The sequence below is a fragment of the Candidatus Thiosymbion oneisti genome (assembly GCF_004359955.1).
Classification (GTDB): domain Bacteria; phylum Pseudomonadota; class Gammaproteobacteria; order Chromatiales; family Chromatiaceae; genus Thiosymbion; species Thiosymbion oneisti.
This window is the reverse complement of record NZ_SMSC01000033.1, coordinates 1-42,650: the sequence shown is the minus strand read 5'-3', so window position 1 is coordinate 42,650 and position 42,650 is coordinate 1. Positions and strand designations below refer to the sequence as shown.

General features: G+C 59.8%; 39 protein-coding genes and 1 pseudogene. 22 read left to right on the top strand and 18 right to left on the bottom strand.

Going from position 1 to position 42,650, the window contains the following annotated elements:
- Positions 1-89 precede the first annotated feature (89 nt).
- The 5 genes from E1958_RS16785 to E1958_RS16765 all read right to left on the bottom strand — a co-directional run bounded on the left by E1958_RS16785 (position 90) and on the right by E1958_RS16765 (position 4,405).
- A complete protein-coding gene (locus E1958_RS16785; protein WP_133512893.1) occupies positions 90-941 on the bottom strand; it encodes a HamA C-terminal domain-containing protein in 852 nt (283 codons plus the stop codon).
- Between the two features lie 251 nt (positions 942-1,192).
- Entirely contained in the window at positions 1,193-2,008 is an 816-nt protein-coding gene (gene dapB, locus E1958_RS16780) for a 4-hydroxy-tetrahydrodipicolinate reductase (protein ID WP_133512892.1), read from the bottom strand.
- Entirely contained in the window at positions 2,005-2,667 is a 663-nt protein-coding gene (locus E1958_RS16775; protein ID WP_207787945.1) for a hypothetical protein, read from the bottom strand. Before E1958_RS16775 ends, dapB begins: the two co-directional genes overlap by 4 nt.
- Complete coding sequence (locus E1958_RS16770) at positions 2,667-3,305, bottom strand: AAA family ATPase (protein ID WP_133512891.1); 639 nt, start codon at positions 3,303-3,305, stop codon at positions 2,667-2,669. The genes E1958_RS16775 and E1958_RS16770 overlap by 1 nt, the downstream gene beginning before the upstream one ends.
- Positions 3,306-3,316: 11 nt before the next feature.
- Positions 3,317-4,405, bottom strand: coding sequence for an AAA family ATPase (locus E1958_RS16765; protein WP_133512890.1), 1,089 nt, complete (start codon positions 4,403-4,405; stop codon positions 3,317-3,319).
- A 109-nt stretch (positions 4,406-4,514) separates the two neighbouring features.
- Here E1958_RS16765 and dusA point away from each other — a divergent pair, with 109 nt between their 5' ends.
- A complete protein-coding gene (gene dusA / locus E1958_RS16760; RefSeq protein WP_133512889.1) occupies positions 4,515-5,501 on the top strand; it encodes a tRNA dihydrouridine(20/20a) synthase DusA in 987 nt (328 codons plus the stop codon).
- A 13-nt stretch (positions 5,502-5,514) separates the two neighbouring features.
- Here dusA and E1958_RS16755 read toward each other — a convergent pair whose 3' ends face one another.
- On the bottom strand, positions 5,515-6,159 hold the full coding sequence (locus tag E1958_RS16755; protein ID WP_208108612.1) for a hypothetical protein: 645 nt from the start codon (positions 6,157-6,159) through the stop codon (positions 5,515-5,517).
- A gap of 1,403 nt (positions 6,160-7,562) precedes the next feature.
- On the opposite strand from E1958_RS16755, the gene E1958_RS16745 reads away from it, so the two are divergent.
- Positions 7,563-7,763 carry a YgaP family membrane protein gene (locus tag E1958_RS16745; RefSeq protein ID WP_089725162.1) on the top strand — a complete coding sequence of 67 codons (201 nt, stop codon included), beginning with the start codon at positions 7,563-7,565 and terminating at the stop codon, positions 7,761-7,763.
- 296 nt (positions 7,764-8,059) lie between these two features.
- Here E1958_RS16745 and E1958_RS16740 read toward each other — a convergent pair whose 3' ends face one another.
- The 4 genes from E1958_RS16740 to E1958_RS16720 form a co-directional block, all read right to left on the bottom strand.
- Entirely contained in the window at positions 8,060-8,329 is a 270-nt protein-coding gene (locus tag E1958_RS16740) for an oxidative damage protection protein (protein ID WP_133512887.1), read from the bottom strand.
- Positions 8,329-9,405: an A/G-specific adenine glycosylase gene (gene mutY, locus E1958_RS16735; RefSeq protein WP_133512886.1), complete on the bottom strand. Its 1,077-nt coding sequence runs from the start codon at positions 9,403-9,405 to the stop codon at positions 8,329-8,331. The genes E1958_RS16740 and mutY overlap by 1 nt, the downstream gene beginning before the upstream one ends.
- Before the next feature lie 135 nt (positions 9,406-9,540).
- Positions 9,541-9,729, bottom strand: a complete 189-nt coding sequence (locus tag E1958_RS16725; protein WP_133512884.1) for a hypothetical protein — start codon at positions 9,727-9,729, stop codon at positions 9,541-9,543.
- A 223-nt stretch (positions 9,730-9,952) separates the two neighbouring features.
- The gene (locus E1958_RS16720; RefSeq protein ID WP_133512883.1) at positions 9,953-12,370 is read right to left on the bottom strand and encodes an AsmA family protein; all 2,418 of its coding nucleotides are present in this window, start codon (positions 12,368-12,370) and stop codon (positions 9,953-9,955) included.
- 603 nt (positions 12,371-12,973) lie between these two features.
- Between E1958_RS16720 and E1958_RS16715 the strand changes: the two genes are divergently transcribed.
- A complete protein-coding gene (locus tag E1958_RS16715; RefSeq protein ID WP_133512882.1) occupies positions 12,974-13,690 on the top strand; it encodes a toll/interleukin-1 receptor domain-containing protein in 717 nt (238 codons plus the stop codon).
- The gene (locus E1958_RS16710) at positions 13,647-14,024 is read left to right on the top strand and encodes a type II toxin-antitoxin system PemK/MazF family toxin (RefSeq protein ID WP_133512881.1); all 378 of its coding nucleotides are present in this window, start codon (positions 13,647-13,649) and stop codon (positions 14,022-14,024) included. The genes E1958_RS16715 and E1958_RS16710 overlap by 44 nt, the downstream gene beginning before the upstream one ends.
- A 59-nt stretch (positions 14,025-14,083) precedes the next feature.
- On the opposite strand, the gene aat is transcribed toward E1958_RS16710, so the two are convergent.
- Positions 14,084-14,833, bottom strand: a complete 750-nt coding sequence (gene aat, locus E1958_RS16705) for a leucyl/phenylalanyl-tRNA--protein transferase (protein ID WP_133512880.1) — start codon at positions 14,831-14,833, stop codon at positions 14,084-14,086.
- Between the two features lie 274 nt (positions 14,834-15,107).
- Positions 15,108-16,055 (bottom strand): transposase, encoded by a 948-nt coding sequence (locus tag E1958_RS16700; RefSeq protein WP_166664683.1) that lies wholly within the window; start codon positions 16,053-16,055, stop codon positions 15,108-15,110.
- Positions 16,056-16,185: 130 nt separating this feature from the next.
- On the opposite strand from E1958_RS16700, the gene lolA reads away from it, so the two are divergent.
- The 10 genes from lolA (at position 16,186) to parC (ending at position 27,207) form a co-directional block, all read left to right on the top strand.
- Positions 16,186-16,869 carry an outer membrane lipoprotein periplasmic chaperone LolA gene (gene lolA / locus E1958_RS16695; protein ID WP_133512878.1) on the top strand — a complete coding sequence of 228 codons (684 nt, stop codon included), beginning with the start codon at positions 16,186-16,188 and terminating at the stop codon, positions 16,867-16,869.
- Between the two features lie 72 nt (positions 16,870-16,941).
- Positions 16,942-18,300 (top strand): replication-associated recombination protein A, encoded by a 1,359-nt coding sequence (locus tag E1958_RS16690; protein WP_133512877.1) that lies wholly within the window; start codon positions 16,942-16,944, stop codon positions 18,298-18,300.
- Between the two features lie 646 nt (positions 18,301-18,946).
- Positions 18,947-19,480 carry a cupin domain-containing protein gene (locus E1958_RS16685; protein ID WP_133512876.1) on the top strand — a complete coding sequence of 178 codons (534 nt, stop codon included), beginning with the start codon at positions 18,947-18,949 and terminating at the stop codon, positions 19,478-19,480.
- Between the two features lie 259 nt (positions 19,481-19,739).
- A complete protein-coding gene (locus tag E1958_RS16680) occupies positions 19,740-20,525 on the top strand; it encodes a transposase (RefSeq protein WP_133512875.1) in 786 nt (261 codons plus the stop codon).
- Positions 20,526-20,531: 6 nt separating this feature from the next.
- Entirely contained in the window at positions 20,532-21,248 is a 717-nt protein-coding gene (locus E1958_RS16675) for a transposase (RefSeq protein ID WP_133512874.1), read from the top strand.
- A gap of 335 nt (positions 21,249-21,583) precedes the next feature.
- A complete protein-coding gene (gene ispD, locus E1958_RS16670) occupies positions 21,584-22,297 on the top strand; it encodes a 2-C-methyl-D-erythritol 4-phosphate cytidylyltransferase (protein WP_133512873.1) in 714 nt (237 codons plus the stop codon).
- Between the two features lie 16 nt (positions 22,298-22,313).
- Positions 22,314-22,793, top strand: coding sequence for a 2-C-methyl-D-erythritol 2,4-cyclodiphosphate synthase (gene ispF, locus E1958_RS16665; RefSeq protein WP_133512894.1), 480 nt, complete (start codon positions 22,314-22,316; stop codon positions 22,791-22,793).
- Between the two features lie 745 nt (positions 22,794-23,538).
- A complete protein-coding gene (locus E1958_RS21000) occupies positions 23,539-23,955 on the top strand; it encodes a hypothetical protein (RefSeq protein ID WP_165742374.1) in 417 nt (138 codons plus the stop codon).
- A gap of 23 nt (positions 23,956-23,978) precedes the next feature.
- Positions 23,979-24,857, top strand: a complete 879-nt coding sequence (locus tag E1958_RS16655) for a Dabb family protein (RefSeq protein ID WP_133512872.1) — start codon at positions 23,979-23,981, stop codon at positions 24,855-24,857.
- A 97-nt stretch (positions 24,858-24,954) separates the two neighbouring features.
- Complete coding sequence (gene parC / locus E1958_RS16650) at positions 24,955-27,207, top strand: DNA topoisomerase IV subunit A (RefSeq protein ID WP_133512871.1); 2,253 nt, start codon at positions 24,955-24,957, stop codon at positions 27,205-27,207.
- A gap of 413 nt (positions 27,208-27,620) precedes the next feature.
- Here the strand turns inward: parC and E1958_RS16645 are convergent, their stop codons facing one another.
- Positions 27,621-27,962, bottom strand: coding sequence for a LysR substrate-binding domain-containing protein (locus E1958_RS16645; protein WP_207787969.1), 342 nt, complete (start codon positions 27,960-27,962; stop codon positions 27,621-27,623).
- A 99-nt stretch (positions 27,963-28,061) separates the two neighbouring features.
- Here E1958_RS16645 and E1958_RS16640 point away from each other — a divergent pair, with 99 nt between their 5' ends.
- Both E1958_RS16640 and E1958_RS16635 read left to right on the top strand, forming a co-directional pair.
- Positions 28,062-29,252: a YbfB/YjiJ family MFS transporter gene (locus E1958_RS16640; protein ID WP_133512869.1), complete on the top strand. Its 1,191-nt coding sequence runs from the start codon at positions 28,062-28,064 to the stop codon at positions 29,250-29,252.
- Positions 29,240-29,443 carry a tautomerase family protein gene (locus E1958_RS16635; RefSeq protein ID WP_133512868.1) on the top strand — a complete coding sequence of 68 codons (204 nt, stop codon included), beginning with the start codon at positions 29,240-29,242 and terminating at the stop codon, positions 29,441-29,443. The genes E1958_RS16640 and E1958_RS16635 overlap by 13 nt, the downstream gene beginning before the upstream one ends.
- Before the next feature lie 36 nt (positions 29,444-29,479).
- On the opposite strand, the pseudogene E1958_RS22135 reads toward E1958_RS16635, so the two are convergent.
- The 3 genes and pseudogenes from E1958_RS22135 to E1958_RS16615 form a co-directional block, all read right to left on the bottom strand.
- Positions 29,480-29,672, bottom strand: a pseudogene (locus E1958_RS22135) (IS481 family transposase); the annotation flags it as partial.
- Between the two features lie 419 nt (positions 29,673-30,091).
- A complete protein-coding gene (locus E1958_RS16620; RefSeq protein ID WP_166664682.1) occupies positions 30,092-30,757 on the bottom strand; it encodes a transposase in 666 nt (221 codons plus the stop codon).
- Entirely contained in the window at positions 30,715-31,062 is a 348-nt protein-coding gene (locus E1958_RS16615; RefSeq protein WP_166664681.1) for an IS110 family transposase, read from the bottom strand. The genes E1958_RS16620 and E1958_RS16615 overlap by 43 nt, the downstream gene beginning before the upstream one ends.
- 37 nt (positions 31,063-31,099) lie before the next feature.
- Here E1958_RS16615 and E1958_RS20495 point away from each other — a divergent pair, with 37 nt between their 5' ends.
- Complete coding sequence (locus tag E1958_RS20495; protein WP_165742380.1) at positions 31,100-31,450, top strand: hypothetical protein; 351 nt, start codon at positions 31,100-31,102, stop codon at positions 31,448-31,450.
- Between the two features lie 141 nt (positions 31,451-31,591).
- Here E1958_RS20495 and E1958_RS16610 read toward each other — a convergent pair whose 3' ends face one another.
- Positions 31,592-33,334, bottom strand: a complete 1,743-nt coding sequence (locus E1958_RS16610) for a pilus assembly protein (RefSeq protein WP_133512865.1) — start codon at positions 33,332-33,334, stop codon at positions 31,592-31,594.
- 571 nt (positions 33,335-33,905) lie between these two features.
- The gene (locus tag E1958_RS16605) at positions 33,906-34,415 is read right to left on the bottom strand and encodes a pilus assembly PilX family protein (RefSeq protein WP_089728609.1); all 510 of its coding nucleotides are present in this window, start codon (positions 34,413-34,415) and stop codon (positions 33,906-33,908) included.
- 189 nt (positions 34,416-34,604) lie between these two features.
- Here E1958_RS16605 and E1958_RS16600 point away from each other — a divergent pair, with 189 nt between their 5' ends.
- The 5 genes from E1958_RS16600 (at position 34,605) to E1958_RS16585 (ending at position 42,075) form a co-directional block, all read left to right on the top strand.
- Entirely contained in the window at positions 34,605-37,481 is a 2,877-nt protein-coding gene (locus E1958_RS16600) for a valine--tRNA ligase (RefSeq protein ID WP_133512864.1), read from the top strand.
- Positions 37,482-37,925: 444 nt separating this feature from the next.
- Positions 37,926-38,819 (top strand): NAD(+) kinase, encoded by an 894-nt coding sequence (locus E1958_RS16595; RefSeq protein ID WP_133512863.1) that lies wholly within the window; start codon positions 37,926-37,928, stop codon positions 38,817-38,819.
- Positions 38,820-38,828: 9 nt separating this feature from the next.
- Complete coding sequence (recN, locus tag E1958_RS16590; RefSeq protein ID WP_133512862.1) at positions 38,829-40,499, top strand: DNA repair protein RecN; 1,671 nt, start codon at positions 38,829-38,831, stop codon at positions 40,497-40,499.
- Between the two features lie 507 nt (positions 40,500-41,006).
- On the top strand, positions 41,007-41,177 hold the full coding sequence (locus tag E1958_RS20490) for a hypothetical protein (RefSeq protein WP_166664680.1): 171 nt from the start codon (positions 41,007-41,009) through the stop codon (positions 41,175-41,177).
- A gap of 268 nt (positions 41,178-41,445) precedes the next feature.
- Positions 41,446-42,075 carry a PDDEXK family nuclease gene (locus E1958_RS16585; RefSeq protein ID WP_133512861.1) on the top strand — a complete coding sequence of 210 codons (630 nt, stop codon included), beginning with the start codon at positions 41,446-41,448 and terminating at the stop codon, positions 42,073-42,075.
- Positions 42,076-42,650: the final 575 nt, after the last annotated feature.

Sequence of the window (42,650 nt, the reverse complement as noted above, 5' to 3'; positions counted from 1 at the left end):
TAGATCACAAATTGCTTTTGCAATTTGAAACGGCCGCTCAGGAATTGAATCCGGAGACTTCAGAATATCTCGAAGTTGATCGATGTTCATTATATATGCTTCCATGCATTGAGCTTATCGTCCAGACACGTTATAAGCTTTTCTTTCCTTTCTAACGGAACCAATATAAGATGTATAATGATTTCATTTGGTAATCCGGAGTCTAAGAATATTTTGTAGTGTTTTCCAAACTCGGCTTTAAGATGATTAGTATAATCATCGCATACGGAATTATGTTCACCAACCGTTCTACTCTCGTATGTTAGAAGGACGGGAATACACGCACGCTTAAAGACTTCATCGAGTGTAGTATTTCGATGGATCAAACGAAGTAGTTCTTCTGCGTGGGGCCATTTTTTATCAATTTTATTGCTTATTAGCGCAAATTCTTGTCGTAGGTAGTCGGTATCAGTATGTAATCTAAGTTCTTTTATAACATCACGAATGGCAGCATTTATATCTTTATAAAATTTAACCTCGCCGATCCATAACTCAAGCCCCTCATCAGTATCGACGACATGAACTGCATCGAATCCTTTAATGGTATCGTTAGCAGAGTCTTTGTAATATATCTTTGAAATAGCAGGAATTGAGTTAAATACTTGACGGATAACCGAATGAAGTAAGATCTCACCAAACTCACCACGGTTCTTAAACTTGCCCGTATTGTAGATAATCTTTGCCGCCTTTCTGAACAATGAAACAGCGTTTGCATGATTCATTTCCTCCAGTTCATCATAGGTCAATGAGAACTCGGGAAGCCATTCCATCAAGTGGTCAGCAAATTGAGTATATCGCCATTGACCACGTTCGTATCCAACAGACAAACCGCATAGTCTTGGTTCAGAACCCAAATCATGGACAACAACATCAAGAAACGGATCTGGTGTTGGTAGATTCACTATAGGGCACCTTGAAAAATGGGTATTTTTACTGACTACAACGATTCTAACCCATTGATCATTAACACGTATAGTGGACAGAACTTGTATTTTTCAAGGTGTCCTGTAGTCATCCTCCTTTTACACAGATTTTCACAGATGAAAAACGAAATAATCTGCGAAAATCTGTGCAATCTGTGGATAAAACATCGGATGTCGGAATTCCCTCCGTCACCCGCAACCTGCGCGGGTGAGTACCCGATAGGACCGATTCAACACTCGCGCAGCCCAAGCACATCCTGCATGTCGTAGAGCCCTTGCTGCTTGTCGGCGATCCAGCGTGCTGCCCGGGTCGCTCCGCCGGCGAAGGTCATGCGGCTGGAGGCCTGGTGGGCGATCTCTACCCGTTCTCCCTCCGCGGCGAACCAGACCGTATGCTCACCCACCACATCGCCGGCGCGGATGGTCTCGAAGCCAATGGTCTCGCGCTTCCGCGCTCCGGTGTGTCCCTCTCGGCCGTAGACGGCGACCTGTTGCAAGTCCCTGCCCAGGGCCTGGGCGATGACCTCTCCCATGCGGATCGCGGTGCCGGAGGGGGCATCCACCTTGTGGCGGTGGTGGGCCTCGATGATCTCGATATCGACCTGGTCCCCGAGCACCCGAGCGGCGACGTCCAGCAGCTTCAGGCATAGGTTGACGCCGACGCTCATGTTGGGGGCGCAGACGATGCCGATCGCGGCCCCCGCTTCGGCGATGGCCCGGCGCTGATCGGGGGTAAACCCCGTGGTCCCGATGACCATCCGCTTCCCGGCGCGCCGGCACAGCTCGAGATGCTGTAGGGTAGCGACGGGGGTCGTGAAGTCGATAAGCACGTCGAAGCCCGTGAGCAGGGGTTCCGGATCCGGGCGTACTTCTATGCCGAGGCGCCCGATGCCGGCCAGCTCACCGGCATCCGCCCCCAGCAGGCTACTGCCCGGTTGCTCGGTGGCGACGCCGAGGGTCAGGCCCTCGGCCTGGGTAACCGCCCGGATCAGGGCACGTCCCATCCGCCCCCCGGCCCCGGCGACCGCGATTCTGATCTTCGTCATTGTTTTCTCCTCCGGTCGATCGTGGGTACCGCATCCAAACAGTCCCGCAAGGTCGTGAGCGTCTCATTCTCGGCGTGCCGAAAGGCCGTCAGTCTGCGCAGGGGGCTATAGTCCTCGATCAGCTCCCCGAGTCGCCTGACCTGCCGACCGGGATTGAACTTTTTGCGCTTTCGCCCCGTGAGCTCGCTTGCTTTGAGCAGCAAATCATAGAGCATCCGTTTGGGATCCGGGATCTGCTCCAGCGTATCAATGGCCGGCATTGTGAGGCTCACTCCGCTACGGGGATTGCCGGCCGCACACCGTAAGGCCGGTTCATCGATCAGGAACCAGGCCTCCTGCATCCGGACCGGGACGACCGGGACCTGTGGGTCCGAAAGCCCGACTACGGCATCTTCGATCTCGGCAACGCGCCCTTCCAAGGATTCTCCCTCCGCGTCCCGGTGGATGAAGAGTACATCGCACGGATAGAAATCCAGTGCCGCTTCGATACGGCCACGCAGGTCCTTGGGTGGATTCGGCAAACGGCGCAGATCCGCCCAAGTCCCATTAATTGCAAACCGGAAATGCTGTTGGAGTATCCAGGTGATGGGGTGAATCAGGACGGCATCCGAGCTGCCATCCGTCAGCAACCTGAACTCGAGTCGCTCCATGACCGCCATTACAATGCCAATTTCGGTTGCAAGTCCTCACGATCCATCACGCGTCGGTCGTCCCCTTTACGCTTCGGATTACCTTTCTCAGCGACAGGTTGCAGAAATGCGAGCGCCTTGCCTTTGGCGATGACGGCCATATGCGCTGCTTTCGTTCGCCAGGTATAGGCTACGAAAGAGCTACGAAAGGACACCCCCTTTATCAGGCTACCCTCGACCACTTGTTGCTCCGGTACCGCGAATACCAGGGTGTCGTCCGGGACCTGGCCGACGACGACCGGAGAGTGGGTATTGATGATGACTTGACGCAAGGGGTTGTCGTCGTCGACGGCCAGCCCCGGATCCACGACGATGTCCTGGAGCAGCCTGAGCATGGTCCCCACGCGCTCCGGATGGATCCCGTTTTCCGGCTCCTCCATGCAGATCAGGCCGGTCAGGGTCGGATCGATCTCGATGCTCGCCAGTGCCAGAAACCGCAGGGTCCCGTCGGACAGGGCCTTGGCCGGCAATTCGGTCCCGTAGCGATCCGTCAGCAACAAGGTCAGGAGCTCGCGTTTATCGTCGCGGTCGATACCTACCCGACCGACCTGGTCGATCAGCTCGGACAGCCGGTTTGCAATCCGGGTAAGCCCCTGAAGTATCCCCACATTATTGCAATCTAAAACAACGAGTTATGGAGCGAATGAGCGGCCACGATGCCCTCATGGCTCGTTTCCACGCTCCAGCGTGGGAATGCCGTTGTGGCCGCTCCAGCGGCCAAGGTTTCATGACGCTGGAGCGTCTGGATTTGCTCCCACGCTGGAGCGTGGAAGCCAGAGGCTGATTTGTGGGGATACTTCAGGGTAAGCCCCCGTTCGCTGCTCTCCTCCGGCGCGGAGTGCCCGCCGTCGTCCCGTGCCTGCTCTTGGGACAACCGAAACAGGGTAGCGGGCAGATGGGCGCCGCTCAGGGCCAGTTGGGACGGGGCGTCGAATCCGTCGGGTGCCCGTAGCGCCGCGGGCTCCAGCTGCAGCAGACGCCAGTTGAGCATTTCCCGGCGGGCCAGCACCGCGGTGGGGCTCTCCTGGGCATTGACGGTCGAGAGCACGGTTCGCGGCAGTTTCTCGGCCTGGAAGAGCCGCGTGCGGCCACCGCTGGTCGAGCTGTCCTGGTGCAACTTCACCACGCGGAATTCGCCTTCGTGGATCTCGGTCGAGATGTAGGGACTGGTGCGCCGTCCCTTGACCACCGAATCACGCCACTTCGGCGTATGCCGGAAGGGTAGGTGGGTATGAGCCTCACCCTTCTTGATGTATTCGAGGGTCTCTTCCACCAACTCGATCCGGGGCCTGGAGACGGCTCCTGCCGGCGGTCGATACCGGAGCTCAAGACTATAGACGAGGAAGGTCGTCCTGGCCTCCGCCGGTTGGTCGAGATCATCGCTCCCCGCGGGGGGCACCAGCATCTCCGCCTCGATCTCGAGGGGCAGTAAGACACCGGCCTCCGTTTGCGTGAACAGATGTCGAATGTCGGAGACCAAGCCCTTCTCTCCGCGCACGGCCATCGCCGCATCCATGATCGGCGCATCCATCAGGGCATTCAGGAACAGCATGACGTCGAACAGGTTCGACTTGCCGACGGCATTGGCCCCGGCGATGCAGGTGAAGGGACCGAAGTGGAGATCCACATCAATCAGGTTCTTGAATCCGTTGACGCGCAGCCGGGTCAGCATGGGGAAAAAAGCCTGGTCTTGTAAGTCAGGCCGCATCTTAGCCTAAGATGGGATGACTACAATGGGTTCCAGGGTGAGCGCGCATCGATAACGATAATCGCCAAGGATATGCTTGTGTAAACCGCCGATTCACGCCGTTGAAACGATGAAAACCTCTGCATCCCGGTCCGCTCCGGACCGCCGCCTCAGTGTCGCCCCCATGCTGGACCGGACCGACCGTCACTGTAGATATTTCCTGCGCCTGATCAGCCGGCGCATCCTGCTCTACACGGAGATGGTGACCACCGGCGCCCTGCTCCACGGGGATCGCGACCGCCTGCTGGGCTTGGATCCCGCGGAGCATCCAGTGGCGCTCCAGCTCGGGGGCAGCGATCCGAAGCAGCTGGCCGCCTGTGCCCACATGGCTGAGCAAGCGGGTTTCGATGAGATCAATATGAACCTGGGCTGCCCCTCCGACCGGGTGCAGTCTGGGCGTTTCGGGGCCTGCCTGATGGCCGAGCCGGGATTGGTCGCCGATTGTATCGCGGCCATGCAGGAGGCGGTGTCCGTACCGGTGACGGTCAAGACCCGCATCGGCATCGACGAGCGGGACAGCTACCGGGAACTCCACGACCTGGTCGGCGCGCTGGCGGCGGCCGGCTGCGATGCCGTGATCGTCCACGCCCGCAAGGCTTGGCTGAAGGGCTTAAGTCCCAAGGAGAATCGGGAGATTCCGCCTCTCCGCTACGAGGTGGTACAGCGGCTCAAGGGGGATTTCCCCGCTCTACCCGTGGTTATCAACGGCGGCATTACCACGCTGGCGCAGGCCCGGTCCCTGCTGCGGGGTCTGGATGGGGTCATGATCGGCCGTGCGGCCTACCACAACCCCTGGCTGCTGGCGACGGCGGACCTTGAGATCTTCGGCGACTACCGCCCCCCGCCCAGTCGCCGCCAAGTCCTGGCGGCATACATCGCCTATCTGGAGCGGGAGCTGGCGGCCGGCGTGCCGCTGCATGCCATGACCCGCCACATCCTCGGCCTCTTCCGCGACCGACCGGGGGCGCGGCGTTGGCGGCAGGCTATCAGCGGGCCTGCCCAGCGGCCCGGATGCGACGGCAGCTGGTTGCTGGAGGTGGCCCCGCCGGACCCGTGATCCGACCCTTCTTTCACCGATAACTCAGTGAAAGAAGGCGTGCCATAGGAAGACAATGGCCGCTCCCGCCATTGTCCATAATAAGCTTGGGGAATAGATGGTTCTTCAAGTTTGTAGTAGAGTACCATTTCCTGGACGATTCTTCGATTGTATTACGTCTTTCTTGTCGCCTTTCTTCCAATAGTATTTGCGCTACTTTTTCTATGCTTAGTCGATTATCTTCATACCTTCTCCAAAGGGCAAGCATACCGAGAGCAGGAACCAGGTAATTTTTGACAATTTCCATATTTGTTCCAACATTCTCGCCGAGCCCATGATCGACTGTTTTTGCATGGGCAAGCTGCCGCAAACAATCCCTCTTATCGTTAAGCAAGCGTTCATAAAAGTTATCTTCTACGAGCCGAAGACAAGGTATCGAATCACTTTCGATTTGCTTTTCCAGTTTATCATTCATGCGAAAGCAAATTATCTTACACATATCCAAAACGGCACGTTGAATGTGTCCCTCCATCCTTCTGAGATTTAGTTTTGTCTCGCTATTAGGATATGAAATATAGCGCATGAAATGATCAAGAGCATTTCGATATTCATTCCACACCTGTATGGGCAGCCTAAAAGCAAGTGATTCAAACATAGCTACGAGGTAGCGTGCACTCAACCACTATGCACTAAAGTGCATAGGTTGCCCCCTGGACTGAAAGTCCTAAATCATTCCAGGATAATGTTTCCTGTATCCATATTGGATGGGTGACGGTGATGCTCCAAGTATTCTTGAACCATTTCGTCTGTTACATTCCCTGTTGTCTAAGCACCCTATCCTATCGCCCAAAAATATTTTCCCCAATATCGTTTTTTAGCTCGGGGAATTCGCTTTGAAGAAACGGTATGATTACTGCATCTTTGATCGCTCATTAGCTCATTATAGAATACCTATGTAGCAGCTAAAGCCTTGCACTAAAGTGCATAGTTTTGGACTAGCGTGCTGGGACAATAAAATACAAACGTACTGATTGTTGATAGTCCGCAGGAGACGTAGCAACATGCTGTTCTGCCGCCTCGACAAGTTCCTCTGCGGACGTAAAAAGAAAACGATTTATCTGTGACATGTACTTTTGGTACAACAAAAAACCAACTACCGTAGTGGTTGGTTTAATGGCATACGTTGGCCGAAAAGAACTTAGTCTTTCGGGAGATAGTCCGGACGATCTAAGAGTGTACAACCCTGCGACGGTACCCTTTCATCAATCTCTATAGGCATTGTATCAATCGCGCTATAGATTGCTAATGGCTCTAAATCCTTTAGATCGGTATTCCAAAACGCCTTGGATTTTTCTTCGAGGCTTTTGGGACTGCCGTGTGGATCTGTCATTTGGAAAATCCCCCCGATGTTACCTCTGTTGTTACATTAACGAGTATGATATGCGCTAATCACCTCCACAAATCTTTTCGTGAGCCTCCTATAAGCGGCCCTTTGAGAATCATCTTAGCGATCTCGCTTTCAGAACGGCGATAATACGGATTCTCTGGATCGTCATGCGCTCGAAGCTGACAAATCTGCTGTTTAATCTCATGATCGTCCTCACCGAGACGAATAGTGATGGTTTTTGCCACTGAGTGATACCTGCCAACACGAAGAAGATTGCTTTAATGTGTAGCAGTATACAGCACTGCACAGCAAACTCAACCACTACCAGCTGAAGCTGGTAGGTTGGGCCACTAAAGTGGCCCTCGGCGGACTCAACCGCCGACTGAAGATAATCCATCTGGAAGATGGAGGTTTGTACCTCGATCCGCCTTCGGCGGACTGAAGTTTTTGGAGACAATCAACGATCTTATGCCTGTTTGTCAGCCTGAAGCTAATTTCTGCCTCTTGGATAACGGTTTGCTGCCTTTGACAATCATGCTTTTATAATCAATAGGTTAGTTCTTAGGCAGTCTCTAAGGATTCCACAGCCGGCAAGGAGACGGTCGAGTCGGACAACCGGGCTTGAAAAGAAAACCGAACGACTCAAGATCGAAAAATCCGTCCACCGTTTTCATCAAGCACAGGGGATTGCTATCATGACCATCGAGCGTATCGTTCTGGCCTTTGCCGGTACCGCCATCCTGCTCTCTCTCGGCCTGGCCTACTCTGTCAGTCTCTATTGGCTCTGGTTCACCGCATTCGTGGGCTTCAACCTCCTACAGTCCGCCTTCACCGGATTCTGCCCTTTGGCTATCATCCTCAAGAAGCTCGGACGCAAACCCGGAAACGCATTCTGAACCGGACGCGACCCGCAAAACCGGTAGCCTGGTCGCCGAGTCGAAACCGCAAAGGCGCGGAGCTTTTCGATCCTCCCCGGACCCGAAGAAGCGTGTAGGACGGGGTATAGAACCACGGATGCACACGGATAGACACGGATCGATTTTATCGGTGTTCATCCGTGTCCGTTCGTGGTTCCTTTCCGGTGAGCTCTTTCCGGGGCCGCGACGAGGTAACGAACCAAATCGTGTGTGCCCGCCTCGTCCGAGACATCCAGGATCCGCGAGGCATCACGGTCTTTCTTTGAAGCACGCCATCAAGCTTGCGGCTTGTAGTCCGAGGGTGGCTCGGAGCCTGTACCGAAGAGGAATTTCTCCATTTCCCCTTCGAGAAAACGTCGGGCCTTGGGCTCCATGGGGCTGAGGCGGTACTCGTTGATGAGCATCGTCTGCTGACGCAACCAATCCTGCCAGGCCTGCTGGGAGATATTGTCGAAGATGCGCTTGCCGAGATCGCCCGGATAGGGTTGCCGATCGAGGCCTTCCGCCTCCCGCTGAAGCCTGCTGCATTGAACCATTCGACTCATTAGGATTCCTCTTTAAGTGTTGGAAGAGTGCCTGTGATCTCCCGCAGGATGCGGGCGACGGGCGCGGCCAAGCCCAGGGCGATCGGCTGCTGCAGGTCACACCAGAACGCCCGATCGCCGTCCGCTATCGCCTGGGGCTCGGATTGCAATTCGACCCGCAGCGGTCTGATGTCCAGAAGAAAGTGGGAGAAGGTATGACGGCGGGCCGGCAGCATTTCAACCCGACGCGGAACCACACCGAGGCGCCGTCGGCACCAGTCGGCCACGTCCTGTCCGGGACCGCACTCAGGTAAGCTCCAGAGCCCGCCCCAGATCCCGGTGGGCGCACGCGGCTCCAGCAGCACTTCTCCGGCCGGGTTGTGCACCACGAGCAACCGTGACTCCCGGACCGGCAAGACGGTTCGCGGCTTCGGCTCCGGAAAGGCGGTCGGCTTGTCTTGCAACAGGGCCGTGCAGCCGTGGGCGAGAGGACAGCAATCGCAACCCGGTTGGCGACGGGTGCAAAGGGTGGCGCCGAGATCCATCATGGCCTGATTGTAGGCACGGGCCCCGGTCCGTGGCGTGCAGGCCTCCGCGAGTTCCCACAAGCGACGCAGCACGGCGCCGTGGCCAGGCCAGCCGGGGACCGCGAAGCACCGGGCCAATACCCGCTTTGCGTTACCGTCCAGGATGGGGTGACGCTGACCGAGGGCGAGGGACAAAATCGCCCCGGCAGTGGAACGCCCGATCCCCGGAAGCCCCTGGACCTGTCGGATGTCATGCGGAAAGCGCCCGCCGTGGTTGGCAAGGATAAGACCTGCGGCCCGATGCAGGTTCCGGGCGCGGGCATAGTAACCGAGACCCGACCACAGGTGCAGGACCTGGTCGAGGTCCGCTGCGGCCAGGTCCGTCACGGCGGGGAAACGGGCCAGAAAGCGCTTGAAGTAGGGGAGGACGACGGCAACCTGGGTCTGCTGGAGCATGATCTCCGAGACCCAGACCCGATAGGGGTTCGGGTCCCGCTGCCAGGGCAGGTCCTTGCGGCCATGCTGCTCGAACCAGGCCAATAAGGGACCTGCTATCCGGTCAGTCTCCACCCGAGCTTATTCCCTTCTGTTGTGATTTTCTTGTGATTCGATCGACCGTGCGAAGTGCATATGTCGTAGAGCCCTGCGCAATGTACCCATAGATGGTATCCAAGTGCTCCTCTGCTGTTTCCGTCCAATGAACTTTCATTCAGGAAGCTCGTATTTTCCTCTGATTTCTTTTACATCCTTGGTTCTGCCCGCATTGCTGTCTTCCAGTTCCCGCTCAATGGCTTCACGCACATAAATTTCGTGCATCAAGTCATCCCATGTTGCATCGGCCGCTAGTTGATCGACCAGTCTATAAGCATCTTTTTTTCTGACTAGGGTAGACATCTGTGTGTCTCCTCCTGGTAGGATTCCGGGGACAGGATACTTAGAAGCTGTCCGGTTAGGGGTATGATAAAGGTAAGGATCAACGCCCGGGTAGTGGTTAAGCCCTATCGGCGGGTTGCGCGGCCCCGACGCACCGGGATGACCGCAGCTGCGCGAGGGGCCGCTTACCCGCCCTACGTGCTTCCGCAAAACCCATAGGCAAGGGGTATGACAAAGGCCAGGATCAGCGCCCGAACAGGCTCTTCAGGCCCTGGCCCAATCCTTTGATTCCGGTGCGCTCTTCCAGGGATTGGAACAGCTCCTCGCCCTGTTCGCCGAGTCTGCGTTTGGCCGCCGTGCCCAGCACGCTACCCAGGTCCAGATCCCAGCGGGGGTAATCGAAGGACCCCGTCAGATGCACGGGAATGGGGATCCCTTCCAGTTCCTTGATACCACGACCCTGCGGCGGCTTGACGAACATAGGCTCGAAGCGGTAATCGATGCGCCCCTGGACGAGATCGAGGGTACCGGCGCCGGTGATGCGAAGATGGTCCGCGGTCGCGACCAAATCCCGGTTGCTCAGGACCCCGTTCCGGACCTCGGCACTGGCGCGCAGGTCCGTAAATTCGGTCTGCATCGGCAAATCCTCCGGCGCCGCTGCGCCCGACAGCCGGGCATTTGCTTCCCGGATCAATCGCTCCAGGTTGACGCCTTTGATCACACCATGTGGGAAGCGGATCGCCAGGGTGCCGGCAAGGCTGCGCCGGAGTGCGTCCGCGCTGCGGCCGGTGGCGGCCAGGTCGGCGGTAATCTCGCCCCGCCCGCTCACCCGGTCGCCCCAGGGCAGGTCCGCGAGCAAGCGACCGGACTCGACCTCCTCCGCGCGCTGGACCAACGCAACCCTGGGCTCGGTACCCCTGATGTCCAGGGCTAGTCTGCCCGCCAAGCTGCCCTCACAGAAGCGCTGTACCCGATTGGCGACCTCCAGGCTCCCATCCTTGGCCCGAATCTCCAGATCGGTATCACCGAATCGAAGCCGGGCCAGTTCGAGCTCGCCGATGCGTAGGCGGCCTTCCAGATCCAGGTTGCCGATGGGTCCCGCGATAGCCGGAGCGCTCGCCGGTCCGGGTGTAGGGGCCGACGGCAAAGGCGGTTGCTGGTCTTTCGCTCCCGGATTCGCCGCTCCGGGCATGGGGGCCGATACCGCCGGGGGCTGGCCCGAGACAGGGGCCACCGCTGCGGTCGCCTTACCCGTGTCGGGTCCCGCGGGCGTGGCGGTAGACTCGTCCACCGGTGCTCGCTGTTGTGATACCTGCCCCGGCTGCGCCGATGTTTGCTCGCTAGGGGGCAGATAGGCATCCAGGTCGAGCCGATCGGCCACCAGGTCGAACCGAGAACCCAGGGGGCTGGTCGAGACCTGCTCGATCTCTCCGGTAAGCTTCGTCTCATCGACGCCCAGCACCAGATCCGACACCCCGAGCCGTCCGTTCTCCAGGTGCCAGCGGGCATCCAGGGAGCAGCGCCGGAAGGTCTCCGGATCCGCTGTTCGTGGTAACGGCAGACCCTGGTGCGTCAGCCAGGCCCGTAGATCGAACGCATCGACCCTCAGGTCACCGGTGAACACCGGGGTGGACAGCAGCGTCTGTCCCAGCAACCTGCCGCTTGCCGATAGGGCCCCGGAACGGATCGCAAGCTCGGTGACCTGGAGGCGCTCGGTACTCAGATCCAGATCCAAACCTGCATTGACCCTGGCCTCGACGCGGCCTTCGGACAGGGCTGCGCCGAAGATCCGGACCTCGAGGGCTACTTGGTCGGCCAGATAGTGCCCGGTATCGAGGTCCGCATCCACCCCGGTACGCAATAGAAAATCCGCGGCCAGGTCACGATCCAGGCCGAATCCTTCCAGCCGCATCAGTAGTGGCTCCAGCCGTATCGGCTGCGAGCCGTCGCCGATCCGGAGGTTACCCTCGGCGTGCACAGCGGCGGGCCGGCCCTCGCCGCCGGTACGCATCGAGCCGGTCACGCGCCAGGCCACAGGTCGGTCAGGTGCGACAGGTCTCGCCCTGGCCTCCAGGCTATCGAACTCCAGCCGCTGCCCGGACCGGCGATCATCCCAGGTTACCTGGGCATCCGAGAGCTCGACCTGGCCGATAGGGGGCCAATCGGTTGCGGGATCGGCCTCGGCGGCCCAGGCGTCGAAGGGGCCCGGCGAGCGCGATGGCCCTGCCAGGCTCCAGGGTCCGAGCGTCCGGCCCGCCCCCCTCGGTACTGGTGGGACCTGACCGGCATCCCAGTTCGCACGCCCCTGCCCGTCGCGGATCAGATGCAGGCGCAGCCCCTCCACGCGCACCCGGGCCAATTCGAGCCGTCCCGCAAGCAGGGGCGCCCAGCGCGGATAAAGCCGCACCAGATCGATCTCGGCCAGGGCCGGCAGGCCATCGAGCGCCCCAGGCACCGACGCCTGCCTGATCTCCAGGACCGGCTTGGGAAACAGCGCGACCCGCAGGTCCCCCGCGATGACCAGTTCGTGACCGGTAGCCGCCGTGAATTCGGTCCGAATGTCGTCCTTGTAGGCATTGAGGTCGACCGCGTAGGCAGCAACGACCAGAGTGGCAACCGAGAGCAACAAGAGGACGGCGAGGAATTTCAGTAGCTTGTTCATACGTGATGTAGATACCCGTCAGGAACAGGGATACGCAAAGGGACCGTACACCTGAGGCCGCAAGGCGAAGCAAAATGGTACGCCCTTTCGGTGCACTTTGTATCTTTGCGGTTCAAACGACCAGGGCTACCGAATAATAAATTTATTAAAATCAATAAATTCAAACTGTTATGGATCAAACATAACAGTAGGCTTTAATTATAAGTTATTGATTTTAAAGGTCATTCGGTTGCCCTGTTCAAACGACTCTGCGGCCAACAACCATAGCCTCATTGCAGCCCAATGCCATTAGGTTAGCTGATGACCGCTTGTCGTGGTCGGTCAGGATGCGGAAGAGAAAACGACGAAGTGCGCGAATCAGCGCGAACAAGATCCCTCCCTTCGGTTCGGGATGACAATTTCGCGCGGATTCGCGTGAGTCGTCGTTTTTCCTCTTTTTCGCTGACCGGTAACGCTTAACTTAATGGCATTGCATTGCAGCCAGGTAAACTGGGCGACTGGAAGCCGGAAGTTTATCCGGGCTTGCCCGGTTGCTCGTGGCCCAGGCAAAGACCGCGGTACTGTCGGCGATGTATATTCCGCCGGAACCAAGAGGGGAGCAACATGCCAGATCGAATCTTCATCAACTACAGCCGTACGGATCAGGAATACTCCGATGCCTTCTATAAGCACCTACGCGTGGCCTTGGGGAGCGATGAGCGCCTGGAGATCTGGGCAGATACCGAAATTGAGGCGAGCGCTGACTGGGACCGGGAGATAGAAACCACCTTAGAGCAGATCCGCGTCGCAGTTCTGTTGGTCTCGACCGATTTCCTGGACTCGGAGTGTATCCGAGAGCGGGAGCTTCCACTCTTGCTGCGCCGCCGGTTGCAGGAAAAACTGATTCTCACCCCCCTCTTCGTCAGGCCCAGTGTCGTTGACGAATGGGAGTTCCCGGTCCAGATCCCCGGTCAGGACAGTCCTCAGCAGATACGGATCACCCAATTCCAAGGACTCAACACCCCTGGTAATCCGCTCAGTCGGCTGCCCGAATCTGATCGAGAGATCGTCCTTCTCCACGCCGCCCGGACCGTGCGTGATTTGGCATTGCGTCCGTACCAGCCGGGCGACCGTGACCGGCAGCCTTTCCAGCCGCTGATCGATACCGACATCACTCCCCTGGAGAAGGCTGATGTGATGATCTCCAATGCGACCTCCAGTGGCCGGCCGATCGTTGGGCTTGGCTGGTCGAACGAAGAAGCATTGGAAACCCGGATGCGCCTGCGGACTTTTGAGGATGATTGGGATGCGCCAGGGATGGAGGTATACGACGAATTGTAGGCGCGGCGATGTCATTCTTGTTCGTTTCCCAAACTCGGATTTGAAGACGTACAAGAAACGGCCAGCCCTGGTTGTGCAAGCGGATGGGTTAAACACTGCCTTGGGGCAACGGATTGCCACCTTGATCACATCCAATCTCGCAAGGACGGGTCAGACCAGAGTCTTGGTGCAAAAGGATAGCGATCTTGGAAAATGTATGGGGCTCCGTATGGATTCTGTCGTGGTAACGGACAATCTGGTGACGGTGCTGGAACGGGAGATGGATAAGGTGATTGGAAAATGCGGGGAAATGGGCCTGGTAGAGAATGCGTTGCGAACGACTTTGGCCTTATGAGCACATGCCGTCGGGATGCTCAAAATGTGCCCACCACCGCCGTGCTCGACGCTCCTAAATCACGATCCGGCCACGCCGCTTATGGGCTTATCGCCGGGGGCGAGCGGTAGACTGATTCGCCCGTCATCCCAGCTCCCAGGCCGGTCGGGGCGGGAACACCAGCGCTCGAGCAAACGGACGAAGTCGGCCCGGGGTATCTGCTCCGCACCCATGCGGATGAGGTGGGCGGTCAATGCTTGGCAATCGATGAGGCGGAAACCCCGCTCCGCGAGTCTCCCGCACAGATGGACGAGGGCCACCTTGGAGGCGTCGCTGATGCGGGTGAACATGGATTCGCCGAAGAACACCCGGCCAAGGGCCACCCCGTAGAGTCCTCCGGCCAGCGCGCCGTCCTGCCAGATCTCGACGGAGTGGGCGAACCCTCGGCGATGAAGCCTCCGATAAGCAGCGATCATCTCGGGTACCAACCAGGTACCGCCGCTCCCGGCGCGGGGTTGGGCACAGGCGGTGATAACAGCGTCGAAATCCCGGTCCATGGTGGCGCCGAAACGGTCCTTGCGTAGGGTCTTGCGCAGGGTTCTGGAAATTCGGAGCCGCTCCGGGAAGAGAGTGGTCCTAGGGTCGGGAGACCACCAGAGGATGGGATCGCCGGCACCGAACCAGGGAAAGATACCGCGCCGATAGGCGTTAACCAGTCGCGTCACGCTCAGATCTCCGCCTACCGCGAGGAGACCGTCCGGCTCCCGCTCCGCCGTTTCCGCGTCCGGAAAGGGTGCCTGGGGGTTCCTGGGATCAAGGAGGTAAAGCATTGCAAGCGGCAGCACGTACCGGGACGAACAGGATGATCCTCACGGAAAAGTTATCCGCAAATCAACGCAAATGGGCACAATGAGATGAAGGACCGTCGATCATGGTGAGCCGATTCCGACCGATTTGCGTTCATTTGCGGAAAAAATTTCCAATGGAACAACTCAACCGATGTTATTCGGCTGGCTCCCCAGGCTCCAGCGTGGGGAGCCAGCCGAAAATCAATGGGTTAGTTTTTAGACAGCCTCTCAGCCATCCGTTGCTGATGGGTCTCGACTAAGTTGGCGTGCTCACTGCGGTAAATGCTACGCGGGGTGTACCGGAGTCGGGTCGGCACACCGCCTTCAGTAGGCAGTCCCGACACTGACTGGCCGGGTGGCTGTAGCGGGTACGCCGGATGCCGTTCTTGTGATGCGGTTGGCCGCGCGGGGGCAGCAACTCACCGGCGGGGCAGATGTAAACATCATTCGTTTGGTTGTACTGAAAGCGTTTGCCGCTGAGGCGACCTTGGCCCGTGACCGCTTTGTGTTTGTCCGGGATTGGGACGTAGACAGTGGCACCGGCGGCGTCGCAAGCGGCCAACTCGACCTCGCTGTAGTAGCCCGCATCGGCAACCACGGTCAGGCTTTCCACGCCGAGCACCGCCATGGTCTGCTGGCACTGACGGCTGAGCTGGTTTTGATCGTTCCCAGCGTTGGTGACTTCGTGATGCACAATGAGCTGGTGTTTCCCATCGACGCCGCTTTGCACATTGTAGCCGGTGACGTGCTGTTTGCCCTTGTTCAAGGCCCGCGCATCAGGGTCGGTGCGGGAGCGCTGGGTCTCACCACGCTCCTCAAGCTGCTTGCGTTGTGCCTGCTGGCGGGCCTGGTGCGCCTTGAGTTCATCCAACTTGCTCACCAGCGCGGGGTCTTCACCCAACCGGTCGCCGGCCTGGTTTTCCTGCGCGTCGTTGGCATCCAGACACTGGGCGTAAGCGTCCAAATCACGCTCGATCTTCTTGAGTTCGGTTTCCAAACGCTTCTTGGTCTTGATGCTGGCGTCACTGGCGCTGGCCTGGAAAAACGAGCCGTCGATACCGATGGTTTCTCTGCCCAGCAGATCGAGTTCTTGGCACAGCACGATGAAATCACGGTTGGCCGCCCGCAACGCGCTCCCGTTGACCCGTCGAAACTCAGCGCTGGTGCGGTAGCTCGGGACTAATCCCTCCTGCAGCCATTCCAAAAAACCAGGCAGCTCGATCCTGCCGATCACTTTGCCGATGGGGTAGCTGAATAGTTACCGGATGAAAATCATATCTCTTATACTCTAACCAATCCGGTCTCCATCGTTAAGTTGTTGTTGAGCGATTTACATGCAATCGATCCGAAATCCGGTAGCGCCGAAAGGAAACATCCCCTATCTCGCCGTGTCCCTCCGGCCGATAGTCTCCTGGCTGATCCTGCCGGCGCTTCTGCTGTGCGGCCCGGCGCCGGCTGCCACCGGTCCCGAGCGCTTGCAGGACTACCTGAGGGGGCTCAGGTCATTGGTCTCCGACTTCAGGCAGATTACCCTGAATGTCGACGGGGGCCGCATAGTGGAATCGAAGGGCACCTTCTATCTCAGGCGTCCCGGCCAATTTCGATGGGAATACGAGAGTCCGGTCAAACAGATCATCGTCGCCGACGGCAAGCGCGTGTGGCTGCACGATCTGGAGCTGGATCAGGTCTCCCACCAGAGCCAGGCCAAGGCCTTGGGTGGCACGCCGGCCCAGCTGCTGGCGATGGAAGGGCCTGTCGACCGTCACTTCAAGGTGACCCCCTGGGACGCCGGAGACGGGCGCGAATGGGTCGAGTTGCGGCCCAAGGCCAAGGATACCCAGGTGGTGAGGATCCGCATCGGCTTCGCCGGCAAGCGTCTCGACACCTTGCTGATGGACGACAGCTTCGGTCAGCACACGCGCTTCGTCTTTACAGGGACCAAACGTAACCCGAGGCTCGACAAGGACCTGTTCCACTTCGACGCATCCAGTGCCGTCGATTTTCTGCAGATCGATTGATTCTACTTTGTCACATCCGGTCTGACCGGCTGCTTGTGCCGGATTTCGTTCGGAGTGCGCCGGCAATCCGACATGCCGACCCCTGTGCCTAAACCGCTCTTCTCCACTGCGCCCGCGGCACCCCTGGCCGACCGCATGCGGCCGCGCACGCTGGAAGAGATGTGCGGACAGTCCCACCTCCTCGCGCCCGGCAAACCGTTGCGCCGGGCCATCGAGGCGGACCGACCCCATTCCATGGTCTTCTGGGGACCGCCCGGCACCGGAAAGACCACCTTGGCGCGTCTCCTGGCGGCCTATTCGGGGGCCAATTTCCGCAAGCTCTCCGCCGTACTCTCAGGCGTCAAGGACATCCGCGAGGCCGTGGCCGAGGCGCGCAAGGTCTGGGAACGGGAGGGTCGCGGCACCATCCTCTTTATCGACGAGGTACACCGCTTCAACAAGAGTCAACAGGACGCCTTTTTGCCCCATGTGGAAGCGGGGACCCTGATCTTCATCGGCGCTACCACCGAGAACCCTTCCTTCGAGCTCAACAACGCCTTGCTGTCCCGGGCCCGGGTCTATGTACTCAAGCCGTTACGGATCGAAGATCTGGAGCGCGTCATCGACCGGGCCTTGGCCGATCCCGTGCGGGGCCCAGGGGACCGGGGGTTGACCCTGGACCCGAAGCAGCGGCGACTCCTGGCCGAAGCGGCGGACGGAGATGCCCGACGCGCCCTCAATCTGCTGGAGCTGGCGGTGGACTTGACCGACGGCAGCGAGATCGGCGCCGATGTGGTCGCCGAATTGATCGCCGGACAGGTCCGGCGCTTCGACAAAGGCGGCGATGTCTTCTACGACCAAATCTCGGCCTTGCACAAATCGGTACGCGGCTCGGCGCCGGACGCCGCACTCTACTGGCTGGCACGTATGATCGACGGCGGCTGTGATCCCCGCTACATCGCCCGGCGGGTAGTGCGCATGGCCTCCGAAGACATCGGCACTGCCGATCCCCGGGCCCTGGAGTTGGCCCTGAACGCCTGGGAGGTGCAGGAACGCCTCGGCAGTCCCGAGGGCGAGCTCGCCGTCGCCCAGGCAGTCGTCTATCTGGCCTGTGCCGCCAAGAGCAATGCCGTCTACCAGGCCTGGAACGCGGCCTTGGAGGACGCCCGTCGTTCCGGTTCCCTGGAAGTCCCGGTGCACCTGCGCAATGCCCCCACTCGGCTCATGCAGGAGCTGGGATACGGAAAGCGCTACCGCTATGCCCACGACGAGCCGGAGGGCTACGCGGCGGGCGAGAACTACCTCCCGGAGGGCCTGCCCCACCCCAGGTACTATGCGCCTGTGGACCGGGGGCTGGAGATTCGCATCCGCGAGAAGCTCGCACGCCTGCGGGAGCTGGATCGAAGCGCGGGCGAACAGGAGCCGGCACCTGCAGATCGGAAGCAATCCTGAATGATTTGACGCTGTTTGGGAAACCGGACGTGTTGCGTTACGAAGCTCAAAGATCCATAACCGGGAATGACGGACGTGGGTGTCGGGCACGCCGCCGTCCAAAGATGCGGTTCCGCTGCCTGCCCGCCCCCTGTCTGCGTGCGGGACGCACAGGCAGGCGTCCCTGGAGCGGTCGGCAGGCGCTCATCACATCATTGATGCGGTTCGCGCGGGGAAGGCATGCACCGGCCGGTAAATTCAGAACCACCGCGCTCGCCGCATCCTACGGGCTGTGGCCCGATGCCGGCGTCTTATAATGCAACCTACACTCAGATTACCTCCTGCGCTGCCGGCCCGCGCGGACCTCGCTTTGCCGGTGGGTTGCGTCAGGAGTGGCCCCCGTTGGATTGAGTATGGGAAAAGAAAGCCGGTCGTTCAATATAGAGAATACATGGGTAGTGGTTAAGGTCTAAATGGAAACATCGCCACTAGCAGTGGGTTTGGCACGCCACAAGCTGCACCCCCTCTCCCCCCGGGAGAGGGCCGGGGAGAGGGGATCAAATGAAGAAAGGGGGCATAATGAACCGCTCTACGCTAACCATTTAAAAATTTACCACTACCAATACATGAAGCTTGTCTATCGGCACTCTGAACCTGATTGAGAAACATGGGATCAAGAATAAGTACTCCACAACAGATTATCGATTTTCTCGGGTTAGAGCCGTTGCTGTTTGAAGGGGGATACTGCAAAGAAACCTACCGCAGTCGCTCGATCTTGACCCCGGATTGTCTGGAGAACAAATACCCGGACGAGAGAAATGTATCCACAGCTATCTTTTACTTGTTGACACCGGATACCTGCTCCATCTTACATAGGCTGAAAGGGGACGAAATATATCACTTTTATATCGGAGATCCGGTTGAGTTGCTTGCGCTTGGGCCATATGGAAAAACGGAGCGGCATATCCTGGGACACGAAATAGAAAAATCCATGAAAGTACAATTGTGTATCAAGGGCGGTTGGTGGCAAGGTTCCCGCTTGCTGGATGGAGGACGATTCGCTTTGATGGGCACGACAATGGCCCCTGGCTTCAACTTCAATGATTTCGAAAGAGGAGACAGGACTCGGTTGCTCAAAGAATACTCAAGAGAAGCGAAGTTGATAGAGGTCCTTACAGGTAAGCCGGAATTCAATATCTAGTACAGCAGTGCCGAAGTACCGATAACATCGGTTGAGTTCTTCGCGCTTGTTCCCAGGCTCCAGCGTGGGAACGCTGTCTTGTCCGCTCCCGCGGACTCAGCTCCTCGGTGCTGATCGGCGTTGGCGGTTAGCCTACCGAGGCGCTTAATCGACGCCGGAGCGTCGGGACCTGCTCCCACGCTGGAGAGATTGTGAAAGAATTCGCCGTTGGTGGTGAACATAAACACTCGGTCGAGATCAATTCGGTAGGTTGACATTGATGGCGAGACGATACAAGCAAGGCACAGCCCGTAGCCAGGAAGCCCTGCTGCCGCCACGGGTGGAAGATTACGTCAGCGAGTTCAGTCTGGTGCGGGCCATCGACGCCTACGTCGACCTGCTTGACCTGGAAGCGTTGGGCTTTACCAATACCGCGGGCGATCTCACTCCCGGTCAACCGGCGTTCGCTCCGGGCCTGCTGCTCAAACTTTATGTTTACGGTTATCTCAACCGGGTGCGCAGCTCCCGGCGTCTGGAGCGTGAGTGCCGGCGCAACCTGGAGTTGAGCTGGCTGCGGGAGGGATTAGTCCCGAGCTGCCGCACCAGCGCTGAGTTTCGACGGGTCAACGGGAGCGCGTTGCGGGCGGCCAACCGTGATTTCATCGTGCTGTGCCAAGAACTCGAGCTGCTGGGCAGAGAAACCATCGGCATCGACGGCTCGTTTTTCCATGCCAGCGCCAGTGACGCCAGCATCACGACCAAGAAGAACTTGCAAGCCGAACTGAAGAAGCCCGAACGTGATCTGGAGGTCTACACGCAGGAGCTGGATGCCAACGATGCGCAGGAAAACCAAGCCGGTGACGGGTTAGGTGAAGACCCCGAGCTGGCGCGCAAGCTGGATGAACTCAAGGCGCGCCAAGCGCGCAAGCAGGCACAACTCAAGCAACTGGAAGCGAGCGGTGAGACCCAGTTGTCACGGACCGACCCCGATGCACGGTCCTTGAGCAAGGGCAAACAACACGTCACCGGCTACAATGTGCAAAGCGGCGTCGATGGGAAACACTAACTCATTGTGCATCACGAAGTCACCAACGCTGGGGACGATCAGAACCAGCTCAGCCGTCAGTGCCGGCAGAGCATGGAGGTGCTCGGGGTGGAGAACCTGACCGCGGTTGCCGATGCGGGCGACTACAGCGAGGCCGAGTTGGCCGCTTGCGACGCCGCCGGTGCCACTGTCTACGTCCCGATCCCGGACAAACATAAAGCCGTCACGGGCCAAGGTCGCCTCAGTGGGAAAGACTTCCAGTACGACCAAACCAATGATGTCTATCTCTGCCCCGCTGGTGAGGTGCTCTCCGCGTGCGGCCAGCCGCAGCAGAAGAACGGTATCCGGCGCACCCGCTACAGCCGCCCGGCCAGTCAGTGCCACAACTGCCCGCTGAAGGCGGTGTGTTGGCCCGAGTCCGGCACCCCCCGCAGTCTCTACCGTAGCGAGCACGCCGAGTTAGCCGACGCCCATCAGCAACGGATGGCCGACCAAGGGTCAGCGCGGATGCGTCAGCGTGCCGGGCTGGTCGAACATCCCTTCGGCATCCTCAAGCGTTGGTTCGGGTGGGACCACTTTCTGGTGCGTGGCTTTAAGAAGGTGCGCGGCGAGATGAGCCTGATGGTGCTTGGCTACAACCTGATCCGGGTGGTCAACCGGCTCGGCGTGGGGGCGTTCCGGGAGTCTTGCGCCCGACGCCAACAGGCGCGGCCTGTCCAGGCCGTTGTGCAACTGGCCGGATGAGACGTCACTGTCTCTTTTTATTGCCTATTTCTGTTCATGGCAACGGCAAACGCGGGTTCCGGCAGTCAGCGGCTCCGACACCGCCGATCAAGCGCCTTTACACGGTTTTCTGCGCTTCCGAAGCCCAGGAGCGCACGCGGCGGATGCCCGTGCGAATTCTTTCACAGTCTCTCCAGCGTGGGAACGCAAATGTGGCCGCTCCAGCGGACCGTGTCCCTCTGTGCCGACCTGGACCGGCTTACCTGATCGCTTGTCGACGCTGGAGCGTCGGGATTTGCTCCCACGCTGGAGCGTGGGAGCCAGCAGTATCAATCGAAACTAAGTACTAGTGAGATATGCGGGCTAGATATTGGGCGGTCATTCCCGCGGCTGGGGTCGGCCGCCGGATGGGGGCATCGGTTCCCAAGCAATACCTGGATCTAGCCGGTCGTCCCGTCATCGAGTGGTCCTTGGGGCTTTTTTTGGAGCATCCGCAAATCTCGGGGGTCTCCATTGCCCTGGACCCAGGGGATAGGTTTTGGCCCCGCACGGCCTTCGCCGACCATTCCCGGGTCCGGCGGGTGGACGGGGGGAGCGAGCGTTGCCACTCGGTGCTCAACGCCCTCGACCTTCTGGCCCAGGAAGCGGACGCGGCGGATTGGGTCCTGGTGCATGACGCGGCCAGGCCCTGTCTGCGCCGGGATGACCTGGACCGGTTGCTGGCTACCTTGCCGGACCACCCGGTCGGCGGTCTCCTGGGGATGCCGGTGCGGGATACCATGAAGCAGGCCATGGAGGATGGTGGAATAGGCCGCACCGTCCCCCGAGACACCCTTTGGCACGCCTTTACCCCCCAGGTGTTTCGGCTTGGCCTCCTGCGCCGGGCCCTGCGCACGGCCCTGGACCAGGACCGCCTGGTCACGGACGACGCCGCTGCCGTGGAGCTGCTGGGACTGGAACCCATGCTGGTCGAAGGCCACGCCGACAACATCAAGATTACGCGACCGGAGGACCTGCCGTTGGCGGATTTCTATCTCCGGCAGCAGGGGCGTCTGCACCGTGAACGATGAATGTCAACAGCCCCTCATACCGGTTCGGATCGGGCAGGGACTGGACGCCCACCGCTTCGGGTCCGGGCGACCGCTGGTTCTCGGGGGGATTCGGATCGAGCACGACCAGGGGCTCGCCGCCCACTCGGACGGCGATGTGGTCATCCACGCCCTCTGCGATGCCTTGCTGGGCGCCGCCGGTCTGGGGGACATCGGCCGCTGGTTTCCTGACCATGAAGACCAATACGCCGGCATCGACAGCCGCGTCCTGCTGCGGCGGGTAATGGATGCCCTGAGCGAACGCGGATTCGGCGTGGGCAATGCGGACCTGACCATCGTTGCCCAACACCCCAGGCTCGCGCCCTACATCGCAGCCATGACTGAGGTCCTGGCCGCGGATCTGTGCTGTCCGGTGGAGCGGGTCAATGTGAAGGCGACCACCACGGAACGCATGGGCTTCACAGGTCGCGGCGAGGGGATTGCCGCCTTCGCGGTTGTTCTTCTCACCGAGTCCTGAAATCCATTCATGTATCTTGGATCGCAAAGACGCGATCATGCTAGATTGACGTTGATATAGCGTCGGAAAAATAGATGTCGGTCCATTCCATCTGTTGGCAATATAGACGACCTAATAGGTCCGGTTACGCTTTGCGTTAGGTCTCACAAGCCCCTGGTTGCGACATGGTAGTATTATTTCTTTTCCATAACTGAGGAAACCTCCATGAAAAGGAAGTAATCACGAAATTGCATTCTAATTTTGAGCACATCGTCAAAGTGGAAGATGAAACTGGCGTGGAATTCTGGTTGGCACGCGACCTGCAAGATCTTCTTGGTTACGCTAGGTGGGAGAATTTTATCAAAGTTGTTTCGAAAGCGAAAACATCTTGTATAACCGCAGGTTACGATGCTGACGACCATTTTCTTGATGTCACGAAAATGGTTACCCTCGGGTCCGGTGCTCAACGGAGATCGCCGATGTCGCGCTTACCCGGTATGCCTGCTACCTGATCGCACAAAACGGGGATCCATCAAAAGACGAAATTGCATTTGCACAAACATATTTCGCAGTACAAACCAGAAAACAGGAGCTAATTGAAAAACGCATCGCAGAAGTAGAGAGACTTGACGCAAGAAAACGGCTCACTGCTTCCGAGAAAGAATTGTCTGGGATTATTTTCGAGAGGGTTGGGGACCAGAAAAGCTTTGGTCGCATACGGAGTAAAGGGGATACAGCTTTGTTTGGAGGGATGAACACGAAGGACATGAAGCGCAAGCTAAATATGCCAGAAAACAGAGCCTTGGCAGATTTCTTACCCATGATAACTATTAAAGCTAAAGATTTTGCTAACGAGATTACAAACTTCAATATCAAACGTGACGACTTAGCAACGGAGCACGAAATTACTGGAGAGCACGTCAGTAACAATCGAGACGTGAGAGATCTGCTAGGCAAGCGAAACATAAAACCCGAACTTCTACCACCAGAAGAAGACGCAAAGAAAGTAGAACGTAGGCTTGCAACAGAAGAAAAGAAGTTACCGAAAAGCGTTGATTCTTTTGAAAGCATTGATAACTCAAAGCGCGCTAATCGGAAGTCTGAGAAAAGAGCAGCCAAGCGTATAACAAAGGGCTCCAAGGAACGCTGGCGCTATCGCGCCTCCCCAGAGCCCAAACGTTAGCCTTCAACATATAGGTTCCTACTATGGCAATATTGAACTTATCGGATCTTGTAACGCACTCGGATGATCACCACTATAAATTGCCCGCTATTAACGTGCAATCATTGTTAGTATTGAAAGGTGCGGTTGCATGGGCTAAGAAACACGACATTCCATTCATAGTGACAATCGATGGATCCCAGGTCGAAAACGGGTTAATTCCGTCGATTGAGGAATTGCTGAGAAAAGAGGATGTAGCGTCGTCTTTCGTAGCAAGAAGGATATCTGATAAGAGTCAGGCTGTCGAGGCATTACGGAGGGGATGCCAAGCGCTGTTTTTGGAGAATAATTGCAATGAACAAGATAAGCTGGAGATAGAACGGACTGCGAGCTCCTGTGGGGTTGTCAGCAAACCGGAAGAGTCTATTGCAATCGATTTTTTGGAAATAGATAATATTGTTGAATTTGGTTCATTGGTGAAAGAGATCGAGAACGTGAGCACCTGGAATCAGCTGGAAGCGGCTGTAATAAACTCAGCTATCGATTCATTGTCAAAAATCGTTGACCAGGTAGACGCGACAGGACTGGCGGTTGATGCAAAAAGTAAATGCAAAATATATGCACCAATAGAACACCTGATTATTTACAATTCGAGCGTAAGCGACGAGCAAACGAGAAAAGCGGCACAAACAGGCACCGCGGTTTTGGATAATATTCCAGGAGTCAGAGCTACTTGGAGCGGTGAATCAGTCAGGCCAAATGCCAAGTATCGATGGTGTTGGTTAATAAGATTTGCCAATGAATCCGTGATTGCATCTTTTCGAGATCACCCTGAGCATATTGCATACGCAAATGAGCAATTTCGTCCAATAGCCGACGACAGAATAAGTATAGATTACGTCCTACTCGGCCCTGAAAGATGAGCCTGTGGTTGTCACAAACCCTTAACTTCCAGGCGAGACCACCTCGAGATACAGCCCGTGCCTACCGGTGAATGATGACTGTTCGCCGGCCCCGCGAATGATGGACATCCCCACCTACAACCACGAGGGCCTGGAGCGGATGCCGCTCCATGTGTTCAGCGAGAAGGCCTACCTGGATTACTCCATGTATGTCATCCTGGACCGGGCCTTGCCCCATGTGGGCGACGGTCTCAAGCCGGTCCAGCGGCGCATCCTCTACGCCATGTCCGAGCTGGGGTTGGCGGCCACCGCCAAGTTCAAGAAATCCGCCCGTACCGTGGGCGATGTGCTGGGCAAGTTTCACCCCCACGGCGACACCGCCTGCTACGAGGCCATGGTGCTCATGGCCCAAGCCTTCTCTTACCGCTATCCGCTCGTGGACGGCCAGGGTAACTGGGGCTCGCCGGACGATCCCAAATCCTTCGCCGCCATGCGCTACACGGAGGCGCGCCTGGCGCCCTATGCCGAGGTCCTGCTCGCCGAGGTGGGACAGGGCACGGTGGATTGGCAGCCCAACTTCGACGGCACCCTCCAGGAACCCAAGTTGTTGCCGGCGCGGCTGCCGAACCTGCTGCTCAACGGCGCCACCGGCATTGCCGTCGGCATGGCTACGGATATTCCCGCGCACAACCTGCGGGAGGTGGCCGCCGCCTGTATCCATCTGCTGGAGCGTCCCGACGCCACGGTAGCGGAGCTGATGGCCCATGTTCCGGGGCCCGACTACCCGACCGCGGCGGAGGTCGTCACCCCGCCGGAGGAGCTCGTGCGCCTGTATGAGAGCGGTGTCGGCAGCATCAGGCTGCGCGCCCGCTACGAACTGGAGCATGGGGACATCGTGATCATCGCATTGCCCTACCAGGTCTCGGGCAACCGCATCATGGAGCAGGTAGCGCAGCAGATGCAGGCCAAGAAGCTACCCATGATCGAGGACCTGCGGGATGAGTCCGATCACGAGTCCCCGACCCGCCTGGTCATCGTCCCCCGCTCGCAGCGGGTGGACGTGCCGCGGCTTATGTCCCACCTGTTTGCCACCACCGACCTGGAGCGTACCTACCGGGTCAACATGAACACGATCGGACTCAACGGCCGGCCGCGGGTCATGAACCTGCGCGAGATCCTGGCGGAGTGGCTCAGCCATCGCACCGAGACGGTGCGCCGCCGGCTACGGCACCGGCTGGACCAAGTACTCGACCGCCTGCATCTGTTGGCGGGCCTGATGATCGCCTTCCTCAACCTTGACGAGGTGATCCGCATCATCCGCACCGAGGACGCGCCCAAGACGGTGCTGATGGCCCGTTTCGCGCTCACGGACGCCCAGGCCGAGTACATCCTCAATACCCGCCTGCGCCACCTCGCTCGCCTGGAGGAGATGAAGATCCGTGCCGAACAGGCGACGCTGGCCGAGGAGCGCGACCGATTGCAGAAGATCCTCGGCAGCGAACGGCTGCTCAAGCAGCTCATCGGCGAGGAGATCCAGCAAGATGCGGACAAATACGGCGACCAGCGCCGCTCGCCCCTGGTGCAGCGCGGTATCGCCCTGGCCCTGGACGAGACCGAGCTCGCCCCCAGCGAGCCGGTGACGGTAGTCCTGTCGGAGAAGGGCTGGGTGCGTGCGGCCAAGGGCCACGAGATCGACCCCAAGGGCCTGGGCTACAAGGCCGGGGACGCCTATCTGGGCGCGGTCCGGGTTCGCAGCAACCAACCCGTGGTCTTTCTCGACGCCACTGGCCGCAGCTACTCGCTGCCGGCCCACACCTTGCCTTCGGCACGGGGACAGGGCGAACCCCTGACCGGACGTCTGGCGCCGCCCAAGGGCATCGATTTCATTGCAGTGCTCGGCGGCGAGCCCGAGGCCAAATATCTAGTCGCCTCCGATGCCGGCTATGGCTTTATCGTCACCCTGCAGGCCCTGTACGCCAAGCCCAAAGCCGGCAAGGTCGTACTCACCCTGCCCGCGGGTGCCGAGGCCCTGCCCCCGGTGCCGGTGCTGAACCTGCGCGGCGACCGCCTGGCGGCGATCACCAGCAGCGGACACCTGCTGGTGTATCCCGTCTCCGAGCTGCCCGAGCTGCCCCGGGGCAAGGGCAACAAGATCATCGGCATCCCGGCGGCCAGATCCAAGGCGCGCGAAGAATATCTCGCCGCCCTGGCGGTCGTCCCCGAGATCGCCACGCTCACTATCCGTTCCGGCAGGCGCCACTTCACCCTGAAGCCGACCGATCTGGATATCTACCAAGGAGAGCGAGGCCGGCGGGGGAAGCTGTTGCCCCGGGGCTTCCAGCGCGTCGAGTCGGTGGAAGTCGTTTGCTAGCGGGTGATGTTCTAACCTTGTTGTTGTCGGGTATAGGACGCCTTGAAAAATTCCCTCCCCAGGATCTTGCAAGGTGCCCTACAAAGCAAAACTACTCAATCACGCGAATCTGCATTCGCGTTGATTCGCGTAATTCGTCGTTTTTCTCCCGTTGGGGTTCGTTCCTTAGAGGCTGTCTAAAAATTAAGATACTGATTTTAATGCATAAAATCTGTAAATTTCACGCTCGTTCCCACGCTCCAGCGTGGGAACGCCATCTTGTCCGCTCCAGCGGACGCAGCTCTTCGGTGCTGATCGGCGTTGGCGGTTAGCCTACCGAGGCGCTTAATCGACGCTGGAGCGTCGGGATTTGCTCCCACGCTGGAGCGTGGGGAGCCAGCCGAAAATCAATGTGTTAGTTTTTAGACAGTCTCTTAGTCCAACCCAATGCCATTAATGTCGACATCACACTCGACAATCGAATCGCGCAGTGTGTTCAGCGCCGCCAGAGCCGGCATATCTCGATGGTGAATCATCACCGTAGGGACGTGTGCGATCCGGGCCGGCAATTTGGTCACACCGAGCTGTTCGGCGTAAAGGGATCGATGGACAATCCAACGTGGGATCAGTGTACAGCCGAGTCCCACGGCGACGCAGCCCAGGATGCCGTCCAGCGTGCCGAATTCCATGACCTCCGGACTTGGTCTACCGCCGTATTCCCGTAGCCAATTCAAGGCCCTGGCGCGATAAGCGCAACCGTCTCGGAATAGGATCAACGGTAGCCGAAGCGATCTGTTTGTTCCTAATAAATCATTTGTGGAGATAATAGACCCGATTTAAGCTGGCGGCATCCTTTTGTTCGCGGGTAGTTTCGAATGCGCCCTATTGCCGCAAAAATCCGGGTACAAATCGCCGGAGTCCTGGGACTTACCTTGATGCTCGGCATCGCCCGGTTCGCCTATACGCCGCTGCTTCCCCTGATGCAAACGCAAGCGGGGCTGGCGAACGATCAAGGGGCCTGGCTCGCGGGTATCAATTACCTCGGCTATATCAGTGGTGCGTTGATTGCGGCATCGACTTCGGACATGGTTTTGAAGGATCGTTTGTATCGGATCGGTATCTGGGTCGCGGTGATTTCGACCCTGGGCATGGCGCTGACTACCGATTGGCGGCTATGGGCGGTGTTCCGCTTCGTCGCCGGTCTCAGCAGTGCCGCTGGCTTGTTGCTGGGTTCGGGATTGATTCTGAATTGGCTGTTGCGCCATCACCATAAGTGTGGGCTTGGGCTTCACTTCTCCGGTATCGGCCTGGGCATCTTTGTCAGTGCCCTACTGGCCGATCTGATGTGGGACCGTCTCGACTGGCAGGCACAGTGGTTGGGATTCAGCCTCTTCGGTCTGGTATTGGCGGTGCCGGCTTGGGCTTTGTTGCCACGCCCGGAGAATACGGCCTTTACCGTCAGCGGCCAGCCGCTGGCGAGCAGGCCGCCGTCTCCCTTATATCTGCGCCTCTTGTTGGCGGCGTATTTCTGTGCTGGTATCGGCTATGTGGTCAGCGCGACCTTTATCGTGTCCATCGTCGAGCAGCAACCCGGTCTCGGAGGCCAGGGCAACCGGGTGTTTATGCTCATCGGTCTGGCCGCCATGCCGGCCAGTTTTCTCTGGGATCGGGCAGCGCGCGGAATCGGCGTGCTCAATGCACTTGCCGTGGCGTACCTGATGCAGATCGCCGGTATTGCGGCCCCTTTGATCGGCGACTCACTTGCAGGCGCCCTGATCGGTGCCCTGTTGTTCGGTGGTACCTTCGTGGGGATCGTCGGCTTGGTTCTGACCATGGCCGGGCGCTACTACCCCAGCCATCCGTCTAGGATGATGGGAAAAATGACGCTTTCCTACGGCATTGCGCAAATCTCAGCCCCGGTCTTAATCGCCCTGACTGTCGGTGCTGAAAGCGGCTACAGCCGTGGCCTGGTGCCGGCGATTGCCGCTATGGCGATCGGCTCAGGCCTGGTTCTGGGGTTAAAATCCATAGAAACGAAACGGGAGAACCAAAAGTGCCTTACGTAAACATCAAGATCACTCGAGAGGGGACAACCCCGGCCCAGAAGGCCACCTTGATTGAGGGTGTCACCAATCTGTTGCGGGATACCCTCGGGAAGAATCCGAACACGACGGTGGTGGTTATCGACGAGGTCGAAATGGACAACTGGGGCATCGGTGGTGTCCCAGTCGAGCAATTTCGATCGAAGGGCCGATAATCCAGGCGGTGGTGTTATAGCTATGTTGAGAATAGATCACAAGGATTTGATGTCAAGTCCCGCTAGATTATAGACACGTTTTTTGAAGAGGTTTGGCTGTTTTTGGGACCAGTTTTTCATCGCCTAAAGGGGGCGGGATATGGCCTAATACCTTCTGCGGGATATGCTGATTATAGACTTGGATATAGCGTTTAATGGTAGCGGCCAAATGCTCGGCTGAGTCGAAACGGACCACAGGCTCCGGCTGCTCAAGGCCAGTTAGATTTTTTGTCAGCCCAATTCGTCCTGCTCTACCAATTGTGTAAGGTACTCCAAGGCTCCATAAAGTCTGGAGAGTTTGTCAATGGTATAGTTTTCCGAATTTTGAGTAAATATATCTGCTATTAGCCTCCCAAACTGCCATAGGTTGCCGTCTGTAATGTTGCATTCGATCGGGAGGCCGTTTCTCTGGAATCTGCACTTGGTACGGCTGCGGCAGACTTGAGACACCTCGGTATTTCACCGATGCGAGTAGAGATGGATGTTCCCGAGGTAGCTATGGCGTCATAAATACGCATCGATTCCAGCTCGTAGATACTCTGTTCCAATGCAAGTCCAATTTGCCTCCTAATCCACAAAAATTCACCTCCGGTGCATAAATTGGACTAATCAGGCCGCTGCTTCAGTGGGGGAATAAAAGCGGCGGCTGTCGCAGGGTGTGCGGTTCTTGAGCATGGCCTGGATGGCGTGCAGCAGCTTGCGCATGACGGCGCAGACGGCCTGGATCTTCTTGAGGCCACGTCGTTCGATGAGGTGACGGTAGTCGGCCCTCACGTTAGGGTCGTGGCGCGCGGCGCTGAGCGCGGGCATGTAGAGGGCGGTACGCAGGTAGCGGTTGCCAGCCTTGGACAGGCGAGGCTTCTTGTTGACGCTGGGGCCGGATTGGTGTTGGCGTGGGTCGAGGCCAGCCGTGGCGACCCATTGCTGAGCGCGCCTGTCGTCAGGGAGGACTAGCCGTTCGCCGAGGAGTTGGATGGCGCTGGCGGCGGCGATACCGGTGACGCTGATGAGGAGCTCGAAGGTATGCTGGAGCTGTTCGTCGGCGGCGATGAGGTCAAGGACGCGCTGACGCAGGGCTTCGAGGTGGGCATCGAGTTGGGCGATGCTCTGGTGCAGCTCGGCGATCAGGAAGTCGGGCGTGGTGGCAGTTTGCTCCGCGGCATGGAGTTGGTTTTTGGTTTGGGTTCGGAGCTGGTTGAGGGCGGCGATGCGGCGGGCACAGGCGCGGATGGCTAGAGCCAAGGCATCGGGGCGTTGCCAGGGGGTGATGGGCATGCGCAAGGCGAATTGGGCCAGGACGGTGGCATCGACGGCCTGGCCTCGGCGAAGCGTTTGGCGGCCTTGGGGTTGATGACCATGAGCGCCAACCCGGCGTCATCCAGGGCGAGGGCCGGATCGATGTGATACCAGCCGGTGGCCTCCAGACCGACCCGGCTCACCGGTGCCTTGCACAAGACCTTGCTCAGGGCCACATGACCGGCTGGGGTATTCTTGAACTCACGGGGTTTCCCCGGCTGACCGTCACGGTCGATGACGCGGGTGATGGTTTTATGACTCACATCGATTCCGGCGACCTTCATGTTGGTTTCTCCACTCAGTAAAAACCGGTGGCTCTTTATGGATTCCGGACTGCTTTGGAGTGCGCCGGCAGAGCGGCGCGACCGCATCGAACCTCAACGACGGGGGATACCAGCGGCGCTTGCCAAGAACCTGGGCAGCGGACTCCACACGCGCCGCGGCGACGGCGCTTTCCCCTGGTCGCAACGCCTGGCCGGGGATAGATGCATCGCCAAATCCAAAGCGACGGCGGGTTTGCACTGTACCTGCCGGCACCCCCGGTTACACCAGGTAGCGTGGGTTTCTACCAATGCCGGGATAAGGTCGCCGCCGCACTCCAAAGTTTCCGCCGGACCGCTCCGGTTCGCCGCTGCCCAGGCGTCCATTGATGCGATTCGCGCCTCTTCGTGATGCCATCCTGAATTGACCAACCGCGCTCACCGCATCCTACGGGCTGCGGGCTTCATAGGGTCTACGGGCTTGGCCCCCTCTCCCGGCGGGAGAGGGGCTTTTGCGACACCCTTGGGGGGAGAGGGGCTTGGTGTGCCGAGCTCAACGCAATTGTCGCCAGGATCTTCTGCCTGTGCCGCCGGCAGTGGTCGAGCCCCCCGTATGCTCGTCCGCCGCACCGACGGGGATGCCGTGCGGTGTTTTCGCAATATCCGCACCGGATGCTCGGGCCGATAGGGTTACCGGGGTTGCGTCGCTCGGGCCGGCCGGTATCTTCAAGAAGTCGGCGTCCGAGCGTTCGCCGTCCCCGCTGACATGGAACCGGCCTGCACCGATACGCCTTCCGTTCTCGATGTCGAGCACCATCGCCCAGCCTTGACCGCCGAGCTTGCAGCGATCATTTGCTGGGATGCGGGTGGTGAAGCGGATGTGTCCGCCGCGCAATCGGGGGGTGCCGACCAGGTGTTCTCCCTGCTTCCCGCCGTTGGGTGACACCAGGTCGAGAAACCATCCTTGCCGGGTGGTCCAGTCGATGGGGTTGTCGGACATGACCCGCCAATGGTTGCCTGCTATTGTCACCTCATAGGTAATGGTTTGCCGCTGCAATCGGCTCCTGCTGCCGTGGGGCCCGCTGTCCTTTCCGTTCCCGGTCGATGTCACCGGTGTACCCTGGTCCCGGATCCCATAGAAGGATTGCACGGCAGGGTCCGGGCCAAGATTGCCGGCGCCGGCGCCGGAATGGCGTCCGGTACCGAAATAGATCAGGTAGCCGGCACCGGTGGGGTGCTGGCCGATTTCCGGCTCCAGGGTGATCGGCTGCGGGTTGCCGGCATCGTCCATGGCCCGGAACAAGGGTTGGGGGTTCTCTCTGGAGCCGTAGGCCACTTTCCAGCGTTCCGGTTGGGTGTGGGAGAGGTCGAATTTCCACAGATTCCCGTGCAGATCCCCGGCATAGGCGGCAAGGATGGTGCGCCGGTTGTCGGCCAGCAGGGCGGGTGCGGCCAAGCCGTTCGGGGTGGTGGAGGGGTCTGCCGCCCCGGTCGCTATCTCCGCGAGCAGGGTGCCGTCGGACACGTCCAGGACGTAGAGTACCGCTCGCCCCTCCGCGCTGTCGTAACCATTGCCGAAGACCGCCGCCCAGGTGCCGTCCCGCATCCTGGCGACGGTCCCCCGGTGGAGCGGATAGCCCAGGTGTGGAAGCTCCGCATCCGTGCGCTCCCACAGGAGGTTCTGCTTGGAGAAGCCGTCCGGGGTGGTGATATCGAGGGCGAAGACCGACTTCCCTTGCGCCCCCGGCGAACCGATCAGCACCGTCCGCCAGGCGCCATCGATGTAGGCGTCCCCAAAGTTCGGCGAATGCTTATGGCGTTGGCCCGGTGAGGTGGGGTCGGGCAACCTCCGGGGCAGGCGAGTGGGAATAAAGACGAACCGCTCGCTTCCGGTGTCGGCGTCGAAGGCCTGTAGCCTGCCGTCGTTCGTACTTAGGTAGAGCATCTTCCGGCGTCCGCGATTGGAGGCACGATATGCTTGATAGCTGTCTCGAGCGGCTAGGTCCGTCAGCAGGCGTGCATATCCGAAATCGGGATTATGGACGTAGACCGGATCGGAGTCGGCAAGGCCACTCGGTAGCTTGCCGCAGTCCTGGGAGCTGCCGCCATGCCGGATTGCGCGGCCCTGATCGCCGTGGGGGACCTGGCTATCCCGAGCTGCCGCCGGTGCGAATGCGGGAGGATCGGAAACGGGTAGGGATGGCTGCGCGACGGCAGGTCTTCCGAGTGCCGCGGCAAACAGGGCAACCAGTACGGCAGTGCCGGAGTACCGATAGCGTCGGTTGAGTTCTGCCATTGGAAATTTGGTAGTGGTAAATTTTTAACTGATAGATTGGTTGATAGCGCCCGTAGGATGCGGTGAGCGTGGTATACCGCTTTATGGATGGCATTGACGGCCGGCGCGAACCGCATCGCCGGAGGGCCCGTGCCCGACATTGCGCACGCGCTTTCGGGATTCGATTACGGGCACCTTTTCCGTCAACGGCATGCTTGAATAAGCAACGGGTTAGTCCATCGATGCGGTTCGCGCCTCCTCGTGGTGCTATCTTGTAAGACCTACCGCGCTCACCGCATCCTACGGCACTAACCACGAAAGATACGCAAAGACACACAATTGTCATCCCGACGAAGGAGGGATCTTTTCGGGCTCTTTCGTGCTCTTTCGTGCTCTTTCGTGCTCGTGTTAGGTTACGGCGCGTTCAACGTTGTTTGTGTTTTTCGGGATCAAGCAGCATGCCTAACCCAATCTACGCCCAAGGCGAGGTCGGCGCAGACAGGCAGCATGTCAAATATAAACATCCCGTAAATCCTGTGTAATCCTGTAAATCCTGGCCTATTCGGGGTTCGCGACAAATCATTCAGGATCGCTACCGCTGCACCGTACTCTGTAGGATCACCAGGGCCGTACCGCTGCCTCCCGTCGAGCGGGCGGTCACTCGGAACAGATCCGGCTCCGGCAGTGGGCCGAATTTCCGACTCTCGGTGGCCGCGGGGGGGAACGCTTCGATAACGTACCGTGGTGGTTCCTTGAGCCCGGCCAGGGTCGTGCCGGCTGGCCGGGAATGGTGCGTCCAGTCGTATTTGCTCCAATAGGCCGCGCTGCCCGGACTGGCTAGCTGGCCGATCAGTCCCGGTACGGAACCGTCGAACGGGGGTAGGTCCGCTTCCTGCAGGTAGGCCTCGGCGTCCCGCAGCGCCGCCTCCGCCCCCTGGAAGGCCAAGCTGCGGTCACGGAAGTTTCCGGCCATCCGTTCCTCGACCTGAGCGATCCGCATCCCGGACAGGCCCAGCAAGGTCAATGCCGTCAGCACGATCAGGCCGACGATCAAGGCCGCGCCGGTCTGTCCGGTTGTTAGTTCTGCTGTCTCACATTGCACGGTAAATCACTGGACGCACAGCAACGCGCTGCGTCTGAGGCGGTTCAAATTACACAAGCGGTTGCTTTATATCTATTTATTATTATTCGGTTGCCCTGGACAGCCGGCGACCGGTAGCTGGTAGCTGGCAGCAGGTGCCCTATAATGCCCCGTCTACCACGGCGCCCTGAATGACTCCGAGACCCACCTATGCTGGACAAGAACTACGACCCCCGGACCCTGGAGAAGACCTGGTACCGGACCTGGGAGGACCAAGGCTACTTTGCTCCCACTGCCGGCGCGCCCAGCGTCGGGCCGGGCGCCGGGGCGAGCGGCTACTGCATCATGATCCCGCCGCCCAACGTAACCGGTAGTCTGCACATGGGCCATGCCTTTCAGGACACCATCATGGACGCCCTGATCCGCTATCACCGTATGCAGGGCAAATCGACCCTCTGGCAGGCGGGCACCGACCACGCAGGTATCGCGACCCAGATGGTGGTCGAGCGTCTGCTCGAGGCCGAGGGAAAGACCCGCCATGACCTGGGCCGCGACGCCTTTACCCACCGGGTCTGGGCCTGGAAGGCCGAGTCCGGCGGCACTATCACCCGGCAGCTGCGGCGCCTGGGGGCATCCCTGGACTGGGAGCACGAGCGCTTCACCCTGGATGAGGGGCTCTCCGGCGCGGTGCGCGAGGTCTTCGTGCGCCTGTTCGAGGAGGGGCTCATCTACCGTGGCAAGCGCCTGGTCAACTGGGACCCGGTGCTCCACACCGCCGTCTCGGACCTGGAGGTCCTGTCCGAGGAGGAAAACGGCCACCTGTGGGATCTGCGGTATCCCTTGACCAACGGCCAGGGCCACATGGTGGTCTCTACCACCCGCCCCGAGACCATGCTGGGGGACTGTGCGGTGGCCGTGAATCCGCAGGACGAGCGCTACCGCCACCTGATCGGCGAATTCGTTCAGCTGCCCCTCACCGGCCGGCGCATCCCCATCATCGCCGACGTCCACGCCGACCCGGAACTCGGCACCGGCTGCGTCAAGATCACCCCCGCCCACGACTTCAACGACCACGAGGTCTGGCTGCGACATCGGGACGAGACCGCCATCGCCGAACAGGCCCACGGCGGACTCATCAATATCTTTACCCCCGATGCGTCCATCCGCGCGAATCTGCCGGAGGAGGGCGAGCTCATACCCACCGCCTACATCGGACTCGACCGCTACGTAGCCCGTCAGCGCATCCTCACCGACCTGACGGACCTGGGCCTGCTGGCGCAGACCCAGGAGCACCGGCTTCAGCAGCCCCGGGGCGACCGCTCGGGGGCCGTCATCGAGCCTTATCTCACCGACCAATGGTACGTCAAGATCAAGCCGCTGGCGGACCCGGCCATCGCCGCGGTAGAGGACGGGCGCGTCCGCTTTGTCCCGGACAACTGGAAGAACACCTATTTCGAGTGGATGCGCAACATCCAGGACTGGTGCATCAGCCGCCAGATCTGGTGGGGCCACCGCATCCCCGCCTGGTACGACCGGGAAGGCAATATCTACGTGGGTCGCTCGGAGCAGGAGGTGCGTGAGCGTCACGGCCTGGCGCCCGACTTTCCCCTTGAGCAAGATCCGGATGTGCTCGATACCTGGTTCAGCTCCGCCCTGTGGCCCTTTTCGACCCTGGGCTGGCCGGAACAGACACCACGCCTGGAGGCCTTCTATCCCACCTCGGTGCTGGTCACCGGGTTCGACATCATCTTCTTCTGGGTCGCCCGCATGATCATGCTGGGACTCAAATGCATGGGGGACGTGCCCTTCGACGAGGTCTACATCCACGGGCTGGTGCGGGATACCCACGGCGAGAAGATGTCCAAATCCAAGGGCAATGTGCTCGACCCCATCGACCTGATCGACGGCATCGAGCTGGAGTCCCTGGTGGAGAAGCGCACCCAGGGCATGATGCAGCCCCACCTGGCCGAGAAGATCGCCGCCATAACCCGCCACGACTACCCGCAGGGGATCCCCGGATTCGGCGCCGACGCCTTGCGCTTCACCTTTGCGGCACTCGCCTCCACCGGCCGGGACATCAAGTTCGACCTGGGCCGGATCGAAGGCTACCGCAACTTCTGCAACAAGCTGTGGAACGCCTCGCGCTATGTGCTCATGAACACCCAGGGCGAGGATTGTGGCCTGACTGGGAGTAGCACCGGGGACGACATCCGGCTCAGCGCCGCTGACGGCTGGATTCGCTCCCGCCTGCAGGACACCATCACCGCGGTGAACGAGGCGATTCAGAGCTATCGCTTCGACCATGCCGCCCAGGCCATCTACGACTTCACCTGGAACGCCTTCTGCGACTGGTACCTGGAGCTGTCCAAGCCAGTGCTCACCGACGCCCAGGCCACGGCGGCGGCCAAGCGAGGCACGCGCCGCACCCTGGTCCGGACCCTGGAGACCCTGCTGCGACTCGCTCACCCCCTCATCCCCTTTATCACCGAAGAGATTTGGCAGAAGATCAAACCCCTGGCCGGAATCGAGGGCGACACCATCATGCTGGCCCCCTTCCCCGGCGCCGACCCCGACCTCATGGACCCGGACGCGGAATCCGAGCTAGGCTGGGTCATGCAATTCGTCCTGGGCGTGCGGCGGATCAAGGGCGAGATGGACATCCCACCCGGCAGGCCCCTACCCGTCCTGCTGCAGAACACCTCCGACCAGGACCTGGCACGGCTGGCGGCAAACCGCAAATACCTGGACGCCCTCGCCCGCACCCAATCCATCCAGGTGCTGTCACCCGAGACGCAGGCCCCCGAGTCCGCCATCGCCCTGGTGGGCGAGATGAAAATACTCATCCCCATGGCCGGACTCATCGACCAGGAAGCGGAGCTCAAGCGCCTCGCCAAGGCGATCGGCAAGCTGGAGGCGGACCTGGAGCGGACCCGCAAGAAGCTTGCGAACCCCAACTTCATAGACAAGGCGCCGCCGGCGGTGGTCCAAAAAGAGCGTGACAAGGTCGCCGAGCAACAGACCGCGCTGGCAGAGCTGCAGGAGCAAGCGGAGAAGATCCGGGCCCTAGCATTGTTTGGTAGTGGTTAATTTATAAGTTGTAATATGACCTACAGCATTGGCTACTATGTCCCCTCTCCCTCCGAGGGCGTCGCAACAATCATTTCGAACCACAGAGAACGCAGAGCACACAGAGAAAGGAAGCGGCCAATGCTCTGTGTTCTCTGGGTCCTCTGTGGTTTAAATTTTTGCGCTCGTTCCCAGGCTCCAGCGTGGGAACGCTGTCTTGTCCGCTCCAGCGGACTTAGCTCCTCTGTACTGATCGGTGTTGGCGGTTAGCCTACCGAGGCACTTAATCGACGCTGGAGCGTCAGATCCCTCCTCCGTCGGGACCAAGTCTGCTCCCACGCTGGAGCCTGGGGAGCCAGCTGAAAATCAATATGTTAGTTTTTAGACAGCCTCTTAATCTTGCCTATACTCAGAGACAGTAAAATTGCAGCACCAACAAAGTTAATACACTACCCGGACGGATAGATGGCTAACTTCAAGACCATCGGCATCATCGGCAAGCAGGACGAGGCCCCCAAGGTGTGGGAAACCCTCGACCGGTTGGTCAAGTGCCTGCGCGCTTCGAGACGCAAGATCTTCTTCGACGACGTGGGCGGGGCCAAGGTCGCGGCGCCCAGGGAGCACATTGTCAGTCTCAGGGAGATGGGCCGGTGCTGTTCGCTGGTGATTGTGGTCGGCGGTGACGGCACCCTGCTCCACGCCGCCCGCACCATGGCGGAGTTCCAGGTGCCCCTGGTGGGAATCAATCTGGGACGCCTCGGCTTTCTGGCCGACGTGTTGCCGAAAGAGATCGAGACCAGTATCGAGCGCATCCTCGCCGGCGAGTACGAGGAGGAGCCCCGCCACATGCTGACGGCGCGGATCAGTGGCGAAGCAGCGGAGGTGGACAATTGCCTGGCCCTCAACGATGTGGTGGTCCACAGGTGGAACCCGGCCCGGGTGATCGAGCTCGAGACCTATATCGAAGGCGTCTTCGTCAACGCCCAGCATTCCGACGGCATCATCGTCGCCACCCCGACGGGCTCTACCGCCTATGCCCTGTCCGGGGGCGGCCCGCTGCTGCATCCGGCCCTGGATGTGCTGGCGGTGGTTCCCATCTGTCCCCACACCCTGAGCAACCGGCCACTGGTGGTTGCCGGCGACAGCCACATCGAAATCCGCATCGGGGAACAGGATCGGGACCAGGTCAGGGTCACCTGCGACGGACTCACGGCCTCACAGCTCAAAGCCCCCGCTCGGGTCTTCATCAACAAGGCCCCATGGCCTACCCGCCTGCTCCATCTCAAGGGACACGACCACTACAAGCTCCTGCGCGCCAAGCTGGGTTGGGGGGGACGTCCCCCGTGCCAACCATCCTGAATCAGAGCCATGCTGACGCACATCTTGGTCAAGGATCTGGCGATCGTCAGCGGCCTCGAGCTCGACTTCGAGGCCGGCATGACGGCACTTACCGGCGAGACGGGGGCGGGTAAATCCATCCTCATCGACGCCCTGGGGCTCGTGCTGGGGGACAAGGCCGACGCCCAGCTGGTGCGCGCCGGCTGCGAACGGGCGGAGATCATCGCCGGGTTCGACCTGCGGGCCTGCCCCGAGGCCCAGGACTGGCTCGCCGACCAAGACCTGGACGCGGGTGACGAATGCCTGGTGCGCAGACTCCTCATGCGCCAAGGGCGCTCCCGGGCCTATATCAACGGCCACCCGGCCACCGGGGCCCAACTGCAGGGCCTGGGCGAACGCCTGGTCGATATCCACGGCCAACACGCCCATCAATCCCTGCTCCGGGCGGCACACCAACGGGACCTGCTCGACGACTACGGCGGCACCGGCGATCTGGCGGCCCAGGTGGCCGACCGGTATCGGACCTATCGCGACCATGACCAGCGGCTGGGTCGCCTCCGGGCCGAGAGCGCCGATCGGGCCGCGCGCCTGGAGCTGCTGCGCTACCAGGTGGAGGAGCTCGCGGACCTGGGTCTGGACGCCGGCGAAATCCGCGCTCTGGACCAAGAACAGAAACGGCTCGCCAATCTGGGAGAGCTCCAGGGCACGACCGGCCGCCTGCTGCAACGGCTGTACGAAGGCGAACCCTCGCTGCACGCCGAGCTGAGCCACGCCGGTACTGATCTGGAGACCCTGAGCAACCTGGACGCACGCCTGTCCGCGACCCGCGAGCTGGTGGAAGGCGCCGCCATCCAGGTCGAGGAGGCGGCGGCCAACCTGCGCCGCTATCTGGACGAGCTGGACCTGGACCCAGGGGTCCTGGAGCAGGTAGAGCGACGCCTCACCCAGGTCCACGACCTGGCCCGCAAGTACCGGGTGCCCCCGGACCGAATCCCCGAGACCCTTCAGGCCATGCGCGAGGAGCTGGAGGCCCTGGAACGCGACGACACGGCCTTGGAAACCCTGGCCGGGGAGCGCGACCAGGCGCGCGCGGCATTTCTCACCGCCGCCGAACAGCTCAGCGACGCCCGCTCCCAGGCCGCGCAAAGGCTCTCCGAGACGGTCACCAAGGCCATGCAGGGGCTCGGGATGGGCGGCGGACGCTGTGCGGTGGAGGTCACCAGGGTCCAGCCCGAGGCGGCCACCGCCCAGGGGCTCGACCGGGTGGAGTTCCTGGTCAGCGCCAACCCGGGCCAGCCCATGCAGCCCCTGGCAAAGGTAGCCTCCGGGGGCGAGCTGTCCCGGATCAGCCTCGGCCTGCAGGTCGCCACCGCCGAGTGCGGCGCGGTGCCGACCCTGGTCTTCGACGAGGTCGATGTAGGGATCGGGGGCGGCGTGGCCGAGATCGTCGGCAGCCTGCTGCGCACCCTGGGCGGGGCGCGCCAGGTCCTCTGCGTCACCCACCTGCCCCAGGTGGCGGCCCAGGCCCACAACCACCTGCTGGTCCGCAAGCTTACCCGCGACGACCAGACCTACACCGCCATCGAAAACCTGGGAGCAGCGGAACGTGTGGACGAAGTAGCGCGCATGTTGGGAGGCCGGGAGATCACCCGCAAGACCCTGGACCATGCCCGAGAGATGATCGAGCGTTCCCAGCGTTGAGTCTGGAAAAAGAACTGACAGCCCACCGCCTCGGTACAGGAACCGAAATCGCGTTCGCCTTTTAAATCAGCAGATTACGAAGATTTCCGCAGATGAAGAAAAAACAATCTGTGAAAATCTGCGTAATGTCGGAGTCCCGAGTGATCATATACCGAGGAAGAGCTATCCGCTGTTGCAGGTGAGAGCGGTTTTACGCTTGCTTGCGGGGGAGGAAAAGGAGGAGCGCGCGAAGGCAGGCGGGAGATAGGGCCACAGTGCATGACCTCATTTGTTCAAAAAGAAAAAATCTATAATCTGGTGGGACTTGACAGTTAAGCCTCAAAGCCCCTCTCCCGGCGGGAGGGTATCGCAAAAGCCCCGCTCCCGGTCTCTGGTTCCCACGCAGCGCCTGGGAACGAGAAAACTCAGCCCGACCTGATGACCATTTGGACCGGCAACTCGGCATTCAGGTTTTACCCGATAGCCAGAAGGGCCAACGGAATATCGGTAGTCCCGGGAGCCGACAGAATGTCGGCGGTCCCAGGGGCCGACAAGATGTCGGCGGTTCCGGGGACGCGAGTCCGGCTGGGACCGTCGTCTTTCAGACGGCTTACGGACCCCATCACCAGCTGGCGGCAACGCTCAGAGCAGACGCCCTCTGGGCCGCACCGGATAACGCCGGACAGCCGGCAGGTTTGATTCCCGTGTATACGAATGGTGGACATCGGCCCGATGCTCTCCGCGGCGCGGAGCAACCAGCTTCCCACGCAGCGCATGGGAACGAGAATGACCGCGTCGGGCCTCACCTTTTACGACACCCTCGGCGGGAGAGGGGTTGGGGTGAGGGCGAAAAAAACAGCGCACGATCGATCACAAACCGCGTCGGTAACGCTTAACTTAATGGCATTGAGTTGGTAGCCGGCGACTGAAAACTCACCTCTTGCCACCCAGGGTTGCTCCCGCTAGATTGTCCCGAATCGACACCTTCCTGTACCCTGGACCCATGACCCAAGCAGGGATAGAACAAGCCGTCGAGTCGATCTGGACCCTGTTCCGGGAAACCGACCGGCGCCTCGATCAGCGTATCGCAGAAACCGACCGGCGTTTCGAGGCAACGGAGCGGGAAATCCAGGCCCTTTCGGCCCAGACACGAGCGGCCGAGAACCTCTTCATCGGCAAGTGGGGCCGGTTACTCGAGGCCTTGGTGCGGCCGGGGGTGGCCGAGCTGTTTCGGGTCCGGGGGATCGATGTCAACCGGACCCTGGAGCGGATACGAGCACGTCAGGGCGGAGAGGAGATGGAAATCGACCTGCTGCTGGTGAACGGTGATGCCTTGGTCGTGGTGGAGGTCAAGAGCACCCTTAAGGTGGAGGATGTACGCAAGCTCCTCAAAGACCTGGAGACCTTCCTGAAATTTTTCCCTGAATACCGGGGCTATCGCCGCTTCGGGGCAGTCGCCGCCTTGGCAATCGATGAATCTGCGGACCGCTATGCCTATCGCCACGGGCTGTTCGTGCTGACCATGGGGCGCGAAGGGCTGGTCACCCTGCGCAATGATGACGCCTTCCAGCCGCAGGATTTTGCCATTGGTCCTTAGTAATGCAGGATGCGGTGAGCGCCTGCCTGCCGCCTCAGGACCGCTTTGCCTGTGCCGGCCTATTACCCCACCACCCCAGGGATGGGTCAGGCACGGCAGGTAAGGGGCAGGCAGCGAACCGCATCACAGATTCGAAGCGATTTTCCCGGCCGAAAATGCTCCGTCCCAAGGCCACCATCATCATATTGAGCATGGGAAAAGGTATCTTGCATCCGCAAATCGCGCAGATTTTCACAGATACTTGCGTTCTTTGACTGTGCAACAGGCGGTGGGCACAGCCCACCCTACTCTGCGCAATCTACGGATTCAAAACGCTCATGCGACCGGGATGTCTGGGAGGGGCAGGGGATATAACCCAACCCTATGTGCTGTAGCCGCCTGAGAGGCTGTCTAAAAACTAACCTATTGATTTTCTATCGGCATTGATTTTCGCTGGCTCCCCAGGCTCCAGCGTGGGAGCAAATCCCGACGCTCCAGCGTCGATTAAGCGCCTCGGTAGGCTAACCGCCAACGCCGATCAGCACCGAAGAGCTGCGTCCGCTGGAGCGGACAAGATGGCGTTCCCACGCTGGAGC

Coding starts and splice junctions, on each gene's coding strand:
- dapB (WP_133512892.1), bottom strand. CDS start 2,008: ATGACGAAGATCAGAATCGCGGTCGCCGGGGCCGGGGGGCGGATGGGA.
- E1958_RS16775 (WP_207787945.1), bottom strand. CDS start 2,667: ATGGCGGTCATGGAGCGACTCGAGTTCAGGTTGCTGACGGATGGCAGC.
- E1958_RS16765 (WP_133512890.1), bottom strand. CDS start 4,405: ATGCGGCCTGACTTACAAGACCAGGCTTTTTTCCCCATGCTGACCCGG.
- dusA (WP_133512889.1), top strand. CDS start 4,515: ATGAAAACCTCTGCATCCCGGTCCGCTCCGGACCGCCGCCTCAGTGTC.
- E1958_RS16745 (WP_089725162.1), top strand. CDS start 7,563: ATGACCATCGAGCGTATCGTTCTGGCCTTTGCCGGTACCGCCATCCTG.
- E1958_RS16740 (WP_133512887.1), bottom strand. CDS start 8,329: ATGAGTCGAATGGTTCAATGCAGCAGGCTTCAGCGGGAGGCGGAAGGC.
- E1958_RS16725 (WP_133512884.1), bottom strand. CDS start 9,729: ATGTCTACCCTAGTCAGAAAAAAAGATGCTTATAGACTGGTCGATCAA.
- E1958_RS16720 (WP_133512883.1), bottom strand. CDS start 12,370: ATGAACAAGCTACTGAAATTCCTCGCCGTCCTCTTGTTGCTCTCGGTT.
- E1958_RS16715 (WP_133512882.1), top strand. CDS start 12,974: ATGCCAGATCGAATCTTCATCAACTACAGCCGTACGGATCAGGAATAC.
- E1958_RS16710 (WP_133512881.1), top strand. CDS start 13,647: ATGATTGGGATGCGCCAGGGATGGAGGTATACGACGAATTGTAGGCGC.
- aat (WP_133512880.1), bottom strand. CDS start 14,833: ATGCTTTACCTCCTTGATCCCAGGAACCCCCAGGCACCCTTTCCGGAC.
- lolA (WP_133512878.1), top strand. CDS start 16,186: ATGCAATCGATCCGAAATCCGGTAGCGCCGAAAGGAAACATCCCCTAT.
- E1958_RS16690 (WP_133512877.1), top strand. CDS start 16,942: ATGCCGACCCCTGTGCCTAAACCGCTCTTCTCCACTGCGCCCGCGGCA.
- E1958_RS16685 (WP_133512876.1), top strand. CDS start 18,947: ATGGGATCAAGAATAAGTACTCCACAACAGATTATCGATTTTCTCGGG.
- E1958_RS16680 (WP_133512875.1), top strand. CDS start 19,740: ATGGCGAGACGATACAAGCAAGGCACAGCCCGTAGCCAGGAAGCCCTG.
- ispD (WP_133512873.1), top strand. CDS start 21,584: ATGCGGGCTAGATATTGGGCGGTCATTCCCGCGGCTGGGGTCGGCCGC.
- E1958_RS21000 (WP_165742374.1), top strand. CDS start 23,539: ATGAAGCGCAAGCTAAATATGCCAGAAAACAGAGCCTTGGCAGATTTC.
- E1958_RS16655 (WP_133512872.1), top strand. CDS start 23,979: ATGGCAATATTGAACTTATCGGATCTTGTAACGCACTCGGATGATCAC.
- parC (WP_133512871.1), top strand. CDS start 24,955: ATGATGGACATCCCCACCTACAACCACGAGGGCCTGGAGCGGATGCCG.
- E1958_RS16640 (WP_133512869.1), top strand. CDS start 28,062: ATGCGCCCTATTGCCGCAAAAATCCGGGTACAAATCGCCGGAGTCCTG.
- E1958_RS16620 (WP_166664682.1), bottom strand. CDS start 30,757: ATGCCCATCACCCCCTGGCAACGCCCCGATGCCTTGGCTCTAGCCATC.
- E1958_RS16615 (WP_166664681.1), bottom strand. CDS start 31,062: ATGAAGGTCGCCGGAATCGATGTGAGTCATAAAACCATCACCCGCGTC.
- E1958_RS20495 (WP_165742380.1), top strand. CDS start 31,100: ATGGATTCCGGACTGCTTTGGAGTGCGCCGGCAGAGCGGCGCGACCGC.
- E1958_RS16610 (WP_133512865.1), bottom strand. CDS start 33,334: ATGGCAGAACTCAACCGACGCTATCGGTACTCCGGCACTGCCGTACTG.
- E1958_RS16600 (WP_133512864.1), top strand. CDS start 34,605: ATGCTGGACAAGAACTACGACCCCCGGACCCTGGAGAAGACCTGGTAC.
- E1958_RS16595 (WP_133512863.1), top strand. CDS start 37,926: ATGGCTAACTTCAAGACCATCGGCATCATCGGCAAGCAGGACGAGGCC.
- recN (WP_133512862.1), top strand. CDS start 38,829: ATGCTGACGCACATCTTGGTCAAGGATCTGGCGATCGTCAGCGGCCTC.
- E1958_RS20490 (WP_166664680.1), top strand. CDS start 41,007: ATGTCGGCGGTCCCAGGGGCCGACAAGATGTCGGCGGTTCCGGGGACG.